The organism is Pseudomonas sp. PDM18 (assembly GCF_014852585.1).
In the GTDB taxonomy this organism is placed as follows: domain Bacteria; phylum Pseudomonadota; class Gammaproteobacteria; order Pseudomonadales; family Pseudomonadaceae; genus Pseudomonas.
Map to the genome: position 1 here is coordinate 1 of NZ_JACVBX010000015.1, position 56450 is coordinate 56450.

Consider the following 56450-nt stretch of genomic DNA (forward strand, 5'->3'; position numbering starts at 1 on the left):
AGGTCAGAGGACGGCGGGAGGCAGCTTGGGCTCCTACTCGTGCGACCAACACCGCGGACCTGCAGCTTGCCTCCCGTCGCTCTCACCTTCGAGCTTATCGAGCTTTGCAGACACAAGCGGGCCATGCCCGCGACTGCGCACATGGTGCGCTCCTACTGGGGAGTGCCTGCGCTCGACGGCGATCAATGTTGCACCAGCCACTGAGCTATGCGCGGCCAGACTTCCAGGCTGGCATTGCGCGACAGCAGCAGGCGGTTATGGCTGTAATCCTCCCGCGCACCGGTCGCCAGCCCGAACAGCTCCAGCTTCGCCTCTGTCCCTCCAAAGGCCTGCACCAGCGCCTCGCAACCCGCGAGCGGCGCGATGAAGGTATCGCCGCTGCCCGCCACGCCCAGCACCGGCAGCTCGACGCTGCCTACCCCAGCGAGATAGTCGAAGCCTTCCAGCGAATCGAATCGCCGGCGGAAATTCCACTGGCACCATTGGCGCATCAGCCGGGCGCTCTCCGCCTCGGGGCCGACGCTCTTAGCGCGGCTGGGCGCGATGCGTCTCCAGCGCAGCATCCAGTCAAACGCCTGGAGAGCCAGCCGGTGCCGCAGGCTGGCTCCCGCCGCCGTGGCCTGCGAACCGATCAGCACCAGCGAGCGCAACCGTCGCTGCGCCAGGTCAGGATGGCGCGCCGCCCACATCGAGACGATCAGCCCGCCGCCGGAGTGGCCCACCCAGTGCAGCGCCGTTTGCCCGGTGCGCTGGCTCACCGCATCGAGAATCGCCGGCACGTCCTGCTCGGCCACGTCGTCGAAGCTGTGATGGAAGTCGTTGCGTGCGCTGTCGCCATGGCCGCGCCAATCGAACAGCCAGCAGGCGAAGCCCTGGCCGCCCAGGTAGTTGGCCAGGCCCAGGCAACTGCGGTGGTTGGAGAAGGTGCCGTGGGTCAGCACGACGGGAACGCCATCTGCCGGGCCGACTCGGCGCAAGGCGAGATCGACGCCGTCGGCGGTACGGATCAGTTCCGGGAGGAGGGCGGCTTCTTGTGCGGTCATGGCGCGCTTCCGAGTGGGGGCGATCCATGCTGCTCCGGCGCGCGGGCCGGAGCAATCCCGACAGCTTATTTGGTCGCTTTCAGCACCACGAATTTCGGATTCGCCGCCACCTGCTCGACGCCGCGGAACAGGCGCTTGAGCTTGGCGTGGTAGCCCAGGTGGCGGTTGCCGACGATCCACAACTCGCCGCCGGTGACCAGCGCGGCGCGGGCCTGCTGGAACATGCGCCAGGCGAGGAAGTCGCCGACCACCTGCTGCTGGTGGAACGGCGGGTTGCAGAGGATCAGGTCGAGGGAGTCGGCGGGCTGGCTGGCGAGGCCGTCGTCGGGGTGGATATCCACCGGGCGCTCGCCGAGGGCGGCCTGCCAGTTCTCCCGCGCGGATTGCACGGCCATGTAGGACTCGTCCACCAGCGTCAGCTCGGCCTGCGGGTTGAGCAGGGCGAAGGCGATGCCCAGCACGCCGTTGCCGCAGCCCAGGTCTGCCGCGCGCACGGCGTGGTGAATCTGCGGCAGGTGCGGGAGGAAGGCGCGGGTGCCGATGTCCAGGCCTTCGCGGCAGAACACGTTGGCGTGGTTCAGCAGCGTCAGCGCGGGCTTGTCCAGGCGGTAGCGGCTGGGGTAGGGCGAGGAGGGCGCGGGGCGCTCCTCGGCGGTGGCCACCAGCAGGCGGGCCTTCTTCACGGCCAGCGATGCCTGCATCGGCCCTATGTATTTCTCCAGCAGGTCGCCAGCGGCGCGTGGCAGGTGCTTGACCATGCCGGCGGCGACGACTTTCCCGCCCGGCGCGAGCTGGCCGTGCAGGCGGATCAGCTGTTCTTCCAGCAGCGCGAGGGTCTTGGGCACGCGGATCAGCACATGATCGAACGGGCCCCGCGGGGTTTCGCTGGCGGGGACGAAGGTCAGCGGCGCTTCGGCGAGGCCGTTGCGTTCGAGATTGCGCTCAAGGGCGATGAAGCCCAGGTGCGAATCGCCGCTGCTGGTCAGGCGCACATGGGGCGCGAGGCTGGCGGCGAGGGCGCCGAAGCTGTCGTTGAGCACCAGCACGCGGCTGTCTGCGCCGACGCCCTGCTCGTGGAGATGGCTGAGCAGGTACTCGTCGGCCGCATCGAAGGCCTGCAGCGGGTCTTCGCGCTGTTCGGGGTGGCGGACCAGGTCGAGCTGGGCGAAGGGGCTGGCGAGGACGGGCATGGGACTCTCGAAACGACGGAAATGGCTGGAATAGAGGTGTTGCTTTGCTGGCAATGATTGATGGCTTATTGCAACGATATTGTCATCAAATTGAGACGTGGTTTACGTGTTCCTGCTTGTGCGGGCGCGCGTTATACCGAAAAATTATGACCTATCCGCCCGCGCTCGTCTGCGCGGCGGCTTCCCAATAATAACCGGGCGCCCCTCGCGACCCGGTAGGGCCCGATCCCGGAGCGCGTCTCCGCCGACCGACGGCCACCCTTCCAAGTCTTCACGAATCCTCGACACGCGACTCCCGTTCGCGCGCCGGGCTATTGCCATTGCATAAGGATGTCGATGTACAAGTCGTTGCTCGGGGTGGCGCTGTCCGCCCTTTTCCTCGTGGCCCAGCCGGTTCTCGCCGATGCGCCCATCGTGATCAAGTTCTCCCACGTCGTCGCCGATGACACGCCCAAGGGCCGTGGCGCACTGCTGTTCAAGAAGCTGGTGGAAGAGCGCCTGGCCGGACAGGTGAAGGTCGAGGTGTTCCCCAACTCCACGCTGTTCGGCGACGCCGATGAACTGCAGGCACTGCAGGACGGCAAGGTACAGATGCTGGCACCGTCGCTGTCGAAGTTCGAGGGTTACACCAAGCAGCTGGAAGTCTTCGACCTGCCGTTCCTGTTCGATGACCTGGAGGCGGTGAAGCGCTTCCAGAAGCGCGACAAGAGCCGCGAACTGCTGCATTCCATGGCGCGCTCGGGCATCTACGGCCTGGCCTACTGGAACAACGGCATGAAGCAGCTTTCGGCCAACCGAGAACTGCGCGCGCCGGCCGATGCCAAGGGCCTGGCCTTTCGTATCCAGCCGTCTTCGGTAATCAACGCGCAGTTCGGCCTGCTCGACGCCACGGCCGTGAAGATGCCCTTCGCCGAGACCCTCAAGGCGCTGCAGGACGGCAAGGTGCAGGGCACCGAGAACACCTGGTCGAACATCGGCAGCCAGAAACTCGACAGCGCCCAGCCGTTCATCACCGAGACCAACCACGGCGTGCTCAGCTACATGGTGATCAGCAACCAGAAGTTCTGGAACAGCATGCCGTACCCGGTGCGCACCCAGCTGGAAAGCATCATGGAAGAGGTCACCGTGGAGGTGAACAAGGACGCCGAGGCGCTGAACCAGAAGGAGCGCGAGCACGTGGTCGCCAACGGCAAGGCGCGCATCATTGCCCTGACTCCGGCCGAGCGTGAAGCCTGGCGCACTGCCATGCAGCCGCTGTGGAAGCAGTTCGAGGGTGAGATCGGCACCGACGTGCTGCGCGCCGCCCAGGTGGTGAACCGCAAGCATTGATCCACCGGGACTGATCCAGAGCAGGCTTGTGGCGATCTCCGCGGATAGCCACAAGCCTTGCGGGTGTTTCTCGCGCCGGGAATACGGGAAAATGGGCCGTTGCCTGCAAAGGAGCGGACGATGACCGCCAGCGAAGAGAAGTTCACCCGCCAGACCCTGGTGGAGGTGCAGACGCTCACCCCGAGCCTGTTCACCCTGCGCACCACCCGCGACAGCGGCTACCGCTTCCGTGCCGGGCAGTTCGCTCGCCTGGGCGTTTACAAGCCCAGCGGTAGCATCGTCTGGCGCGCCTACTCGATGGTCTCGGCGCCCCACGATGACTTCCTCGAGTTCTTCTCCATCGTCGTTCCCGGCGGTGAATTCACCAGCGAGCTCAGCCGCCTGCGTGTCGGCGACCAGTTGCTGGTGGATCGCCAGGCCTTCGGCTTCCTCACCCTGTACCGCTTCCCCGATGGCCGCGACCTCTGGCTGCTGTCCACCGGTACCGGTCTGGCGCCGTTCCTGTCGATCCTGCAGGACTTCGAGGTGTGGGAACGCTTCGAGACCATCAAGCTGGTCTACAGCGCCCGCGAGGAAAAGGAGCTGGCCTACCGCGACCTGATCGCCAGCTTCGGCGCGATGGAGCATCTGGCCGAACATATCCACAAGCTGCAGTTCATCCCGGTGGTTACCCGCGAACAGGTGCCCGGCTGCCTGAATGCGCGGCTCACCACGCTGATCGAGAACGGCGAGCTGGAACGTGCCGCCGGTCTGGAACTGACCCCGGAACATTCACGGGTGATGCTCTGCGGTAACCCGCAGATGATCGAGGACACCCGCGCCGTGCTGAAGGCCCGCGGCATGAGCCTGGCACTGACGCGCAAGCCCGGCCAGATCGCCGTGGAAAACTATTGGTAAGCCCGGCTCGATAGATTTTGAAAAGATTGTCCCCTTAGGGCGGCGAGGCTTTGCCCTTAGGATAGGTGTCCGTTTCCCTTTTTCCGGACCTTATGGACAGTCAAAGTACAACGCCGATCCCCGTATCTACCCCCGTAGAGCCGGCGTTCGGCGAACCTCCCCCGGCACCCGCGTTCGCGGATAAGCCTTCCCAACCTGCCATGGCGCGCACCCAGCGAGGTCGTTCGACATGGAATGGTTGATGGACCCCACAGCCTGGCTCGGCCTACTCACCCTGATCCTGCTCGAGCTGGTGCTCGGCATCGACAACCTGGTCTTCATCGCAATCCTCGCGGACAAGCTGCCGCCGCACCTGCGCGACCGCGCGCGACTGATCGGCCTGTCGCTGGCGCTGCTGATGCGCCTGGGCCTGCTGGCGAGCATTTCCTGGCTGGTCACGCTCACCGCGCCGCTGATCGAGGTGTTCGGCAAGAGCTTCTCCGGCCGCGACCTGATCATGCTGTTCGGTGGTCTGTTCCTGTTGTTCAAGGCCACGCTGGAACTGCATGAACGCCTGGAAGGCCGTGTGCACACCTCCAACGGCAAGCGCGTCTACGCCGCCTTCTGGCCGGTGGTCGCGCAGATCGTGGTGCTGGACGCGGTGTTCTCCCTCGACGCGGTGATCACCGCCGTGGGCATGGTCGAGCAGCTGGAAGTGATGATGATCGCGGTCATCTTCTCCATCGGCCTGATGATGGTGGCCAGCAAGCCGCTGACCCGCTTCGTCAACGAGCACCCGACGGTGATCATGCTGTGCCTGGGCTTCCTGCTGATGATCGGTTTCAGCCTGACCGCCGAAGGCCTGGGCTTCCACATCCCGAAAGGCTACCTGTACGCCGCCATCGGCTTCAGCCTGCTGATCGAGATGGCCAACCAGCTGGTGCGCTGGAAACGCCAGAAGAGCCAGCGCGGCCAGCGTGGTCTGCGCCAGCGGACCGCCCACGCCGTGCTGCGCCTGATGGGTGGCAAGGTCGACGCCGACGAGGTGGGCGAAGACATCGCCGACCTGGTGGGTGAAGACGATGGCGGCGACGCGCCGTTCCACCGCCGCGAGCGGGTGATGATCAGTGGTGTGCTGGGCCTGGCCGAGCGTCCGGTCAAAGCCGTGATGATCGACCGCCAGCGCGTGCACCGCGTGGACCTGGCCGACAGCCCGGAGAGCATCCGCCGCGCACTGCTGGAGTCGCCATACTCGCGCCTGCTGGTGATCAGCGAAGGCAATATCGACGAGCCGCTGGGCTACGTGCACAAGAAGGAACTGTTCTCCGCCCTGCTGCAGGGCCGCGAACTGGACATCCTCCCGCTGCTGCGCGAGCCGCTGAGCCTGCCGGACAGCAGCACGGTGCTGGGCGCGCTGGAGCTGATGCGTGAGGCCTCGACCCACCTGGCCTTCGTGGTCAACGAGTTCGGTGGCTTCGAGGGCATGCTGAGCCTGACTGACGTGCTGGAGGCCATCGCCGGTGAGCTGCCGGACGCCAGCGAGGTGTCCGGTACCGACATCGAAGCGGAGGCGGGCGCTTACCGGGTGGATGGCGCCGTGACGCTGTCGGCGCTGGCCGAGCGGGTGGGCTTCCACGCCCGCCCGACGGCCGAGTACCAGACCCTCGGCGGGCTGGCGCTCAAGCACCTTGGCCGCTTGCCGGCCAAGGGTGACACGCTGGAACTGGGCGGCTGGCGCCTGGAGGTGACGGAGGTCAGCGAGCGGCGCATCGGCCGCGTGCTGCTGACGCCGCCGGGCTGACGCCAGGCGGGGCCGCCCCCGGCCCGGTCAGCGATCTGCTCAAGGAGCGCGGTTGTTCTGCTGCTTGAGCAGGTCGCGGATCTCGGTCAGCAGGGTTTCTTCAGCGCTCGGCACCGGCGGGGCGCTGGGCTCTACGGCCTCTTCACGCTTGAGCTTGTTGATGGCCTTCACGCCCATGAAGATGGCGAAGGCCACGATAATGAAGTCCAGGCAGGTCTGAATGAATTTGCCGTAGGCCAGCATCACCGCCGGCGTCTGGCCCTCGGCGGCCTTGAGCGTGATCGCCAGGTCGGAGAAGTCCATGCCGCCGATCAGCAGGCCGATGGGCGGCATAATCACGTCGCCGACGAAGGACGAGACGATCTTGCCGAAGGCGGCGCCGATGATGATACCGACGGCCATGTCGACCACGTTGCCCTTGACGGCGAAGGCCTTGAATTCGTTGAGCAGACTCATGCACAGACTCCTTGTTACGCAAGATAGAGGGGGACAGGCGCAGTTTAGCGGCCCGTCGCCGTCTGAACACCCCACGCACAGTCAATTCCAACGGTATGACCGGCGGCGGTGGGCGACATCGCTCAGTGGTCTAGGCTTATCGGGCAATCCAACAACAGAAGGACGCCCGCCATGCCGCTCGAGCATCATCCCCTGTCCCGCGAATTCCCTGACCAGAAGGCCCTGATGACCCGGTTGCACGGGAAGGACGCGAACTTCACCCGCATGGCCGCCAGCTACGAGGAGCTGGACAAGAAAATCTACGACATCGAGGACGGCCGTCAGGCGATGGACGACCTCGCTCTCAATTCCCTCAAACTGCAACGCGTGGCGCTGAAGGACGAGATTTCCGACCTGCTCAAGCGATCCGGTTGAGCTTGACCAGAGTCAAGGGTGCGTGTCGGAGCGAGGCGTAGGCTCCCGTCATCTCTTTCCAACCGGTGCCACCGCCATGCGTAAAGCTATTTCGTCCTCTGGCAACTCCGTCACCAAGCTCCCCAAACGCAACGCCGAAACCCTGCGCGCGCAGGAACGCCTGGTTCGTCTGAAGCTGCAGTACGAACTGCTGGATCAGCGCATTGGTCGCGTGGAGGAGGGCATCGAGCGTCCCGACTGCACCCTGGCCTCGCTGCTGATGCGCCGTGAAAGCCTCAAGCACGATATGGAGAGCCAGTATCGCCGCCTGGCGAGCTAAGAACCTGTTTACGGTCTGCTGCGCGTCGGCAGAACCGCGCTGAAATCGGCCTCGGGGTGCTCATTTACTGCGCGTAAACTCCGCTCCCTCAACCGATTTCAGCGCACTTCTGCTCTAGCTCGCGAGACCGTAAATAGGTTCTGAACCGCTCCACCCGATTGGCTTATGATGGGGACTTTGCATTCGACGGAAGTCCCCCATGGCCAAGGCCAAGCGCATGTACGGCTGCACCGAGTGCGGCGCCACCTACCCGAAATGGGCCGGCCAGTGCCCTGATTGCGGTGCCTGGAACACGCTGGTCGAAACCGTCATCGACACCACCCCCACCGGTGGATCGGCCAGCAGCTCTTCCGGCCGCGGCGGCTGGGCTGGCCAGCAGGCCAACATCAAGACCCTCGCCGAAGTCAGCGTCGAGGAAATGCCACGCTTCTCCACCGCCTCGGCGGAGCTGGACCGCGCCCTGGGCGGCGGCCTGGTCGATGGCTCGGTCGTGCTGATCGGCGGCGATCCCGGCATCGGCAAGTCCACCATCCTCCTGCAGACCCTCTGCAACATCGCCACGCGCCTGCCGGCGCTCTATGTCACGGGTGAGGAATCCCAGCAGCAGGTCGCCATGCGCGCCCGCCGTCTGGGCCTGCCCGAGGACAAGCTCAAGGTCATGACCGAGACCTGCATCGAGACCATCATCGCCACGGCGCGCCAGGAGCAGCCCAAAGTGATGGTGATCGACTCGATCCAGACCATCTTCACTGAACAGTTGCAATCCGCACCCGGCGGCGTCGCCCAGGTGCGCGAAAGCGCGGCGCTGCTGGTGCGTTTCGCCAAGCAGAGCGGCACGGCGATCTTCCTGGTCGGCCACGTCACCAAGGAAGGCTCCCTGGCTGGCCCGCGCGTGCTGGAGCACATGGTCGACACCGTGCTGTATTTCGAGGGTGAATCCGATGGCCGCCTACGCCTGCTGCGGGCGGTGAAGAACCGCTTCGGTGCGGTGAACGAGCTGGGCGTGTTCGCCATGACCGACCGTGGTTTGAAGGAAGTTTCCAACCCGTCAGCCATCTTCCTCACCCGTGCTCAGGAATCGGTGCCGGGCAGCGTGGTCATGGCCACCTGGGAAGGCTCGCGGCCCATGCTGGTGGAAGTACAGGCGTTGGTGGACACCAGCCACCTGGCGAACCCGCGCCGCGTGACCCTGGGCCTGGACCAGAATCGCCTGGCCATGCTGCTGGCGGTGCTGCATCGCCACGGCGGCATCCCGACCTACGATCAGGATGTGTTCTTGAACGTGGTTGGCGGTGTGAAGGTTCTGGAAACGGCGTCGGACCTGGCGCTGATGGCCGCGGTGATGTCCAGCCTGCGCAATCGTCCGCTCGATCACCAGTTGCTGGTATTCGGCGAGGTCGGTCTGTCCGGCGAGGTGCGCCCGGTGCCCAGTGGACAGGAGCGTCTGAAGGAAGCCGCCAAGCACGGCTTCAAGCGCGCCATCGTACCCAAGGGCAACGCGCCGAAGGAGTCGCCGCCAGGCCTGCAGGTCATCGCGGTGACACGCTTGGAGCAGGCGCTGGATGCGTTGTTCGAATAGAGGCTCGCTCCTGAGCGACTCAATGCTCGCTGAGCAGCGTCAGCTCCCGCTCCAGCAGTGACTCGTCACCCAGGTTCAGTTCCACCAGGCGCCTCAGGTGACTGATGGAGTCCAGGTCGATGTGCCGGCAGTTGAAGCCCAGCAGGCCTTCACGCTCCCAGGCGAGGTCGGCCTCCATATAGACGTTGACGTCGAAGCCCAGGTAGATGCGCACCTGCACCGGTTCCTGCGCGACGATGTTCCAGTGTTCCGGCCGCTGCACCAGCAGGCCCTGCAGGGACAAGTCCAGCAGCGTCACCTTCCAGCGCAGGTCGCCCTGGCTGATCTCGGTGCCGGCGTCGAAGGCGATGCGCTGGAAGCGCCGGCGCTCGTCGTGATCGTCAGTCATGTCGTGGCTCTCCGGCCGTTTCTGCTTCGCCTCACTATAGACGCAAGGCAATGCTGACGCGTCGGAAGCCAGTCGTTGAGGTGGCGTCCGTCAGAGGCGCGTCGCACGGGTTTGACAGCTTGCGGACCCTCGCCAAAGCTCCATGTGCGTTTAACCACCACAACTGCGGAGTGCAGAGCATGGACAATAAACTCATCAAGGGTCTGATTTTTGGGGTTATCAGCGTTGCCAGCCTGGCAGCGCACGCGGACGAAGCCGGGCAGAGCGGCAAGGGCTGCGGCTGGGGCAACATGGTCTTCGACGGTCAGCGCGGCCTGTTCCCGCACCTGCTGGCCACTACCACCAACGGCACCTCGGGCAACGCCACCTTCGGCCTGACCTCCGGCACCAACGGCTGCGACGCCAGCCAGCGCATCTCCTACGGCGGCCGCTCGATCTTCGCCATGAACGGCATGCTCGACAACATCGCCGAGAACATGGCCCAGGGCCACGGAGAGGCCCTGGACGCCTATGCCGTCCTGCTGGGCATCCCCACTCAGGATCGTGCGCACTTCGCCCAGGTCACCCAGCAGCACTTCGGTGAGATCTTCACTTCCAAGGACGCCACCGGGGAGCAGGTGCTGAACAACACCCTGGCCGTGATGAGCCGTGACCAGACTCTGGCGCAGTACGCCAAGCAGCCAGCCTGACTGGACGTCGCGCCGCCAAGGCCCGCCACAGGCGGGCCTTTTCATTTCCTGACCCTGCGGTCGAACGCGTTGACCTCCGGCAATAAGCGCGTAACCGCCCTAGACTAAGGTCGTATGAATGGGTCGCCGGAAAAGACTAGAATTTTTCTGCGAATTCTCGCCTTCAAACTGTCGGAAGCCTCGCTATGAACAATAACAACAGCCTGCTACGTCACCTCGCCTGGCTGGCGGTGGCGATAGTCGGTGCATTTGCCTTGGGAGTCGTGGCACTACGTCGCGGCGAAGCCATCAACGCACTGTGGATCGTCGTCGCGGCGGTTGCCATCTACCTGGTCGCCTACCGCTACTACAGCCTGTTCATCGCCACCAAGGTGATGCAACTGGACGCCAACCGAGCGACCCCTGCGGTCCTCAACAACGACGGCCTGGACTACGTCCCGACCAACAAGCACATCCTCTTCGGTCACCACTTCGCTGCCATCGCCGGCGCCGGCCCGCTGGTCGGTCCCGTACTGGCCGCGCAGATGGGCTACCTGCCCGGCACGCTCTGGCTGATCGCTGGCGTGGTGCTGGCCGGTGCCGTGCAGGATTTCATGGTCCTGTTCATCTCCAGCCGCCGCAACGGGCGTTCGCTGGGTGAGCTGGTGCGCGAGGAAATGGGGCAGGTGGCGGGGACCATCGCTCTGTTCGGCGCGTTCCTGATCATGATCATCATCCTCGCGGTGCTCGCGCTGATCGTGGTGAAGGCCCTGGCCGAAAGCCCCTGGGGCATGTTCACCGTGTTGGCGACGATCCCGATCGCGCTGTTCATGGGCGTGTACATGCGCTACATCCGCCCGGGCCGCATCGGCGAGATTTCCGTGGTCGGCATCATCCTGCTGCTGGGCAGCATCTGGCTCGGTGGCCAGATCGCCGCCAGCCCCGAGTGGGCCCCGGTGTTCACCTTCCATGGCGTGCAGATCGTCTGGATGCTGATCGCCTACGGCGCAATCGCCTCGGTCCTGCCGGTGTGGCTGCTGCTGGCGCCGCGTGACTACCTGTCGACCTTCCTCAAGATCGGCACCATCATCGCCCTGGCCATCGGCATCGTGATCGTCTCGCCGGAACTGAAGATGCCGGCCCTGACCCAGTTCACCGACGGCACCGGCCCGGTTTGGAAGGGCGGCCTGTTCCCGTTCCTGTTCATCACCATCGCCTGTGGCGCCGTCTCCGGCTTCCACGCGCTGATCTCCTCGGGCACCACGCCCAAGCTGCTCAACCGCGAGCCCGACGCCCGCTACATCGGCTATGGCGGCATGCTGATGGAGTCCTTCGTGGCCATCATGGCGATGGTCGCCGCCTCGGTCATCGAACCGGGCATCTACTTCGCCATGAACAGCCCGCCGGCTGTGGTCGGCACCGACGTCACCGCAGTGGCCGCGACCGTCAGCAGCTGGGGCTTCACCATCACCCCGGAAATTCTGACCCAGACCGCCAAGGACATCGGCGAGACCACCATCCTGGCCCGTGCCGGTGGTGCGCCGACCCTCGCCGTGGGTATTGCCCACATCCTTCACCAGGTGCTGCCGGGTGAGAACACCATGGCCTTCTGGTACCACTTCGCGATCCTCTTCGAGGCGCTGTTCATCCTCACCGCGGTGGACGCTGGCACCCGTGCCGGGCGCTTCATGCTGCAGGACCTGCTGGGCAACTTCGTCCCGGCGCTGAAGAAGACCGAATCCTGGACCGCCAACATCATCGGCACCGGCGGCTGCGTCGCGCTGTGGGGCTGGCTGCTGTACCAGGGGGTGGTCGATCCGCTGGGCGGCATCAACACGCTGTGGCCGCTGTTCGGCATCTCCAACCAGATGCTCGCCGGTATCGCGCTGATGCTCTCCACCGTCGTGCTGATCAAGATGAAGCGCCAGCAGTACGTCTGGGTAACCGCCCTGCCGGCCGCCTGGCTGTTGATCTGCACCACCACCGCCGGCCTGATCAAGCTGTTCGACAGCAACCCGGCTGTGGGCTTCATCGCGCTGGGCAAGAAGTACTCCGCCGGCCTGGACGCCGGTCAGATCATCGCCCCGGCCAAGGACATCGGCCAGATGCAGCACGTGATGATGAACGCCTACATCAACGCCGGCCTCACCGTGCTGTTCCTGCTGGTGGTGTTCAGCGTGCTGGTGTACGCGATCAAGGTGGGCGCCAGCGCCTGGACCAAGAAGGAGCGCACCGACAAGGAAGCGCCGTTCCAGCCGATCCCGGACGCCTGACGGAGGAGCATCATGTTCAACGACCTCAGCCGCATGGGTAAGTATCTTGGGCAAGCTGCCCGCATGCTGGTCGGCATGCCCGATTACGACACCTACGTTCAGCACATGCAGAACAAGCACCCGGACAAGACTCCGATGACCTACGAGGAGTTCTTCCGCGAGCGCCAGGAGGCGCGCTACGGTGGCGGCAAGGGACGGCCGATCCGCTGCTGTTGACGCGATGAAACTGGCTGCGTGGCCGATGCTGCGTTGCCAGCGGCCGGAAAAATGCTCATCTACTGAAGTAGACTCCGCTTTTCCCGGCCACTGGCTCCTTGCCTCGCCTGCCTCGCCGACGTTTCATAAGTAGAGATGCGGGCCGCGAGCGATCGCGGCCCGTTTTCATTTCCGCCCGTTTTTCATTCTGATTGCCTGGAAGTTTCCATGACCGATTCCGCAAGCGCGCCGCAGATTCCGGTGACCGTCCTCACCGGCTTCCTCGGGGCCGGCAAGACCACCCTGCTCAAGCACATCCTCAAGGCCGAACATGGCCTGAAGATCGCCGTGATCGAGAACGAATTCAGCGACACGCCGATCGACGCTCAGCTGCTCGGCGACGACGCAGTGCAGGTGACGACGCTGTCCAACGGCTGCGTCTGCTGCACCATCAATAGCGACCTGGAGCGGGCGCTGTACGTCCTGCTGGAACGCCGCGACAATGGCGAGCTGGACTTCGACCGCGTGGTGATCGAGTGCACCGGCCTGGCCGATCCAGCGCCGGTGGCGCAGACCTTCTTCGTCGACGAGACGTTGCGCGAGCGCTACCTGCTCGACGGCATCATCACCCTGGTGGACGCCGCCAACGCCGACCGCCACCTGCAGGAGGCCATTGCCCAGGCCCAGGTCGGCTTCGGCGACCGCATCCTGGTGAGCAAGCGCGACCTGGTGTCGCCCGAACAGTTCGAGGCGCTGGTGGAGCGCCTGCAGCGCATCAACCGTCGTGCGGAAATCCACGCGGTGGAGCATGGCGCCATCGAACTGGAACGCCTGCTCGACGTGCGCGGTTTCAACCTCAATGCCGAGCTCGGCCTGCGCCCGCTGCTGCGTCCCGTACGCCCGGCGGCGGACACCACTGACCGCATCACCACCCTGGTGCTGCGCAGCGACAACCCGCTGGATATCGAGCACCTCAGCGAGTTCATGGACGACCTGCTGCAATGGCACGGCAACTCGCTGCTGCGCTACAAGGGCGTGCTGAACATCGCCGGCGAGGAGCGTCGCCTGGTGTTCCAGGGCGTGTTGCGGCTGTATGGCTTCGACTGGGATACGCCGTGGAAGGGCAACGAGCAGCGCGAGAGCGTGATCGTCTTCATCGGCGACAACCTGCCCGAAGAGGAAATCCGCCGGGGCTTCGATCGCATCACGGGCGGCCCGACCGCCTGAATGAAAAACGCCCGGCCTGTGCCGGGCGTTTTTCTCTGCGCGCTTTACGTAGGGCGCATAACGCGCCAGCGTTATCCGTCGTCTGGGTTGTGGCGGATAACCTGTTCCAGGTTACGCGCCCTACGTTCCACGTTGGTGGGCAGCGGCTCAGCCGCCGATCAGATGCTTGAGCGGGTGGTAATCCGCCTTCAGGTTTCCCGCCGCCTTGAGGATGGCCTGCTCGATCGCGTTCAGGTGCATGCAGGTCAGCTCGATGGCCGCCGCCTGGTTGCCTGACTCGATGTACTCGATCAGCCGCTGGTGCTCATTGCCGCGGCAGGTCTCGTGCTGGTCGTCGTCCAGGGTGGTGGCGTAGAGCGAGGCGCGCTCGATCAGCTTGCGGAAGAAGTCCAGCAGCACCGGGTTGTTCAGCGCCGCTGCCAGCTTCAGGTGGAACTCGCCCAGCAGGTGGACGAACCGCGCGTGGTCGTGGTCGTGGGTCGCCTCTTCCAGCGCCACGTGGTCGCGCAGGTCCTGGATGATCGCGCTGTCGGCGCGGCGGCAAAGTTCGCTGACGATACCGATCTCGATAAGCCGCCGCGTTTCGAACAGCGAGCGGATCTCCTCGTCGCTGGGTAACGCCACCCATGCACCCTTGTTGAGCGCGCTGGAAACCAGCCCGTCCGCTTCCAGATGTTTCAGCGCCGCGCGCACCGAAGTGCGGCTGACCTTGAACAATTCCGCCAACGCCGCCTCGCCCAGCTTCATGCCAGGGCGCAGGGTGCGCTTGCTGATTGCCTCGTAAACCCCTTGGTAGACGCGTTCCACCGTGGACTCGGGGTGATTCTCCGCCATGAGCGACTCCGCCTCTTGCTTGACCCATCAAAGGATGCCGCAAAACCGTCCGTGCAAAACCAGTTGCAGAAGAAAAATACATACGCTATTTCTAGATTGCATTCAAATATTGCATACAAAAACAAGAGGAATGCACCAAAATGAATCACTCGTCGTCAGTCGAGGTGCGTCGGGTCAGCAAGCGCTACACCGATGATCCCAACGTCGCTCCCGCCCTCAACGAAGTCTCGGTCGACATTGCCCATAACGAGTTCTTCACCTTGCTGGGGCCGTCCGGCTGCGGCAAGACCACGCTGCTACGCAGCATCGCCGGTTTCGAGAACGTCACCTCGGGCGACATCCTCGTCGGCGGCGAACGGGTCAACGACCTGCCGCCGTACCGTCGTCGCATCAATACCGTATTCCAGAGCTACGCCCTGTTCCCGCATATGTCGGTGAGCGAGAACATCGCCTTCGGCCTGGAGATGCAGGGCCTGGCGCGCGGCGAGATTCCCGGCCGGGTGAAGGAGATGCTGGCGCTGGTGCAGATGGAACACCTGGCGCGGCGCAAGCCGGCCGAGCTGTCCGGCGGCCAGCAGCAACGTGTGGCGCTGGCCCGCGCGCTGGCGCCCAAGCCGTCGGTGCTGCTGCTCGACGAGCCGCTGTCCGCGCTGGACCTGAAGCTGCGCAAGGAGATGCAGGTCGAGCTCAAGCGCGTACAGGAAGAGGCGGGCATCACCTTCATCTTCGTCACCCACGACCAGGAAGAAGCGCTGACCCTGTCCGACCGCATCGCCGTGATGTCCCACGGCAACATCATGCAGATCGGCACACCCAACGAAATCTACGAGCGCCCGACGCACCGCTTCGTCGCGCAGTTCATCGGTGACATCAACTTCCTCCCTGGGCAGATGCGCCAGGGCGGTTTCCACCCCAACGCCATGGCGGCGGAAATTCCCTGCGAACTGCCGGCGGGCCTGAGTAGCGCCAGCGTGCAGCTGGCCTTCCGCCCGGAGCGCTCGAAGCTGGTCGACCCGTCGCAGCCGCACCACCTGCGCGCGGTGATCGAGACGGTGATGTACGTCGGCACCGCCACGCTGTACCGCTGCCGCTTGCCGGATGCTTCGCAGATCACCCTGCGCGAGAGCAACGAGGGCGGTCGCGCCCGCGACGTCGGCGAGGCCGTGGCGGTGCACCTGCCGCCCCAGGCCTGCCTGCTGATGGAGGCCTGAAATGAACGAGTCGCCCACCACTCGCCGCCTCTTGCTGCTCAGCCCGGTGGCGCTGACGCTGCTCGGGCTGATCGCCATCCCGCTGGCGATCATGGGTTACATCAGCCTGCTGCCGCGCAACCTCTACGGCGGCGTCGACTGGCACGCTGACTGGCAGATCCAGAGCTACGTGCAGCTGTTCTTCCAGGAAGACTTCGACGGCAACCTGGAGCTGAACTGGGTCTACGCCCAGGCGCTGCTGCGCTCGCTGTTCCAGGCCGGTGGCACCACGCTGCTGTGCTTCCTCTTCGGCTTCCCGGTGGCGCTGTGGATGACCAGCCTCAGCGAGCGTTCGCGCAACCTGATGGTGCTGCTGATCACCATCCCGTTCTGGACCAACCTGCTGATCCGCAACTACGCCTGGCTGATCATCCTGCGCGAGCACGGCTGGATCGCCCAGTCGGTCAACGCGCTGTTCCCCCAGGCTGGCGGCATCACACTGCTGTACAACGACTTCGCCGTCTGCGTCGGGCTGGTCTACAGCTTCCTGCCGTTCATGATCCTGCCGATCTACTCGACCCTGGAGAAGCTCGACTGGCGCCTGGTCGAGGCCGCCTATGACCTCGGCGCCAACCGCTGGAAGGCGTTGCAGCGGGTGATCCTGCCGCTGTCCATGCCCGGCGTGATCGCCGGCTCCCTGCTGGTGTTCGTCCCGAGCCTGGGCGCTTTCATCACCCCGGCGATCCTCGGCGGCGGCAAGACCCTGATGATCGGCAACCTGATCCAGCAGCAGTTCGGCACCGCGCGCAACTGGCCCCTGGGCGGTTCGCTGTCGTTCCTGCTGCTGGCGATCATGCTCCTCGCCCTGATCGCGTTCGCCCTGTATAGCCGCCGCGCCGCCAAGGCCGTCCACCTGGGAGGAGCCAACGCATGATCGCCCAGCACCTGAAGAAACTGCCCGGCACCCGCGAAACCAGCCTGCTGGTCCTGGCCTACCTGTACCTGCCGATCCTCGTGCTGATCGGCTACAGCTTCAACGCCAACCGTTCGGCCACCGTATGGACCGAATTCTCCTTCGCCTGGTACGGCAAGATAGTCGCCAACCCCTCGATCCAGGCGGCGGCGTTCAACTCGCTGGTGGTCGCCGGTTTCGCAACCGTGCTGTCCACGGCGATCGCCCTGGCGGCGGCGCTGGCGACCTCGCGGCCGTTCTACGGGCGGCGGCTGGTGGAGGGCGGCATCAACCTGCCGCTGATCCTGCCGGAGATCGTCATCGCGGTGGCCACGTTGCTGCTGTTCATGTCCCTGGGCATCAAGCTGGGCCTGATGACGGTGATCGTCGCCCACGTCGGCTTCTGCATTCCCTTCGCCTACCTGCCGATCCGTGCACGCCTGAACGACCTGGACAAGAGCCTGCTGGAAGCTGCCGGCGACCTCTACGCCAGTCCTTACCAGGTGTTCCGCCGGGTGACCCTGCCGCTGCTGTGGCCGGCGGTGCTGTCCGGCGCGGTGCTGGCGTTCGTGGTCAGCCTCGACGATTTCATCATGACCTTCTTCGTCGCTGGCCCCGGCTCGACGACGCTGCCGGTCTACATCTTCTCGGCCATCAAGGCCGGGGTGACACCTGAGATCAATGCAATCTCGACCCTCATGCTGGTGATTTCCATCGTCCTCGTAGTGCTGTCGTACTGGCTCGGCCAGCGCGGCAAACCGGACGCCTGATCAAGACTGCCAACCTTTCGTTTTCTGACCTTTTATTTCGGAGAGCCACATGAAGTTGAATGCCCTGCGTCACGGCCTTGCCGGTTTGTCCCTCGCTCTGCTGGCTGCGGGCGTTGCCCGGGCCGAAGAGCCCAAGCAACTGTTCTTCTACAACTGGACCGACTATTACCCGGTGGAGTTGCTGGCCAAGTTCGAGAAGGAGACCGGCATCAAGGTCACCATGGACGGCTACGACAGCAACGAAACCCTGCTGGCGAAGCTGCAGGCCGGCGGCGCCGCGTACGACGTGATCGTGCCGTCGCACTCGATCATGCAGACGCTGATCAAGCAGGACCTGCTGCTGGAAATCGACACGCCCAAGCTGGCCAACTTCCAGTTCGTCAAACCGGCGTTCCGCGACCCGGGCTTCGACCCCGGCCGCAAGTACTCGGCGCCCTACCTTTGGGGCACCACCGGTTTCTCCTACGACAGTGCGCGGGTGCCGGGTGGCAAGCTGGATGACTCGTGGAAGGAATTCTTCGAGCCGCGTCCGGAACTGCAGGGCCAGGTCGCCGCGCTGGATACCCCGAGCAGCTTGATCAACGCCGCCGCGCACTACCTCAGCGTCGACGAGTGCACCGAGAACCCGCAGGACGCCAAGAAGATTCTCGAGCTGCTGCAGAAGCAGAAGCCCTTCCTGAAGATGTACAGCTCCGACAACACCGTGGACCGCATGGCCTCCGGCGAGGTCGTGCTGATGCAGAACTGGAACGGCTCCACCGCCCGCGCCACGCTGCAGAAGAGCACCATCAAGTACGTCTACCCGCGCGAGGGCGTGGCCTCCTTCCAGGACAACTTCGCCGTGCCCAAGAGCGCGCCGCACCCGGAGAACGCCAAGGTCTTCATCAACTGGATGATGAAGCCTGAGAACGCCGCCGCGGTGACCAACGCCATCGCCTATTCCAACGGCATCGAGACCGACAAGCTGCTCGACGCCAAGTGGAAGGTGATGGACGCCATCAACATGCCTGAGGAATACGCGCAGCGTCTGCGCCTGGAAAAGGAATGCAGCAACAAGTCCCGCGAGCTGCAGGACCGCATCTGGTCCAAGCTCAAGGGCTGATAGTTGGCCCGGCTACGTGCCGGGCCTGCTCCTACAGGTGTCGTCCCGGTCAACCCCGTAGGGCGGATAAAGCGGAACGCTTTATCCGCCGTCGAGCTCCTCGGCGGATAACCGCGAGCGGTTATTCGCCCGACGTCATTTATCCGATTTCTGTTCGAGGTCCCCATGACCGACAGCTACTGGCTGCGCAACATCCGTCCGCTGGGCAATGCAGCGAAAGACTTCCTCATCCGTGACGGCCGTATCGCCGAACGTCGTACCGCCAGTAACGCCGCGCCGCTGGCCGGCGACATCGATGGCGGCGGCCAGCTCCTGCTGCCGCCGCTGGTGGAAAGCCACTGCCACCTGGACAAGACCCTCTGGGGCCAACCCTGGCGCCCCAACAGCGCCGGGCCCACGCTCAAGGACTACATCGCCAACGAGCGCCGCGTACTGCGCGAGATCGAGGCGCCCATCACCGCCCGTGCCGGCGCGCTGCTGGAGCAATGCATCGCTCGCGGTTCGTTGACCTTCCGCTGCCACGTGGACATCGACCCCGAGCTGGGCCTGCGCCACGTGGTTGCCATGCAGGCGCTGCGCGAGCGCTACGCCGACCTGATCGACATGGAGTTCGTGGTCTTCCCGCAGACCGGCCTGGTCAGTCGTCCCGGCACCGCCGAGCTGATGCGCGAGGCACTGGCGCTGGGCGTGGAAAATGTCGGCGGCCTCGACCCCTGCGGTATCGACGACGACCCCATTGCCCAGCTCGATATCGTCTTCGGCCTGGCCGTGGAATTCGGCCGTGGCGTGGATATCCACCTGCACGACAAGGGCGAACTGGGCCTCTGGCAGATCGCTCGCATCGCCGATTACACCGAGCGCCACGGCCTGCAGGGCAAGGTGATGATCAGCCACGCCTACTGCCTGGGCATGGCGCCCTGGGAGCAGGTCGAGCCGCTGGCCGAGCGACTCTCCGAACTGGGCATTTCCCTGATGAGTTCCGCCCCGGCTGACACCCCGGTGCCGCCGTTCCTCGCCCTGCGCGAAGCCGGCGTCAACCTGTGCCTGGGCAGCGACGGCATCCGCGATGCCTGGTCGCCCATGGGCAACGGCGACATGCTCGAACGCGCCATGTTCCTCGCCTTCCGCTTCGACCTGTGCAAGGACGACGACCTTGCCGCCGCCTTCGCCGCGGCCACCGACAACGGTGCCCGCGCGCTGGGCCGCGAGCCGGCGCGTATCGAAGTCGGCGCGCCGGCGGACTTCCTCCTGCTACCGGTCGAGACCCTCGGTGAAGCCGTGGTCGCGCGCCCGGCGCAGCGCCAGGTGTACAAGGCCGGCAAGCTGATCGCCGAGCAGGGTCGCCTCGTGGAGTCGCGTCTGTGAGTGCTCCCCGCATGGGCCTGAAAGCCAGCTTCGTAGTCGGTTTCGACGGTAAACAGCACGTGCTCTGGCGTCACGGTGAAGTGGTGCTCGAGGGCGGGAAAATCGTCTTCGTCGGCCGTGGTTTCCCCGGTAAAGTCAGCCAGTGGATCGACTACGGCTACGCGCTGATCGGCCCCGGCTTCATCGATCTGGATGCCCTCGGTGACCTCGACTCCACGGTGCTCACCCTGGACAACGGCGCCGAGTGGAACATGGGCCGTGTCTGGTCCGAGGACTATCTGCGAGCCGGGCCGAACGAGTGCTACAGCCCCGACGAGGAACTGTTCAAGTACCGCTATGCCTTCACCCAGCTGATCCGCAATGGCATCACCACCGCCATGCCGATCACCTCGATGTACTACCGGCGCTGGGCCGAGCACTACGACGAATTCGCCGGGGTCGCCGCGCTGTCCGGTGAACTTGGTCTGCGCACCTACCTCGGCCCCTGCTACATGAGCGGCATGACGTACGCCCGTGCGGACGGCACCTCCGGGCAGCACTGGGACGAAGCCGCCGGCCTCGCCGGACTGAAGGAAGCCGAGCGCTTCTTCCATGACTTCGACGGCGCCCACCACGGCCTGGTGCGCGGCGCGCTGCTGCCAGACCGCATCGAAACCTGTACGCCTGCGCTGCTGGAACGCACCGCCGCTGTACAGCGTGAACTGAGCGCGCCACTGCGCCTGCACTGCTGCCAGTCGCGCTACGAGGTGGAGCTGGTGCGTCGCCTGCGCGACACGTCCTCGCTGCAGTGGCTCGACAGCTATGGTCTGCTCAATCCGCACAGCGTTCTGCCACACGGTATCCTGCACAGCGGCGAGCATGAGTTGCAGCGCCTGGCGGATACCGGGGCGAGCCTGGTGCATTGCCCGGTGGTATTCGCCCGCGAAGGCGACGCGCTGGATTCTTTTGGCGCTTACCGCGCACGCGGCATCAACCTCGCCATGGGCACCGACACTTTCCCAGCGGACATGCTCGACAACCTGCGCCAAGGCCTGAACATTGCGCGGGTGAAGGAGGGCGATGCCGAACACACGCGCATGCTCGATCTCTATAACGCTGCCACCCTCGGCGGCGCCCAGGCGCTGGGCCGCGACGACCTCGGCCGTCTCGCCGTCGGCGCGCGTGCGGACATCACGGTGTTCCGCCTGGGTGATTTCCATCAGGGACCGTTCTTCGACCCGCTGAAGAACCTGCTCACCGCCGGCCGCGGTGACGACTGCATTGCCAGCTTCATCGACGGCCGCAGCGTGATGCAGGGCGGCCAGGTGATCGGCGTCGATTACGCCGACCTGCAACGCCGTGCCGACGCGCTGTTCCTGAAGCAGATGCAGCACCACGCCGAGCGAGCCTTCGGCAACCCGCCGTGGCGCACGCTGTTCCGTTCCGCGATTCCCTTTGCCGACTCGTACAGCGCCGACGCGCCGCTGCTCGACGCGCATGCACCAACGGCCCCGTGAAGGATCACCCCATGCTCAGCTTCGACTTCCAGCAGCTCTCCGCCCGCGAGAAATACAAGATCCTCATCGGCAGCGTGGTGCCCCGGCCCATCGCCCTGGTCACCACCATCGACACCGAGGGCCGCGCCAACGCGGCGCCCTTCAGCTTCTTCAACGCCCTCTCTGCCGACCCGCCGATCCTCGCCCTGGGCGTGGAGAACTACAGCGACCTCAGTCCCAAGGACACCACGCTGAATATCCGGCAGAACCAGGAATTTACCGTGAACATCGTCTCCGACGCGCTGGTGGAAGCCATGAACGTCTGCGCCGTGCCCTTCGAGCCGGGCTTCGACGAACTGGTCGCCGCCGGCCTTACTGCCATCCCCGGCACCCGCGTCGGCTGCCCGCGCATCGGCGAGGCGCCGGTGGCACTGGAGTGCCGGAGGATGATGGCGCTGTCCATCGGCCAATCGCGAGAGATCATCCTTGGCGAAGTGCTGATGGCCCACGTGCGCGACGACCTGATCGACCCGGCCACGCTCTACATCGATCAGCTCGGCCTCGACGCCATCGGTCGCATGGGTGGGCATGGTTATGCGCGTACCCGGGAGTATTTCGACCTGCCGACGCGTTCCTTGCAGCAATGGTCGGAACTGCCAGGAGGCGGGGAGAGAGCCTGGAAGTGGGCTGAAGTTCAGTCTTGAGTTTACCTGCGGGCCCGCGGGGAATTAACCGACGACGGAAGCGTCGCACTTCATATCAATGAGCTTCCGAAATCTTTACCTTCCTAGATGCTGGTAAAAGCGGCGTACATTCGTGATTTTCCGCGAATTGTGATGATATTTGCATTTTTTCAGATTCTTTTGGAAAGGCGCTTCCTGGTTTTTTTCGTCCGGATAGTGTGCTTGCAGGAAACAAGAAACGACAAAAGTGCAGCTATTTTCCCTACCAAGGTGGCATTCTGGAGGGTATCATTGTGATGTCAGTCAGATATTTCCTGCAAATCTGGCGTTTTTCAGTGCCTTAATAAATTCCTAATAAAGGCCTGAGTTTCTCTGGTTTTCGGGGGTTTCACTCATTCCGCCTGGATGGTGAAGCTTGTTTGCCTTGAGGTCTTGTCACTCCGGACGCCCGCACTGCAGCGCCTGGAGTGATGCATTCGGCCTTGGAAGAGTGTGGGGTTGCACTGTGGGTTTTTCAGCTAGGGACGAAGGCTCCGTTGGGCTCTCGGCCCGGCCATTCGCCTGGCCGATTCATCTCTTGCTCCGTATCCGGTGCCCGTCGTTTGTCCTGCCGTGGCGCCAGCTGCGCCTGCAGGCTCCCGGGCGTCTTTGCGGATTCTTCCCTCTGCGCCAGGCGGCTCTTCGTCTGAAGGATCTGCCGGTTCGGTCCGGCGGCTTTTCTCGGCTGCATCGAGTCTTTTGACGGGCGGCACTCTCGAGACGAAATGGACGCGTAGTTTCTGGATGGGTGTTGCCGATCCGGATATCTCCACAAGGATGGGAAATGCTGTATCCAGTCATTATCTGCGGGGGGGCCGATAGCCGACTCTGGCCCGCCTCTCGCGAGAAACACCCCAAGCCGTTCCTGGCTCTGCCCGACGGTCAGAGCCTGCTGCAGAAGACGCTTCTGCGGGCTGCTGGGCTCCCCGGCGTCACGGGGGTTCTGACGGTTACCAATCAGGAGTTGTTCTTCACCACCGAAGACATCTACCGCGAGGTCCGCCCCGAGCATTGTCGGCTGGACTACATCCTCGAACCGGTTGGGCGCAATACCGCGGCAGCCATTGCCAGCGCCGCGATTCATTTGCAGAACCGCTTCGGGCCGCAGTCGATCATGCTGATTCTTCCCGCGGACCATCTCATTCAGGAAGAGACGGTATTTGCCGAGGTAGTCCGTCACGCCAGTCAATTGGCGCTAGATGGGCTCCTGGTGACCTTCGGTATCGAGCCCACCCATGCCGAAACCGCTTTCGGGTACATCGAAACGGAGGCCAGTGAGGCGCCTGAGCACGGGGTGATGGTCAAGCGTTTCATCGAGAAACCGGATGCCGCCACTGCACAGAGCTACTGCGAAGCCGGGAGTTTCTACTGGAACTCCGGGATGTTCTGTTTCCAGGTGGGGGCCTTCCTCAGCGAGATGCGTACCCACGCGGCGGACGTGCTGAGTGCTGTCGAGGGGGCCTTCGCTTCATCCTTCTCTCAGGATGGCGGGCACTGCATTCGTCTTGATGCCAGTCGCTTTGAGGCGGTACCCGACATATCCATCGATTGTGCCCTGATGGAGCGCTCCAGCCGCGTTGCGACCATACCTTGTTCCATTGGTTGGAGCGACATCGGTTCCTGGTCAGCGATGAGCAGCCTGTTCGAAGCGGATCCGAACGGTAACCGGCTGGCCGGCCATTCACTTTCCCATTCCGCCTTCAACAATTTCGTCCACAGCCCTGATCGCCTGACGGCGCTCGTGGGTGTGGAGGACCTGATCGTAGTGGATACCCCGGATGCGCTGCTGATCAGCCATCGCGAGCATGCCCAGGACGTTCGTCACATCGCGCGGCAACTCAAGAAGGCCGGTGACGAGGTGTACTTCACCCATCGCACCGTGCACCGACCGTGGGGGACCTACACCACGCTTGAGGAAGGCGAGCGTTTCAAGATCAAACGCATCGCCGTCAAGCCTGGTGCGTCTTTGTCATTGCAGATGCATCACCATCGCAGCGAGCACTGGATCGTCGTCAGCGGGACGGCGCTGGTAACCAATGGGGAAAATGAACTCATGTTGCGATGCAACGAGTCCACTTTCATCCGGGCCGGTAACAAGCACCGTCTCGCCAACCCTGGCGTCATAGAACTGGTCCTGATCGAGGTTCAGAGCGGTGACTACCTCGGCGAGGACGACATTGTCCGCATCGATGATCGTTACGGGAGGGCATAGCTCTGGAGGTCAGCACGAAGTCAGCAAGTCGCACGCTTCGAACTCTCCCAAGGGTGATTGACCGATTGCCCCCCGATGAGTCGAAAGCCGGAATGCTTTTGTTTTGAGCAAGTTTTTGCCATTCGTTTTTGCAGGAAAGGACACATGACACGCAAAGTTGCACTCATCACCGGCATCACTGGACAGGACGGCGCCTACCTTGCCCGTTTTCTGCTGGAGAAGGGTTACATCGTTCATGGCATCAAGCGCCGGGCGTCGTCGTTCAATACCGACCGTATCGACGATATCTATCAGGACCCTCACAGCAAGGATCGGAGCCTGGTTCTGCATTACGGCGACCTGACCGATACCAGCAATCTGCTGCGAATCATCCAGGACTGCCAGCCCGACGAAATCTACAACCTGGGTGCGCAGAGCCATGTGGCTGTCTCCTTCGAATCCCCTGAATACACAGCTGACGTCGATGCGCTGGGTGCTCTGCGAATCCTGGAAGCCATCCGCATCCTGCGGCTGGAGAAGAAAACCCGCTTTTATCAAGCCTCCACCTCCGAGCTCTACGGGCAAGTGCAGGAAATCCCTCAGAAGGAAACCACTCCCTTCTATCCGCGTTCGCCCTACGCGGTGTCGAAGCAGTTTGCCTTCTGGATGACGGTCAATTATCGCGAGGCATACGGCATCTACGGCTGCAACGGCATCTTGTTCAACCATGAGTCTCCGCTGCGCGGAGAGACCTTCGTGACCCGCAAGATCACCCGCGGCCTGACCCGTATCGCCGTAGGTCTTCAGGACTGCCTGTACATGGGCAATATGAACGCCCTGCGCGACTGGGGACATGCCCGTGATTATGTCGAGATGCAGTGGCTCATGTTGCAGCAGGAAAAGCCCAACGATTATGTGATCGCTACTGGTCGCCAGTACTCGGTTCGCCAGTTCATCGAGCTCTCGCTGAAGGAACTGGATGTCACCATTGAATGGCAGGGTGAGGCCGAGGAAGAGATCGGCGTGGTCACCAGCGTGGCGAATGCCGCTGTAACTGGCATGAAAGCAGGCGACGTGATCGTTCGGGTCGACGCGCGTTACTACCGGCCGACCGAGGTGGAGACCCTGCTGGGCGATCCTGCCAAGGCCAAGTCCGACCTGGGTTGGGTGCCGAAAATCAGCTTTGAAGAGCTGGTGGCGGAAATGATCACCGAGGATCTCAAGCTAGCTCAGCGTGACGCCCTGGTCGAGCAGAGCGGCTACAAGATCATGGCCTACCACGAGTAAGGGATAGGAGTTGAAGTCATGCAGAATCTCCCCCTTGATACGCGCATCTACGTTGCGGGACATCGCGGAATGGTGGGTTCGGCCATCGTCCGCCAGCTTCGAGCGGCGGGCTACGAACACATCGTTACACGCACCCATGATCAGCTGGATCTCACTTCGCAGGCGGAGGTCCAGAGGTTCTTCACGGATAACCCGGTCGATTACGTTGTGCTTGCGGCTGCGAAAGTGGGCGGGATACATGCCAACAACGAGTATCCCGCCAGCTTCATCTACGAAAACCTGATGATCGAGTGCAACGTCATTCACCAGGCGTTCGCAGCGGGAGTGCGGAATCTGCTGTTCCTTGGCAGTTCCTGTATCTACCCGAAGCTGGCCAGCCAGCCAATGCGGGAAAGTGCGCTGCTGACCGGCGTGCTGGAGGCCACCAACGAGCCCTACGCGATCGCGAAGATCGCGGGTATCAAGCTCTGCGAGTCCTACAACCGGGAACACGGCACCAACTTCCGCTCGGTGATGCCGACCAATTTGTATGGCCCACATGACAACTACCACCCGGAAAACAGCCACGTCATCCCCGCCTTGATCCGTCGCTTCCATGAGGCTCGGCAGACGGGCGCCGAAGAGGTCGTGATCTGGGGCACCGGGACGCCGATGCGCGAGTTTCTGCACGTCGATGACATGGCTGCGGCCTGCCTGCATGTGATGAACATCGATGCGGAGACTTACTCGGCGAACACCCAGCCCATGCTTTCCCACATCAACGTGGGCACTGGCGAAGACGTGACCATTCGAGAGCTGGCCGAGTTGCTTGCCGACGTGGTGGGGTTTGAAGGCCGCATCGCTTTCGACAGCAGCAAGCCTGACGGCACTCCTCGCAAGTTGATGGATGTGGAGCGTCTGCGCGCGCTGGGCTGGCAGTCGCGCATCGGTCTCAAGGAGGGGCTGCAATCGGCATACGATTGGTACGTCCTGCACCTTGATCAAGACACCACAAGGCTCTGAGGCAGGCTGATGCTCTACGGTTTCCTGCGCGATGTGGTCCGGCTCAAAAGTGTCATTTTCGAGCTGGCGAAGCGCGATTATCAACAGATCAACCAGGGCTCCTACCTGGGATTCGTCTGGAATTACCTCCAGCCGCTGATGCATATCGCCCTGTTGTACGGCGTGTTCACCATCGGCTTTCGTCAGGGGGCTGTTCAGGATGATCTGCCGTTCAGTCTCTATCTCCTGAGTGGGATGATCTGCTGGCTGTATTTCTCAGGGAACGTGGCTTCTATCACCGGAGTGATTCGCTCCTATTCCTTCCTGGTCAAGAAGGTGGATTTCCGGCTGAGCGTACTGCCATTCGTGAAGTTGCTCAGCTCGCTACTGCCCCACGTATTGCTCTTGGTGCTACTGCTGGTGGCGTCAGCACACAGTGGGTTCCCGCTCGGGTTGCACACTCTGCAGTTGCTCTATTACTTCCTGTGCATGGCGGCACTGCTTGTCGGGCTGGGCTGGATTACTTCATCTGCGACCCTGTTCATTCCCGATGTGAGGAATGCGGTCGACATCATCACCCAGTTCGGTATGTGGCTGACTCCCCTGTTCTGGAACGTCAATATAATTCCGGAGCGCTACCGCTGGCTGACCGAGCTCAATCCGCTCTGTTACCTCGTGACCGGCTATCGCGATAGCCTGACGGGTACCCACTACTTCTGGCAGCACCCGCGAGAAACCTTGATCTTCTGGGGTATGACGCTGCTGTTGCTGGCCATCGGGACAGTGGTTTACCGCCGCTTGAAGCCCCACTTCGCGGAGGTGATCTGATGCAGCCGCTGGCTATCTCGATCAAGGGCGTTTCCAAGTTCTACAAACTGTACAGCGCCAACAAGGACAGGTTGAAGGAAGCCCTTCATCCGTTGGGCAAGAAATACCACGAGGATTACTATGCCATCCGTGACTTGAGCCTGGACATCCAGCGAGGGGAGATCCTCGGGATCGTTGGGCGAAATGGGTGTGGAAAATCCACCTTGCTCAAGCTGGTCTCCCGGGTGCTGCAACCCAGCGAGGGGACCATCGAGGTAAACGGAAACATCACCGCTCTGCTCGAACTGGGGGCCGGGTTCAATCCGGAGTTCACCGGGCGGGAGAACATTCACTTCTACTCGACGATCCTCGGTCTCTCATCCGAGGAAATCGAGCAATTGGCTCCGGCAGTCATCGAGTTCGCCGACCTGGGCCAATTCATCGACCAGCCGGTGAAGACCTATTCCAGCGGCATGAAGTCGCGACTGGGGTTTGCCGTCGCCGTTCATGTCGAGCCGGATATCCTGATTCTTGACGAAGTACTCGCAGTAGGCGACGCGGTCTTCAAGCGGAAGTGCTTCGCCAAGATGGAGGAGTTCTTCAAGGCCGGGAAGACCGTGCTTTTCGTATCCCATGACACCAACTCGGTGAACAAGTTGTGTACGCGAGCGGTGCTGCTGCACGGCGGCAACATCATCCTGGATGCAGAGCCTAAGGACGTGACGCGCTATTACGAAAAGCTCGCCTATGCGCAGGAGAAGGATCACCAGTCGATTCTCAAGGAAATCGCCGCTTTTCAACATGGCGGAGGGGCTCTGGTTCCAGCCCCGGCAGAAAAGAACCAGGTCGTTGCCAGATCTGCTACAGACAAGCCGTTAAAAGCAGCACCAGAAAAAGTAAAGCTGGAAAAGGCTCGACTGCAGCCGTACTACATACCTGAGCTTACTTCAAAGACTTCACTGACTTATCCATCTGATCGTGCAGAGATTGTAGATCCGCATTTCACTACCTTGAGTGGTGAGCGGGTAAACGTACTGGTCAGTGGTGATGAGTATTTTTATACCTACATCGTGGCCTTCAAGGACGATGCGCGGAAGTTGTCACTCGGCATGCAATTCAAGGATATGCATGGCGTCGCGATAACCGCCGCTTCACTTCACTACGACCCGCTCCGATTGATCGAGCAGGTGGTACGAAATTCGTCACTGAAGGCCTCCTGGCGATTCACCTGCAATCTGTTGACTGGTCATTACTTCAGTAACGCCGGTGTTGCCGAGGTGATTGACGGCGAGCCTGTTTTCATAGCCCGAGTTGTTGATGCGGCTGTTATCAAGGTGATTGCTGACGAGAAGCGTATCGTCCGTGGCACGGTGGATCTTGGGCAAGCTCTTGAGGTAGAAACCTTATGATGAAGCCCATGCAAGATGATCAGATGATCTTCATGATCTCGCTGCCGCGAAGTGGCTCTACGTTGCTGCAGAAGATATTAGGCGGTCATAGCGATATATATACCCGCTCCGAGCCATGGTTGCTTATTCATCCATTGTATGCGCTGAAGCGTGAGGGTATCCAGACTCGCTATAATGCAAGGCTGGCGGCAGCTGGCCTGCGGGACTTCATTTCGAATATCCCAGAAAAGGGTGAAAGCCTTTACTATGGTAGGCTTCGTAATTTTTATCTTTCCCTGTATTCCGCTTATCTTGAAAGTAGTGGGAAGTCACGATTCCTGGATAAGACGCCTCGCTACTACGAGGTGTTTGATGAGTTGCAACGGGTTTTTCCCAATGCGAAGTTCATTGTGCTCTATAGAAATCCGCTGGCCATCCTTTCGTCCATTCTTGAAACCTGGGTTAAGGATGATTATAGAAGGCTGAAAGGCTACAAGAGTGATCTTTATACAGGGATCGAGTTCCTTCAGCGTGATTTCTCCAAGTACTCCAATACCCACGTCGTTAGGTACGAGGAGCTGTTGTCGACGCCGGATATAATTGCCGAGGGATTATTCGACTTTCTCGAGCTTCCCCGCCAGCTTGAGTGTGTCGAGTATGGCGATAGGTCCGATGAACGCTGGATGTATGGTGATCCAGTGACTGTTTACGAGAAGACCCGCCCTGATAGTTCGCATATCTCAGCCTGGAAGCAGCAACTGGATCATCCACAGCGCCGCAAGCTGTTGTCAGATTACTTGCAAGAGCTGGGGAGAGTTAGCTTCGAGCGGCTGGGTTATAACTTCGATGACGCAGCGAAATCACTTGCCGATAAAGCGCGTGAGCAGCAGGAAGCACAGATCGAGGGCGCCGGAATTTCCCTTAAAGGCTTGCTGCGCGAAGATGGAGAGATACTCAAGCAGTTGGCGAAGGAAAAAGCAGGACTGGTTGAGAAGGTTTCCTCTCTTGTGCTGAGTCTCCGCGTGAAAGATGAGCAGGGACAAGCTTTGCAAGAGCAGTTTGAGCTTTGCGATAGCCGTCGAGTCGCTAGTGAACGCCAGGTGGAGAAGCTGGAGCGGGATCTGTCTGGTCTTGGCAGGAACCTGCAGGAGCAAGCGGGCCTTCTTGAGATTAAGGACGAAGGCATCCGGTTGGTTCGGGAGAGTTTGCAAGAGCAAGCTAGTCTTCTCGAAGCCAAGGACAACAATATTCTATTGATGCGCGAGAGTCTGCGCGAATACGCGGGCTTGCTTGAATTGAAAGATAGGAGCATGAGCGAATTGAGTTCTCGGGCGGAAGAGGCGTCTGCTAAGGCGCACGATGCCGCTGCGATGCTCAAGGAGTGTCGGTCTGAGTTGGATGTGTTGAAAGCCCAGTTGGAAAGTGTGCTTCTGGAAAATTCCAATGTCAGCAAAGAGATGATTGAGAAAAATAACGAGGTTACAAGTCTCGTCAAGTATCTCAGTGATAGAGATGCAGTGCTTGGTGAGCAAGACTTGTTGATCCAAGAGCATAAGATGGAGAACGGAAGGCTTACTGAAGAGCTTTTCGGTTTCTTGTCCGCTGCTGCCGAAGTTTGTCGTTACAGGGTGCTCACGAATCCATTGAAAAAATTGAAAGCCTATAAAGAGCTTCTTCGCGTCTATCAGGTCGTTCGTGGGGCGCGAAAATATAATTAGTTTTGGAAGATTCGGTTCTCTATTGATTCTTCAATTTTAAAGTTGAGCAAAGGAAATGGTTAAAGGATTTTTTCAGTACTTCGGGCGTCTGGTCGGACTGCGGGAGCGCCAGGGGCGGCAAGTGAATTTGACCGTGGTTACAGTAACCTATAATGCTAGCGAAGCGTTAGAGGCCACCGTAAAGTCTGTTGCTTCGCAATCGTCCAGCGATTTTGAGTACATCATTGTCGATGGTGCTTCGACTGATGGAACCGCTGATGTCGTACGGAAATATCCTGAGGCTATTTCAACTTTCATATCTGAGCCAGATGAAGGTATCTATCATGCAATGAACAAGGGTGTTCAGTTGGCCAGTGGCCGCTGGATACTCTTTCTTAATGCTGGTGATACCTTTTTCTCGGAAGACACCGTGCTAGCTCTCGAAACTGAACTGGATGAGGAGTTTGACTTCGTATTTGGTGATCGGAACAGGGTTTCGAACAGCGGTGAGACAACACTCGAGTTGTCCGGCCCCATTCAGGATACTCTGAACAGAGAAGTCGTTTTTCACCAGGCTTGTGCCACAAAGACATCGTTGCTGAAAGAAAAACCTTATAATACGAATTATCTGTTAGCAGCTGACTTCGAATACATAGTCTCTTCTTGGGCGCGCCAGAGACGGTTCAAGAAGATATCAATGGTAATTGCCAATTTTCAGAGCGGCGGGAAAAGTGCTACGCAGCATGTTCTCGCTCGGCTGGAGGCTTCTCATGCTATTGCAAAATATCATAAGGGAGAGCCTGGAAAGGTCAGACAGAATTCCTTCTATAGATCGTTGGCCTGGAGCAATCTTGGGTTCGCTATAAATGATAAATTGCAGGCGTTAAAATCGAAAAGTACAGATCTGGAATTTTACGTATCGTCGGACGGCGGGAAGCTCAAGCTGGCTGCCAACATTTCCACGCGTGAAGCATTCGAACTGACGAACTGTATCAATCAGGCGTTTTCCAGTGTAGTGACAAAGGAACCTATATCCTCGGCGGCTCCGGAGGCTCCACGTGGCAAGCCATTGTTCACTATTGTTACTGTAACGTTCAATGCAGAATCACTCCTCCAGCAGACAATTGACAGCGTCCTAAGTCAAAAGTTCAGGGATTTTGAATACATAATCATCGATGGGGCCTCAACGGACGGCACTGTTGAAATCATCAGGAAAAATGCTGACGGAGTGACTCGCTGGATTAGTGAACGGGATAGTGGAATTTACGATGCAATGAACAAAGGTATTGACCTTGCGAGTGGCGAGTGGGTCAATTTCATGAACGCTGGCGATATATTCGCCAGTGATGACGTACTTTCGTCCATTGCTGCCAATGTTTCTGATAAAGATGCTGTCCTATATGGGGATCGTTACTACATAAAGGACGGGCGTAAGGAACTGCAGTGCGCAAAAGCCATCGACACCATTTTTGAACGCATGCCATTTGGACACCAATCGACATTTGTGCGATGTGATGTTCTGAAAAACTATAAATTCAATCAAACCTATAAGTATGCCGCTGACTATAACCTTTTGATGAGTCTGTACCTAAAGGGATATGTCTTTAGGTATGTGAATATTCCTGTGTGCGAGTTTCTTGCGGGTGGTCAGAGTGAATCCGGGTTGCGACCTTATCTCGAGACTATAAAGATTCTGCTCGATCATACTTCTAATAAGGAAGTTATTGCGAAAAATATCTATTTCAAAGCCTTCCAACGGATTGGGATGGAGCTTTGTGAGAAGGTCGTGGAGGAATGATGCTTACTCAAAGGAAGGCAATGGCGATCGATTGGGATAAAGTTCTTGAAATAGATAGTCATATATATTCAAGCTTTGATCCCGAGGCACGCAAGAAGCACTTTTGGAAAACTCTTGAAGAGGTTTTCAAGTCTCGCCCAAATCTTGACAAGGATATATCACCCTGCGATTTTCTCTTCGTTAAGTCAATGAGGCGCGCAGATTATGATTGGCTGTTCGAATCAATTGCACAAGAGTGCTTGCGATCGAAAAGGTTGCTCGATATTTATAGGATATATACTGGTAAGCTTCGTCCATACCCGCTTCTGCTGGTTTTAAAATACTTTCCATTGTTTTTCAGTATGCTGTCACACGGCTTTCACAAGGCCGTTTATTTGTTCGTGAAAGCCGTTGGTTATCTTGAGGTTCTTGAGCGAGTTGGCAAGTTCTATCCTCATCAGAATCTTGTGGTTTTTGCCGATATGCAACCTATAGATAATCTTCTTGTGCAGGCGGCGCGACTTCGCAATCAAAAGACCGTTACGTTGCAACATGGGCTTTATGTCGATTATAGCGAGAAGCCAAATATTAATGTGGTCAATTACAAGAATATGGTGAGTGAGTACTTTCTGGCCTGGGGGGCTGCGACAGGTGAGTTGATAAATAACTACCATTCCGGGGCTAAGGTTGTTCTTTGTGGTAAGCCAATGAAGGAACCAGCGCTCCAAGATGAACAGGGTGATTACTTTACTGTCCTGTTCGATCAGAACGCATTCCGCTCGTACAACGCTGAAATGCTGCGGATAGCCTACGATCTGGCGAAGAAAACCAAGCTGAAAGTCAATGTCAGGTTTCATCCGCGAAATAACCCTGCCAGTTACAGGGTGCGTCAGGATAGCACCTATACAGGTTTGAGTTGGGAGGGGTCGAGATTCATTCTGGCCCATACCACCAGTATGATTCATGAAATCATGAGGTTCGGTGTTCCGGTCTTCAAGTATGACACAGAGATTCCCTGTGCTGATGTTCCATGTGAGCTCAAATTCAAGAGTGTTGATGACCTCCGCGGACTGGTTGCCGGGATTCGAAACGCCGAATTCGATTTTGAGGAAGTGGCGGGTCGCTATATTTGCAGTGTTGGTGATGAATCTCTTTTTCGGTATCGAGACTTTTTCTCAAGAGTCTAGATGTTGCAGGACTGAATAATTCGATCAACTACTGTTGGGCTACGGTAATGAAACTATTAGACTGCACTCTCCGCGATGGCGGCTATTACAATTCATGGAACTTCGAAACTGGTCTGATCAATGAATACCTGCAGGCCATGGCGGCGGTGGGCGTTCACTATGTTGAACTGGGGCTTCGCTCGCTACGCAACGAGGGTTTCCGTGGCCCGTGCGCATTTACCACCGACGAGTTCGTAAACACCCTCGAAATTCCCGAGAGTCTGACTCCTGGGGTGATGATCAACGCATCTGAGCTGGTCGCCAAGAATGCCAATCTGGAACGCATTCTCGAGCGCCTTTTCCCCGTAGAGGCCTCAGCATCGCGTATCAAGCTTGTGCGCATCGCCTGCCACGTTCACGAGTTCTCTGCCGCATTGCCGGCCAGTTCCTGGTTGGTGGAACGAGGTTACAAGGTTGGCTTCAATCTGATGCAGGTCTCCGACCGTTCTCAGTCGGACATTGAGGCGCTAGCCAAGGAGGCCAGCAAGTGGCCGCTGGATGTCCTGTATTTCGCCGATAGCCTGGGCAGCATGAGCCCCGCTCAGTGCTCGCAGATCATCGGCTGGTTGCGTAATTACTGGTCGGGGCCCTTGGGGATCCATACCCACGACAACATGGGGATGGCGCTACAGAACAGCCTGCAAGCTCTGGACGATGGCGTTACCTGGTTGGATGCCACTGTTACAGGGATGGGGCGCGGACCTGGCAATGCGAAGACTGAGTACCTGGTGCTTGAACTCTCCGAACGCTTCAACCTCAAGCCAAACATCACGCCACTGATGGGATTGATCCGTCGTTTCTTCCTGTCGATGAAGCAACGCTGTGGCTGGGGGGCAAACACCTACTACTATATTGCCGGCAAATACGGTATTCATCCTACCTATGTGCAGGAGATGCTCGCCGACTCCCGTTACAACGAGGAAGACATCCTTGCTGTCCTTGAGCATCTTCGGGTTGAAGGCGGGAAGAAATACAGCGCTGACACTCTGGACGCCGCCCGACATTTCTATCAGGGCATACCTCGCGGCCAATGGCGCCCTGCGCAAGTACTGGAAGGAAAAACCGTGCTCATCCTGGGGTCCGGACCCGGTGTCGCCGAGCACCGTGGCGCGCTCGAGCGCTTCATTCGCGAGTCCGCTCCCTATGTGCTGGCGCTCAATACCCAGTCGGTCATTGCTGCCGAGTTGATCGATGCTCGCGTTGCCTGCCACCCCGTCCGACTGCTGGCCGACTGCGACGAGCATGCACGCTTACCCCAGCCCCTGATCACACCGGCAAGCATGTTACCTCCCGATATCCAGGAGTCGCTGCGCGGGAAGGAACTGCTCGACTACGGCCTGGGAGTGCAGAAAGGGGCGTTCGAGTTCGCCGCTGACCACAGTGTACTTCCTGCGGCTCTGGTGATCGTCTATGCGCTGGCGGTGGCCAATAGCGGCAAGGCAGCAAAGGTGCTGCTCGCCGGTTTCGATGGCTATGGCGCGGATGATCCACGCAGCCGCGAGATGCAGGAGCTTCTCAACGCTTATCTGGAGCAGGACGACCACGTGAAGCTGTGCTCCATCACGCCTACGCGTTACAGCATTCCCAGTAAATCCGTATACGCACTCTGAAGGTTGCCATGAAGTCTGTCGTCATCATTCCGGCTCGCTACAAATCCTCCCGCTTCCCTGGCAAGCCATTGGTGCCGTTGCTGGGGAAACCCATGATCCTTTGGGTGGCAGAGCTGTCCGCAGAGGCTGTCGGACGAGACTCGGTCTACGTGGCGACTGATGATGAACGGATCGCTCAGATTGTCGAGGCTGCTGGATTCTCTGCGGTGATGACAAGTTCTTCCGCGCTGACCGGAACTGATCGTCTGGCGGAGGCTGCCAGGCAGATCGATGCTGACATCTACATCAATGTCCAGGGTGATGAGCCGGTCATTGATCCGTTGGACATCCGCAAGGTACGGGATCTGAAGCGCGAAAACCTGGATTCGATCATCAATGCCTATTGCTGGATTCACGACGGCGAAGACCCCGATAGCGTGAATGTCCCGAAGGTCATCAGCAACGAGCAGAACCGTCTGATTTACATGTCACGCAAGGCGCTTCCCGGTTACAAGGATGAGAAGAACGCGCCGGCAAGGTACAAGAAGCAGGTTTGCATCTACGCCTTCACTCGGGAGGAACTCGAGGCGTTCCAGTCCTTTGGGCGCAAGAGTGCATTGGAAGCCTGTGAGGATATTGAAATCCTGCGCTTCCTTGAAATGAACAAGAGCATTCTCATGGTCGAGTCGTCTGGCGGCAGTTTGGCGGTAGATGTGCCCGAAGACGTTGCTCCTGTTGAGGCCGCTTTGCAGAGGCGGGAAGGGCAGTGAAGCTTTCCGACTACAAGACACTAATCTTCGATTGCGACGGTGTGATTCTGGACTCCAACAAGGTCAAGACGCAGGCGTTTTTCACTACTGCATTGCCGTACGGAGAAGCCGCAGCGATTGCGCTGGTTGACTACCACACAGCAAACGGTGGCATCTCCCGCTACCGCAAATTCGAATATTTTCTTTCCCACATCGTTGGACGGCACATCGACGAGGCAGCTCTCCAGCAGTTGCTCGTCGCTTATTCGAGTGAGGTTCACAAGGGGTTGCGTGAGTGCCAGTGTGCCGATGGCCTGGCAGAGTTACGTAGACTCACCCAGGGTAGCCGCTGGCTCGTAGCCTCCGGTGGCGATCAGCAGGAGTTGCGTGAACTCTTCCGCGAGCGAGGCCTGGCCGATTTGTTCGACGGGGGCATCTTCGGTAGCCCTGACAACAAGATCGATATCCTGCAAAGAGAAGTCGATAGCGCAAACATCCAGTTGCCGGCGCTCTTCATCGGCGACAGCCGATATGACCATGTAGCAGCCAGTCATTTCGATATGGGATTTGTCTTTGTGCAAGGCTGGACTGAGTTCGAAGGCTATATCGAATACTGCGAGCAACACGGTTTGAAAATAGTTGATTCGCTGAAGAGTCTTCTGCCAACTCTTCCCGAGAGGATTGAGTCGACCTAATCGCCTGCCTGTTCGGATTGCGGCATCCTGCCTGATCCGAACGTCACACCACTTGAACAGCAAAAAAAGCCCGGCATCCTTGCCGGGCGTTTTCGTTTCACGTCGAACGCTTATTGCTGATGCAGCTTCCACGCATCCCCGTGGGGAGCGGTGCCCTTGTCGTACGGGCGGAACAGGGTCATGTAGGCCAGGCCCAGGACGATCACGACTCCACCCACCAGGATGATCCCGTAGTTCAGGTACCAGGGCGCATCCGGCGTGCGGGGCCAGGACATGTTGATGATCGCCAGCACGCCGTAGGTCAACGCCAGGATGTTCACGATCCAGCCCCAGTTGCCCAGGGTGAACGCGCCGCTTGGCTTCCAGCCGCGCACACGGGCGAACAGGGCGCCGCTGACGATCATCTGGAACGACAGGTAAATACCGATGGCGGCGAAGCTCACCACCATGGCGATGGCGTTCTGCAGGTAGAAGCCGGCGCAGACGATCACCGACGGGATCACGCCGCAGGCGATCAGCGCAGCCACTGGCACGTGGGTATTGGGCGACAGGCGCTTGAGCAGGCCGCTGCCCATCACCATCTCGTCGCGGGCATAGGAGTACAGCAGGCGGCTGGCGGCGGCCTGCAGGCTGAGCACGCAGGAGACGAACGAGACGATGATCACCGCCATCACCAGGCGCGCGCCGGTCACGCCGAAGGCGTTGTCGAGGATGGTGGTCATAGGATCTTTGTCCGCGCCGGAGATAACGGCCTGCATATCCGGTACCGCGAGGATCAGCGCCAGGGCGGCGAAGATGGCCGCGCCACCGCCGATCCAGATGGTCATGCGCATGGCCTTGGGAATGCGGCGGCTGGGGTTCGGGGTTTCCTCGGCGACGTCACCGCAGGCCTCGAAGCCGTAGTAGAGGAACATGCCGGCCAGCGAGGCGGTGAGGAACGCCGGCCAGTAGCTGCCGTCGATGCGGATGTCGAAGGTGTTGAACAGCACCGAGAGCGGCTGGTGGCGTTCGAAGATCAGCAGGTAAGTGCCGATCACCAGTGCGCCGAGCAGCTCGCAGATGAAGCCGAACATCGCCACGCGGGCCAGCAGCTTGGTGCCGGAGAGGTTGAGCAGGGTGGCGATCACCGTCAGCGCCAGGGCGACGAAGGTGTTGGTCACCGGCGTCGATTCGAAGCCGAGCAGCGTGGCGATATACGGGCCGGCGCCCAGGGCCACGGCGGCGATGGTCACGCACAGCGACACCGAGTAGATCCAGCCGACCATCCAGGCCCAGCGCTTGCCCACCAGTCGACGTGCCCAGGGATAGACACCGCCGGAGATGGGGAACTGCGAGACGACCTCGCAGAAGATCAGGCACACCAGCAGTTGCCCGATGCCCACCAGCAGGTAGGACCAGAACATCGGCGGGCCGCCCGCGGCCAGGCACAGGCCGAACAGGGTATACACGCCGACCACCGGCGAGAGGTAGGTGAAGCCCAGGGCGAAGTTCTGCCAGAGGGTCATGCTGCGTTCGAAATTGGAGGTGTAGCCCAGCGCGCGGAGTTGCTCCGCGTCGCGGTCCAGGGCGGCGCCTGGCTGGATCGAGCTGTTCATTGTGGGTGTCCTGTCTGAGGTTTTCGCGTCGGCAGCCAATCAGGTGCAACGGAAAGCGTTGTTGTTATTGTTCGGCGCGCGGGGCAGCCGCGCGCCGTCTTGCTCCAAACCTCTCGTGTTCCGGATCGCGTTACAGCTTGATCCAGGTCGCCTTCAGCTCGGTGTACTTGTCGAAGGCGTGCAGCGACTTGTCACGGCCGTTGCCCGACTGCTTGAAGCCGCCGAAGGGCGCGGTCATGTCGCCGCCGTCGTACATGTTCACCCACACGCTACCCGCACGCAGGGCGCGGGCGGTGAGATGGGCCTTGGAGATGTCGCGGGTCCAGACCGCCGCCGCCAGCCCGTAGGGAGTGTCGTTGGCGATGCGGATCGCTTCCTCGGCGTCCTCGAACTCGATGACCGAAAGCACCGGGCCGAAGATTTCCTCGCGGGCGATCCTCATCGCGTTGCTCACGCCGTCGAACAGGGTCGGCTCAACGTAGGTGCCGCCGGTTTCCTCCAGCACGCGCTTGCCGCCGGTGAGGATCTTCGCGCCTTCGTCCTGGCCGGCCTGGATGTAGCCCAGCACCTGCTCCAGCTGGCGGCCGTCGACCAGTGCGCCGACGTTGGTTTCCGGGTCCAGCGGGTGACCGGCTTTCCAGCCCTTGAGGGCCTCGACCACCAGTGGCAGGAACTTCGCCTTGATCGATTTCTGCACCAGCAGGCGCGAGCCGGCGGTGCACACTTCGCCCTGGTTGAAGGCGATGGCCGCGGCGGCAGATTCGGCGGCGGCCTGCAGGTCTGGCGCGTCCTCGAAGACGATGTTCGGGCTCTTGCCCCCAGCTTCCAGCCAGACGCGCTTCATGTTCGATTCGCCGGCATAGACCATCAGTTGCTTGGCGATCTTGGTGGAACCGGTGAACACCGCGGTGTCCACGTCCATGTGCAGCGCCAGGGCTTTGCCGACGGTGTGGCCGTAGCCCGGCAGCACGTTCAGCACACCGGCGGGAATGCCCGCTTCGATGGCCAGCTGGGCGATGCGAATGGCGGTCAGTGGCGAGCGCTCGGACGGCTTGAGGATCACCGAGTTGCCGGTGGCCAGCGCCGGGCCGAGTTTCCAGGCGGCCATCATCAGCGGGAAGTTCCACGGCACGATGGCGGCGACCACGCCCACTGGCTCGCGGGTGACCAGGCCAAGCTGATCGTGGGAGGTGGCGGCCACTTCGTCGTAGACCTTGTCGATGGCCTCGCCACTCCAGCGCAGGGAGTCGGCGGCGCCCGGGAGGTCGACGTTCAGCGAATCGCCGATGGGCTTGCCCATGTCCAAGGTTTCCAGCAGTGCCAACTCCTCGGCGTGCTCTTCCAGCAGGGCGGCGAAGCGGATCATCACAGCCTTGCGGGTGGCCGGCGCCTCACGCGACCAGACGCCGGAATCGAAGGTAGCGCGGGCGCTCTGCACTGCGCGCTCGGCGTCGGCGGCGTCGCAGCTGGCGACTTTGGCCAGCAGGCGACCGTCCACCGGGCTGATGCAGTCGAAGGTTTCGCCGGAGGCGGCGGCAAGGTACTCGCCCTGGATGAAGGCGCGGCCTTCGATCTTCAGGGCCTTGGCGCGGGCTTCCCATTCGGCGCGGGTTGGCTGGCTCATGCGTATCGCTCCTCGTTCTTGCTGTTGTTGGCGGAGACGGCCTGCGGACCGTCGCTGGCAAATACATTTGAAACCATATCTTATGTTTTTGCGCTTGCCAATACGGGGCGAAAAATGTGTGTTCCAACGGGGTTTTCACCGCAAAAGACCTTGCCGTAAGTGCGGAAAGCGATTTAAAAATATGGAGACATAGTTTTTCGAGAAGCCTTAACCGGGCTTGCCGATAGACTTCGTCACTCCTACCGAAGAGGAATATTCCGCGCAGGAAGCGTCCGCGCTCCGCGCATTGCTGCCTATGAATGAATTCAGGAAAGTCCGCCCCGCCAGTTTCATGCGCCTGCGCCAGGAAGGGCGCACCGAGGAGGTCGCGCGCCGGCTGGTGGAAATGGTCGATCTCGGGCTTTACGCCGAAGGCGAACAACTGCCCAGCGAAAACGAGCTGGCGATGCAGTTCGGCGTCGCCACCGTGACCCTGCGCGATGCCCTGGCGGAACTGCGCGAACGTGGCGTGATCGAGACCCGGCGCGGGCGCAACGGAGGAAGTTTCGTCTGCTCGCCGCAGCACACCTCCGAGGACGCGCTGTTGGGGCAGTTGCGCCAGATGAGTGCACTGGAGCTTCGTGATCTGGGCGACGAACACGTCGCTATCGCCGGTGCCGCTGCACGCCTGGCGGCCCAACGTTCGACATCCGATGAGCAAGCGCGCATCGCCCAGTACCTCGATGCGTTGGCGACCGCCACTACCCGGCAGGAGCAGCGTCGCGCCGATGCACGCTTCCATATCGAGATCGCCGTTGCCGCCCAGTCCGTGCGCCTGACTCACGCAGAGACGCGCCTGCAGGCGGAGATCGGCGAATGGCTGTGGCTGCCGGTGGAAGGCTTCCCTGGTGCGGCGATCATCGTGCAGGAACACCGCGCCATTCTCGAGGCGATCAGCGCCGGCGACTCGAACCTGGCCGGTGCGCTGGCCGAAGCCCATGTCACTCGTGGTATCAAGCGGCTGATCAACCTGCGCCTGAGTCTGCTGGCCGACGACGGCTGACTGGCACAACGCTTGCTGCTTTCCCTGCGCGGTCAAGCGGACGCACAGAGTGATTTACCGATACGACCTTGCGAGCCCCTCTGGCTCGCCCCTGAGCAAGCACAACGACAGGAACAGCGAGGCCCCGGTCATGTCCAGCCAACAACCCACGGATGAACTCCAGCGCTGCGCCCAGCGCATCGACGCTTCCATCCGTAACGTTTTCCAGCGCCTTGACGAGCTGGCCGGCGATGTCGTGGCGATCTGGCGCACGCTGGCGGAGGAGGGTAAACGCCCGTCCTCGAAGGACCTAGGCGCGCTGCGCCCGCGCATCCAGCACGACCTCACCGATGACGGCACGCGCCTGCACGGCACCGGCGTGGTAATCGAGCCAGGCGAGCTGGCGGACCAGGAAATGTATCTGGAGTGGTGGTACCACGGCCGCGGCGACAAGGTCGTGCCCATGAGCCTGAACTTCAACCGGCGCAGTGAGAGCTTCTACAACTACCTCAACATGCCATGGTTCTCCCGCCCGCGTGCCAGTGGCCAACCCTCGGTCGTCGGGCCCTTCGTCGACCTCTATGGCACCGACCTGTACATCCTCGCCTTCTCCGTGCCGATCCAGGTGGACGGGCGCTTCATCGGCGTGGCTGCCGCCGACATCGCGTTGCACGAGTTCGAGGGTGTGCTGCTGGGCAGTCTGATGCAGATGGGCCATGAGGCCTTGGTGGTAAACGGCGAAGGACGGGTTGTCGCAGCCAATACAGCCAACTGGTTCAGCGGCGATCTCGCCCGGCGCACGCTGGGGCGTGATGCGCAGGGGCGCGAGCGGGAGCTGGCTGCGTCCTTCTCGCACTGGGCGGTCATTGAGCGACCACTGAACCGCCGCCTCGCCGGCGCTGCCTGAGGCTGCCAAACGCTGCGTAAACGGCTAGGCTAGTGCGGTTCCCTCATCGACGGATACCGCCATGAGCCAGTTGCTCGACACCCTCCCCGACTTCGAACCCCTGAGTGCAGTGGATGCCCGCGTTCTCGGGTGCCTGATCGAAAAGCAGCTCACCACCCCCGAAGCCTACCCGCTGACCCTCAACGCCCTGGTCACCGCGTGCAACCAGAAGACCAGTCGCGACCCGGTGATGAACCTCACCCCCGGCCAGGTCGGCCAATCCCTGCGCCATCTGGAAGGTCGCGAGATGACCCGCCTGGTCATGGGCAGCCGCGCCGACCGCTGGGAGCAGCGGCTGGACAAAGCGCTGGAACTGGTCAAGCCACAGGTCATTCTGCTGGGCCTGCTGTTCCTGCGTGGCCCGCAGACCCTCAACGAACTGCTCACTCGCAGCCAGCGCATGCACGACTTCGATGACACAGAAGAAGTCCGCCACCAGCTTGAGCGCCTCGCCGGCCGTGGCATGGCCGTGCAGCTGGAGCGCCATGCCGGCCAGCGCGAAGATCGCTACATGCATCTGCTGGGCACCGAGGAAGACCGCGAGGCTGCTATCGCTGCCAGCGGTAGCCGCGTCTCCAGCGAACGCAGTGACGGCGGCGGGCATGACGAGGGGCGTCTGGTCGAGCTGGAAGGCCGTATAGCGGCTCTCGAAGAACGGCTCGCGCTGCTGGAGATGGGCATCTCCCGAGACTGATCCGGCAGTTTCTCCAGACAGGCCGACCAAGGTCGGCCTACTTGCCTGCTAATGCAGCGTTAATATTGGCCTTCGATAGTCATGCTTGCCCCCGCTTCACCCCGGAGTACCCGATGAGTCGCAAACCCTCCCAGGCCCAGCTGAAAGCCGTGCTCAGTCAGCTCACGGAAACCGACTTCAAATCTATCGGCGACCTTACCGGCCCACGCGAAGCGAACCTGTTCGCGATCCGCGAACTGTTCCGCCAAGGGTTGATCAAGGGCGTGCTGATCGACGACCCCTTCGGCGCCGAAGACGAGGACGGCCCTCTGCTATGCAACGCGGAGCGGTTGCGCTTGCGCAAGCCATGCGTGGAAGTGGTGATGGAGGAACAGGCCGAACCGCTGATGCCACGGCTGGGATTCCTGACGCTCTAGGCAAATCTCGGGCAAGAAAAAAGGCGCTGGGCTTGAGGCTCAGCGCCTTTTTTCTTTGGATTTGGTGGGCCGGGGGGATTTGAAACCGCGTCTACCCCTGTAGCGGCGCCGCTTTAAGGCTCAAGGCTGCCATAAGGCTGTCATTCTGTAGAGTCCAGGCACTCCAAGGCAGACAGAGCTTCGTTGACTGGCACATTCCACTGCATAGGCCCCAAATCGTCTTCAACTATGTAGTTTGCAATAACACTCTCATCGATTCTAATACGAGATAGGGGGAGTCTATTCATAAACAGAATGGCAGCAGCGAATGTATTGACTCCAGACTGGAGGACTAACATTCCTTCTGGTCCCCCATTCTTAGGGTAGAAGTTATGCCCGTGCCTGCAATTTATGATGATGCAGCGTTGATTGATAACTAATAGGTCAAATTGGTGAATGCGCTTTATCCGATTCTCGACGTAATACTGAGTGATTACGCTAAGTAGTAAACTTAAATCTGCATAGGTGGTATTGGAGAATATCACGCCGTTGATGGTTTGCGTTTGTTTTGGCTCTCCATTACGTGAGCGTTTAAGTTTTTTGACGCTTGTTATTTGCTTTAGTGCTCTTTCAATTTCGTCTTTTGAAATTAGATCCGGTTTTACCTCAATTGCGAAGTCAGCGCCATCTGCTAGCAGCACCGAAAAGTGATTTCCTTCGCTGACTGTATGAGGATGTTCCGGGTTGAGAACGACGCAATCAATCGATGCACTACGCCCACCGAATGAGTCTATAATGTTCCCCTTCGCAATCCTGAAAGGAAACGGGAAATATTTGGCGATGAGAGCGTGGACCGCTGCCTCTCTCCGATCTGCAACTTCCTGAGGCGTGCCTCTTCCTTCTATGCTTGCTTTGGCGAACTTGTTACTGAGTTCTTCGGACTCCAGCTGGAGCAGTTTCATTAGGTCGGACACGCCCAGATCCTTCTTTTGCATTGTCATTCCACATTAGCTCGGCACGCGAGCCTGCGTCCATATCAGCGGCAGGCATCCATTTTCCATAAACTCTGGCAATCATGGTCCAGTCGCTGTGCCCCATCTGCTGCGCCACCCACATCGGATGTTCGCCAGCAGAAAGCATCATCGAGGCGTAGGTGTGGCGCGTCTGGTAGGGGCGGCGATAGCGCACCCCGGCGCGCTTCAATGCATACTGCCACAGAGTTTTCCTGATCGGGCCGTCGCCTGCCCAGCGCTCTCCGGTTCGCGGGTTCTGGAAGACTTCCTGGTGCGCCAGATAGGTGAACGCCTTCTGCGCCTGCAGCGCCTCCAGGGCAGGGCCGAGCAGCTTGACGCTTCGCCTGCTCGAGGTAGTCTTGGTCACCTCTGCTTTCCCTTTTGCCGCCTGCGTAATAGCGCGCATCACATGCACTTCACCGCGCAGCCAGTCGACATCTCCCCACTCCAGGCCCACCAGCTCGCTGGTGCGCATCCCCGACCATAGGGCGAACTGCACCAGGTTCCGACCCTGTCCATCCATCGCGGCCAGAATCGCCTGCTGTTCCTCAGGGGAGAACGGGTCGACGTCGTCGTCCTTCACCTCCTCCTTCCGACTGTAGGTCCACCCTGCCAGCGGGTTGCTATCGATCAGTTCCTCCTCGACGGCATCGCTCAGCGCCGAGCGAAGGCAACTCTGGATGTTCGACAGTGTCTTGTTGCCCACCTCGAGGCCGTCCAGCCAGTCGCGTACCGTCTTCCGCTTCACGTCCACCACCAGCAGCTTGCCGAGCCCGGGGATCAGTCGGTGCTCGACGATTTTCCTGTAGCCCTCGAACGTGCTGCTGGAGACGTGCTTGCGCTTCGACTCGAGCCAACGCCCGAGGAAGCCGCTCACTGTCTCCCTGGAGGCCTCAGGCGCGAACTTAGCTGCGCGCGCTGATCCTGGGAAGGTCACGGAGTAATCGAAGGTGCCGTTGGCGATCGCGTGCTCGATCGCCGCCTTGTGCTGCTCGGCTCGCTTTAAATTAGTGGTTGTGGGCTTGAGCGCGATCCTTTTCCGACAACGGACGCCCCGGTACATGAACGTGATTTCAATACTGGAGTCCGAGACCGCCCTGACTCCCCGCCCATCTCTACCCATGATTCGTACCCCTCAACGTCGATCAAGGTTCGCCCGTCCGGCGCCTTGATCCATATCTCACCGAGCAGCCACACACCGTCGCGGATCTTCGACCTGATGGCGTCCTCGGTATAGCCAGACTCCATGGCGAACTTCCTGACTGTCATGTAGCGCATGCGTTACCCCTGTGCGTGGCGCGCCACGTTTTGCGGGTTGTTCATTTCGTGGCGCTCGACCATCGCCGCCACCTCATCTAGCAGAGCCTCGACGCCAGCGGCATAGCTCGCCGGCTTGGCCTTAGCCCCCTTCCTCAAGGGCGCGATCACCTCTGCCGCAGCGCCCTGGTGCTCGATCATCCCGAGCATCGTGCTCAACAGCTCGGCCGTCTCGATGCGCCCCTGCCTGAACAGCACCTGGTCGATGCGCTGCCCGGCCGGGGCGATCCTGACCGGCAAGCCTTCCTCAACCACCTCATCCCTTTGCGCGATCAACTGTCGTGCCGCCGGCGCTGGTTTGGCGGCCGCCGTCTGGCGTGCTGGTGCTGGCGGTATTCGTCTCGCGCGATCAAGGGCTTGTCGTGCGAGTTGTCCGAGAGGCTTAGCCACGCCGCACCTCCCGTGCCTTGAGCATTACGTCAGCGAATTCGTAGGCCGCTTCTGCGTACTCGGGCATGCTGTTGTAGGTGTGCCTGGTGCCGCCCTTGTCGGTGTAGCCCCAGCCTCCGGCGATGACCATCGCCTGCAGGGCTTGAATGGCAAACAGGTCGCGCAGCGCCACCAGGTCCTCCGGGGCGCCGACCAGAAGAGCAGGGCTAGCCACGATTCACCCCCGCGACACTGCAGTTCTCACACACGCCATTGTTGGCAGCCATGTAGCCGGCGCCGAAGCTGTTGCCCGGGTAGATGTCGCCGCAACCGCACTGGTACTCGACAGCGGTCTCTTGGCCGTTCATGGGGCCTTCCGCTCGCCCTGGGTGGTTCAGGATGTTCCTGAATACCGCCAGCTCCTCCTCTGCATTGAGTGCGTCCCCGCGTTCTTCAATCCAGTCCAGGACCTGAATGGCCTCGTCGTAATTGCGCGGCGGTATCTCGGCCAGAAGTTCCATGACAAACCATTCCCTTGCTGTTGCTTCAGGTGGACCATCTCCTCCGCCCAATGACTGGCGCAGCCAGTAGAGGTGGTTCCAATACCGAAGCTCCAACAGGCAGGCGTCGAGCGTTCCAGGCAATTGCTCCGGGTGATTCTTGAACCGCGCTGCAACCTGGACAGAATCTTGATTCATGGTTGACTTGGCGCCCTTGAGGCGGTGAAGCGCGCGCACGCAGAAAACCGAACACCAGGTCGCGGCTCTGGCCGAAACCGTCGGCGACATGGACCGCGCGCACCCGCTGCTCGACTCGATCCCGAACGGCATGGAGAGCATCACCGCTATCCGCCAACGGATCGGCAAGCAGTACGGGCTCCCGCCCAGGGTGATCGACGCTGTGGTGCGCGAGATGCCGCACAGCCCGCGCCCCTTCGCCATGGTGCGCAGCAAGCACGAGGAGCTGAACGCACGTCCCTTCGCCGTCTGGGCCAAGGCCGAGATCAGCAGGGTGTTCGAGCGCTTCGCCCGCGGCTGCACCTTCGTGACCCAGCACCGCGCCACGCACCCTGACTTCGGCGCAGGCATCGAGCGCTTCCAGATGCGCGGCACGCCCGCCCAGGAGGCTGGTGAATGACGACCCAACCAAACCCCGGCCGGATCACCACCGGCCCCAACGGCCAGCCGGTGATCGCCGGTCCCTGGCCTTCCTACCGCCAATTCCGCGACCTGCCCGAGCGTGAGCGCTGGGTGCTGTACGGCCACGCCAAGGCCTGCCGCGCCGCGCTCGAAGACCAGGGCTTCGTCATGGCCGAGAGCTACGACGATTTCGTGAAGCGGGTAACCGAGGAGCTGGACGTATGAACGATGCAGTACCGGCTGATCCGCTGGTGCCGGTGGAGGTCGACCTGCGCGGCCTGGCGTTCATGCCCCTCGATGTGGTGCGCCTCCTCGACAGTGACCTGTTCGCGCTCACGAGCGGCGATGAGTTCAAGGCGGCGCTCTCGCTGTGGTGCAAGGCCTGGCTGCAGGTGCCTGCAGCTTCGCTGCCGAACGATGATCGCGTGCTCGCCTATCTCTCTGGCGCTGGCAGCCGCTGGGCGCGATTGAAGGGCATGGCGCTCCGTGGATGGCAGCTCTGCAGCGACGACCGCCTGTATCACCCGGTGATTGCCGAGAAAGCCCTTGCTGCGTGGGAGGAGCGAGTGGCCTACCGCGAGCGCCGGGACAATGAAGCGGAGCGCCTGCGCCGGCACCGGGATGAGCACAAGCGAATCCGCGACCGGCTGCGTGAGTTCGGCATCGTGTACGCCCACAACACGCCAATAGAAACGCTGCGCTCCGCGTTGCAAGACGCAGAACTGAACAGCCAGAGATGCGTTGCAGGAAACGAAACCGTACCCGTTTCAGGTGCATTGCCTGAAACGGAACCGCCACGGCTAAGAGAGGGACAGGGACAGAGAGAGGGAGAGAGACAGGGAGAGGGATATCTATTAGAGCCCCCCATACCCCCAGCGGGGGCAGCCGCTGCTGCGGCGAGTAAGCAGGTCGGCAAGTACTCCGACGACTTCGAGTCGTTCTGGCGCGAGTACCCGAAGCGCGACCGCTCCGCACCCAAGCCGGACGCTTGGAAGGCTTGGGGGGCTCGCCTGAAAGAGGGTATCGCTCCTCAGGACCTCATCCGCGCAGCTGCCAACTACCGCGCCGACCAGATCGCCAAGGGCAAGGTCGGCACGGAGTTCGTGAAGCTCCCGGCCACCTTCCTCGGCAAGGGCGAGCACTGGAAGCCGTACTCGGGCCCTCAGCCAGAAGCCCAGGCCGACCAGCAGAGCGCTGTTCTCTCGGTTCCTAACCATTCGCAGGAGATGTACCCCGATGACAAATTCTAAGTTCCGTCCTGCTCCACGAATCGCCGAGCAGCATGAGGTCTGCTGCCGCGCTGGCCGTGGCCACAAGAACTACGACGAGCAGCTGGTCGAACTGTTCGCCGGCGGCTGGTACCGCACCGAGTGCCCGGCTTGCCAGTGGGAACTGCTGTACAACAAGCCCAAGGAAGACGGGCGCCGGCAGGCTGCTGAGAAGGTGTTCGCCGAGCGGCAGCTGAGCGAGGACCTTATCGCCACTGGCATCACCCCGCGATTCCGCAGTTGCACCTTCGACAACTTCCTCACCGATGGCGGCGACGCCGGCAAGACTCGTGCGTTGAGCATCTGCCGCGGCTACGCCGAGAAGTTCGCGGAGAACTACCGTCAGGGCCGCGCGTTGATGCTGCTGGGGGAGATCGGCAACGGCAAGACGCACCTGGCCTGCGCGATCCTGCAGCACGTCGTCCGCGAGGAGCAGGCCTCCGGCTTGATCGTCACCGCCGAGGCGATCATCCAGGGGGTGACCGACAGCTTCCGGCAGAACGCCAGCCACACCAAATCCCAGCTGCTCCAGGAGCTGGCCGAGGTGGACCTGCTGGTGATCGACGAAGTGGGTATGCACACCCCTCGCCAGGGCCGCGACTTCGCCCCCGGCCTGCTGCACGAGGTGATCGACCGCCGGTATCAACTGGTGCTGCCCACCGTGCTGGTGAGCAACCAGACGCGCGAGCGCCTGCCCGAGTTCATCGGCCCGCGTGCCGCTGACCGCCTGCGCGAGAACGGCGGCTTGCTGGCCCCGTTCACCTGGCGATCCGCCCGCCTCGGAGGTGCCGCATGATGGACCGTTATCCCGACGAGCATCTGTTCGAAGACGTCGTGGACGAATCCAAGCTGCACAGCCACGAAAGCGCTGCAGAGTCAGTTCGATCAGGCCGAAACCGGCTACGAGCGCCAGATCGCGCTGATCAATACCGAGGTCGACAAGCGCAAGGACGCCACCGAGGTCGCCAAGCTCCAGTTTGAAATCGAGTCCGGCAAGTTGGTCGGAATCAACGCTTTGCAGCAGGAGCGCCTCAACAGCCTAGCCGCCGAACTGGACAAGCTCCAGAAGCTGAAGCAGGCCAACGAGGACGCCGCCAAGGCGGCGGCTTATCGGTCCGCTCTCGATCAGGAGAACAAAACCGTTTCGGTCGGCTTTGAAATCGAGTTGGCCGGCACGGGCAAGGGCGATAAGTTTCGCTCGCGTCTGCAAGAGATGTTGCAGATTCGCCAGAGCTACGATGAAAAGCTGAGTGAACTTGCTTCGCAGCGGAACTCGGGCGATATCAGTCAGGAGTTGTACGACCAGGAGACGGCGATCCTGCAGGAGGCGCTGGATCAGCGGCTTGGGCTGCAAGAGGATTACTACGCCAGGGTCGATGAGGCGCAGGGCAACTGGATGAGCGGCGTCAACGACGCCTTCCAGAACTACGTCGACAGCGCCGCTGACTACAGCCAACAAGCCTCCGATGCGGTGACTGACGTTCTGGGTAATGCGACTAGTTCGCTCAGTGACGGCATCCAGGGGCTGCTGAACGACACGAATAACCTCAGTGAAGCGCTAGGCAATGTCGCGACCACCATCGGCGATACCATCGTCGCCGCGATTGCCGACATGGCCGCCCAATGGCTGGTCGCACAGGCGATACAGCTGATGTTCGGCAAGGCGAGCGAGTCACCACCGCTGAGACAAGCACCAAGCTGGACAACACCTTGGATCGCGTGCTGGCGAATCAGCGCGAAGGAGGGGCGACGGCACCTGTCGTCAATATCCACAACGCTCCCCCGGGCACCACGGTGAATAGTCGTATGCAGGATGATCAGTACATCCTCGATGTCGTAATCGGTAGTACAGAGAGCGATGGCCGCATGCACCAGGCATTCACGGGCAAATACGGATTGGGGACGGTAGGGCGATGATCGAATATCCGAACCAGTACCTGCCTCTGCCTCAGATCACGGGTTACGTGCTCAGCACCGAAAGTCCCCTGCAGCGCAGCCAGCTGCAGAGCGGTCGGGCAAGGCAGCGTCGGCGTTTCACCAGTGTGCCCGTCGCGGTCACCGCGACGTGGCGAATGACCCACAACCAGGGCGCCTGGTTCGAGGCCTGGTTTCAGAGTGCCCTCAAGGATGGGGCGCTCTGGTTCCTCGCCAACCTTCAAACACCGAAGGATGCCGGTGGCCTAGCCCCTTACGAGTGTCGCTTCACTGACATCTATGATGGTCCGACCTTGCTGCAGGGTGTCCTCTGGGAATACACCGCCATGCTGGAGCTCCGACAGCGGCCCTTGATCCCGGTGGAATGGGTGGAGTTCCCGGACTTCTGGTTCGAAGGAAACATTATCGATATGGCAATGAACAGGGAGTGGCCTGAAGTGTGAGCACCGTCCTCGAGCAGCTTTATGCCTCGGGTGGAAGCGATGTGGTTATCTCCACCATCGAGCTAACTTGCGCAGCCTGGTCCGACTCCTTGCTCTTCTGCGAGGGTTTCGAAGACCAGACCTGCACCACGGAAGACGGCCGGACGCTGACCTTCCTGGCCGCACCGATTCGCACCAACGATGCTGACAAGGACAACCAGGGCGCCCAGACCTTGGACTTCGTGATCGACGGGGTGCTCGGCGAGGCACAGCAGCACATCGACGCCGCGCTCCAGGGCGAGCAGGAGGTGAAGATGACCTACCGCAAGTTCCTGGAGAGCAACCGCAGCGAGCCGGCCGAGGCGCCGTATCGCATGACGATCCTGGGCGGCGAGATCAGCGATGGTGCCGTGCAGTTGCAGGCCGGCTACTTCGATCTGATCGGCCGCGCCTTTCCGCGTGACACCTACGACACCGAGTTTTCGCCCGGTCTCAAATACCTGTGAGGAGTAACACCATGAACGAAATCACTGTGACGTCGGAAGGCTACCAGCAGTACATGTTGGAGCGGGATCGACTGCGAGAAGCAATCTTCTCGACCTTCAGCACCGGCGGCATGCTCGCCAAGCGGCTGGACTGGTTCTTTGCCGAGAATGATCGGCTCCTAGCCTTGGAGCGCAGCATTTTGGAGAAGGCCCGCTGGCTCAGGGAGGGGGGCTGGTTTCATGCAGAAGAAGAGGGGGTTGCGGGTGAGATCCACGCGGCGATTACTGCATTGCATACCGATCTTGAGAACGAAGGGCAGGCCCGTATGGCCGCAGAGCAGAAGCTAAAAATTATTCTGGAAGCCCAGGAGAAAGCCTCACCGAAGTGAGGCCTTGATTTTATTTACGTTTGATAAGCTCCAATCTAGCTTCACCCGCTGGGGTGATGTGGGGCAGGTGAGTGAATGGACTTACCCCTATCAAACCGGACACCAACACCCCGTTAAGTTGATGCCTCAGCCAAACGCCTGAATTCCCGAGGCGAGCGGTATTTCAGGGCGCTGTGCGGGTGTTCCTCGTTGTAATGCTCGAAGGCGATGGCCAGGTTGCGCAGGGCCGTCGCTCGATCGGGCTTGGGCATGTGGCGGATGTAGTCGCGCTTCATGGTCTTCACGAAGCTCTCCGCCATCCCGTTGCTCTGCGGGCTGCATACCGGTGTTGTCAGGGGCAGTAGGCCGATCTGTCGGGCAAAGGCTCGGGTCTGTTCGGCGGTATAGGCCGAGCCGTTATCGCTCAGCCATTGCACCGGCGCCGCAGGCAGTTCGCTACCGAAGCGTTGCTCGACGGCTTCCAGCATCACGTCGCGGACGTCGTCGCCACAGTAGCCGTTTGGGCTGGCCACCCAACTGATGGCCTCGCGGTCACAGCAGTCCAGGGCGAAGGTCACGCGCAGTTTTTCACCGTCCTCGCAGCGGAACTCGAAGCCATCCGAACACCAGCGGGTGTTGCTCGTGTCCACCGCGACACGACCTTCGTGACGCCGCGCCACACCTGGCTGTTTGCGCCGGCGTTCCAGCAACAGATCATGGTCTCGCATGACGCGGTACACCCGCTTCACGTTGACCGGTGGCTGGGCCTGCTGCTCATGCTGCCGACGCAACAGGCCCCAGACCCGCCGGTAGCCATAGCTGGGCAGCGCGCCGACGGCCTGCTTGATCTGCTCGACCAGGGCGACATCGTTGAGCGCCCGGCGACGACGCGGCCGCAGCCCTGGAGCGGGTTGTTTGAGTCGAGCCGTCAATTGCGAGCGCGCCACACCGAGACTCTCACTGACCGCTTTCACTGGTCGTCCCCCGGCAACAAGGGTGAGTGCGCAATCCATTTTCGCGAGCGGGCGATCTCCACCGCTTCCTTGAGGATCTCGGCCTCCATGGTCTTCTTGCCCAGCATCCGTTGCAGTTCGCGGATCTGCTTGAGGGCATCAGCCAATTCGGAAGCGGGCACCACCGCTTCACCGGCACTGACTGCCGAGAGGCTGCCGTCCTGGTAGAGCTTGCGCCAGTGGAACAGTTGGTTGGGTATGCATGTGGTCTCCTTGATGGTTGAAATGCCCTGGCGTGCTGGCCAGGGCGACCAGCATAGGAAGCAAAACGCATGCGACTGAGCTGCATTTACGGTCGGCTCTTTCCGGCAGTCGGCCAGCCGGCTTCTTTCTCCAGAGCATCTTGATGATCGATACCTACCTCACCGCGCGCTATCGCGATGGCGCGCGTGGCGAAGCCGTGGACGGCGTTCGGGAGTTCGACTGCTGGGGGCTGACCCTTGCCGTTCGCGCCGAACTGCTGGGCCTGGCGCCGTTGCCGGACTTCGGCCTGGTCAGCCGGCTCAGCCTGCGCGAATCCGCGCGGGCCTACCAGCGCTACGCCGAGCACATGCCCGCAGGGCCGCCTGCACATGGCGCAATTGCTGCTGTGCTAAGTGCCCACCTGTGCACTCACGTTGGCCTGGTGCTGGAGATCGATGGCCGCCTGGGCGTGCTGGAGATCAACCCCGGCGAGCCGCCGCGCTGGCTGCCGATTCTGGACTTCGAGCGCTGCTACTACCGAGTGATGTATCACCATGATCGAGATCTACCCGAGCAAGTTCTCGCCGGAGCCGGCTGAGAGATTCGCTATCACCGCGCCGGTCATCCTGCGTCAGTGGCTTGTCTCTCAGGTGCCGAGCTACCGCGATCAGGAGGCACCGCCGATCAGCATTGAGGTGAACGGCGAGCAGGTGGTGGCCAGCGATTGGGCTGCGACCGAGATTTGCGCCGAGGATCTGGTGCGTATTGTCGTCGAGCCCAAGGGCGGCGGCGGGGGCTTCCTCGCGAAGATCTTCCGCCCTGGGCCGCTCGCGAAGTTGTTCGGCCTGGGCAACCCGTTCGCGCCGAAGGTGCCGACCACGGCAAAGGCTGGCCCCGGCCGGGGCAAGGACTTGCCACTGGTCGCCGCCAAAGGCAATCAGGTCAGCCTGAACGCGGTCATCCCGGAGATCGCCGGCCGCGCCCGCCGGTACCCAGACTACCTGCTGCCCCAGCACCGTTACTTCGGCGAGCCGCGCGAGCAGTGGGTGGAGATGCTGCTGTGCATCGGCAAGGGCCGCTACCAGCTGCCGACCAGTCGAATCCTCATCGGCGAGACGCCCATCATTTCGCTCGGCGCCGATGCCGAGTTCGCAATCTACGGACCTGGCGCGGATCTCAGCGTGGAGCCGGCCGCAACCTGGTGGCACAACGCGCCCGAGGTGGGTGCCACGTCCACCGGTACCGCCGGCCTTGAGCTGAGCGCGACGCACACCGTGGAGCCAGCGCCGACGGCGTCGGTCTTCGTGCTCGACGGCGACACCATCACGATTCCGGCCGGAGCAGGGCAGTTCCCCGAAGGCTGGGCGGCGGGGATGATCGTGCGCATCGTTGCGCCGTACACCTACACCGTGACTGATGGCGGGGCGTACCAGGACATCATCGAGGGCCCGCTGGCTCAGCTCGGCGCATTTGATGGGATGAACATCGAGATTGCTGGGGCCAATGCCGGGCTCTACCGCGTTGCGACATACACGGTCGGGCCGCCGGAGCATTTGCTGCTGAACTACCCCAACGGCGCACCGGCGACGGCTCTGCAGCTCGGTACGGTGCCGATGTGCATCGGCTTTGCCGGCCTGCGCTACCAGGTGACGGTGGAAATCCAGTATCGCGACATGGCCACCGCCGGTGCCTGGACCAGCGTCGTGAAGGAATACAACCAGAAGAGCCTGGATCAGGTCGGTTTCACCGAACGACAGGCTCTCCCTGCTGCGATTCGCCCAGAGGTCCGTATGCGGCGCGTGGGGGCGAAATCCACCTCCACGCAGGTGCAGGATGTTGTCCAGTGGTACGGCCTGCGCTCCCGCCTGCAGGGGCCGACGCAGTACCCGGGCGTCACCGTGCTGGCATTGCGGCTGCGCGGCGGGAACCGACTGGCCTCTCAATCAGAGAGCCTTGTCTCCGTCGAGCCGACGCGCATCCTGCCGCTACTCAACGGCACCGAGCAGCCGACTCGCGATATTGCGCCGTGGGTTCTCTACGTGGCGAAGACCATCGGCTACACCGAGGCCGACATCGACATGACCGAGCTGGCTCGGCTGGACGCCATCTGGCGCGCCAGGGGAGACACCTTCGACCTGGTGATCGACGACGCGACCACGATCAAGGGCGCACTTTCGGATGCGCTGCGCGCGGGCTTCGCTGAGTTCACTCTGGACCGTGGCCGCATTCGCCCGGTGCGAGACGAGCCGCGCACGGTGTTCGAACAGATGTACACGCCGCAGAACATGACGAAGGGGCTGGTCCGCCGATTCACCGCACGCCGGCCCGACGACTATGACGGGGTCGACGTCGAGTACATGGATGCGCGGACATGGCAGAGAGAGACCGTCCAGTGCCGCCTGCCAGGTGATCTGGGCCGCAAGGTGCTGAAGATCAACCTCGACGGGGTGACCGACCGCACCCGCGCCTGGCGCATTGGCATGCGCGAGCGCATGGCGCAAATCTACCGTCGCTGGACCTACTCCTTCGAGACGGAGCTCGATGCCCGCAACTCCCGGTACTGGTCGTACTGCGCCGTCGCGGACGACGTGCCGGGCTATGGCCAGAGCGCTCTGGTGCTGAGCTATGCCGGTGGAGTGATCGAGTCATCCGAGCCTCTGGATTGGTCCGCCGGCGGTAAGCATGTGCTCGCAGTTCGCCGGCCGGATGGGACGCTTTCCGGCCCCTACATTGCCAGTCGGATCGACGACCACAGACTCAGCCTCTCAGGAGCGCTGGACTTTGCGCCGGACACTACCTGGTCGATAGAGCCGCCGCACCTGATGTTCGGTCCTGCCCAGCGCTGGACGTTCCCGGTGCTGGTCACAGCGATTCGCCCGAACGACTACGCCACCAGCGTCGAGGCCGTGAACTACGACCCGCGTATTTACACCTATGACGACCTAGCCCCAGCGGCCTGATCGATACTCACCAAAAAGCCTGGCCAAACGCCGGGCTTTTTCTTGCCTGGAGAAACCGTATGGCAGGTCCATTCCGCTACAACACTGGAAACCCTGTCGAGCCCAACGGCTCGCCGGCGCCGAAGGATCTCTACGACAACGCCGCGAACCTCGATTTCGCCATGAATCGATTGCAGCCAACCTGGAGGGACCGACTGGGGCGTGATCGGAAGTCTTTCTATGGCCTGCAGCAGGACTTCAATCAGTTCCTGCTGGATTCTGGGTATATCTTCATCGGCGATTACGATGCAGACGGCCCGCTAACCATCACTCTGCCGAACCAGATTTTTAGCAAGGATGGTGAGTTCTGGAGAGCAGATGCTGACCTTGCGGGCGAACTGCCCTATACGACGCTCAACGATTGGGGAGCCGATCAGTCAAACTTCGTTGCGATGGGGGATGCGGTACTCCGGCAGCAGTTGGCTGGGCTTGCTGGCCCTTTGGGTGAACGAGGCGGGTGGCTTGTCGAGTGGTACCGCCAGACATTGGGCGGCACCATTGAAACTGTCTCCGGCATGCTCAACGGTCAGGCCGTTAACCTATGGGAATTTGCAGGCCTCGCTGTTGGCTACAGCCCTGGTGGTGATCCTGCCTCATGGAACTGGGCTCCCGCTTTTGCTGCTGCTCAAGGCGCCGGTGGTGTCGCGATCTTCGTGCCTCCCGGTGCCTACCATACGACCCAGGTTGCTCTGCAGTCTGATGTGCTGATCTTCGGCACTGGCTTTGGTTCTCGCATCATCTGCAGTGACGCCGAGGCAATCTTCTTGGGCGTGCAGAAGAGCAATATCAGTATCCGAGACCTTCGCTTCGAGGGTGTAGACAACGCATATTCAGTCTACGTAAAACGTTGCTATGGCGTGCTCGTGCGGGATTGCTTGGCCATTAACTCCGGCGTGTTCAAATCAGATACTGACCTACCGATCAATCGTATGGACGGCACTCCTGACCCGAACGCCACGGCCGGGTATGTCAGCGAGGATTTCGGGTCAAAAAACGTGCGAGTAACTGGGAACTACGGTGTTGGAATCGGTGAACTTGCGCAGGGCTCAGGCATCGTCATTCACCATTCGGCCGATGCCAGCGTAGTCGGGAACATCGTTCAAAATTAT

Annotated in this window: 56 protein-coding genes (1 of these 56 running past the window's edge); 43 read left to right on the top strand and 13 right to left on the bottom strand. The window is 61.2% G+C overall.

Going from position 1 to position 56450, the window contains the following annotated elements:
* Positions 1 to 182 precede the first annotated feature (182 nt).
* Together IB274_RS24965 and IB274_RS24970 are read right to left on the bottom strand one after the other, a co-directional pair.
* Positions 183 to 1043 carry an alpha/beta fold hydrolase gene (locus IB274_RS24965; RefSeq protein WP_192435528.1) on the bottom strand — a complete coding sequence of 287 codons (861 nt, stop codon included), beginning with the start codon at positions 1041 to 1043 and terminating at the stop codon, positions 183 to 185.
* Between the two features lie 65 nt (positions 1044 to 1108).
* Positions 1109 to 2233: a methyltransferase gene (locus IB274_RS24970; RefSeq protein WP_192435529.1), complete on the bottom strand. Its 1125-nt coding sequence runs from the start codon at positions 2231 to 2233 to the stop codon at positions 1109 to 1111.
* Between the two features lie 336 nt (positions 2234 to 2569).
* On the opposite strand from IB274_RS24970, the gene IB274_RS24975 reads away from it, so the two are divergent.
* The 3 genes from IB274_RS24975 to IB274_RS24985 all read left to right on the top strand — a co-directional run bounded on the left by IB274_RS24975 (position 2570) and on the right by IB274_RS24985 (position 6239).
* Positions 2570 to 3562, top strand: a complete 993-nt coding sequence (locus IB274_RS24975; RefSeq protein WP_192435530.1) for a TRAP transporter substrate-binding protein — start codon at positions 2570 to 2572, stop codon at positions 3560 to 3562.
* 120 nt (positions 3563 to 3682) lie between these two features.
* Complete coding sequence (locus tag IB274_RS24980; RefSeq protein ID WP_192435531.1) at positions 3683 to 4459, top strand: ferredoxin--NADP reductase; 777 nt, start codon at positions 3683 to 3685, stop codon at positions 4457 to 4459.
* A 229-nt stretch (positions 4460 to 4688) separates the two neighbouring features.
* Entirely contained in the window at positions 4689 to 6239 is a 1551-nt protein-coding gene (locus tag IB274_RS24985; protein ID WP_192435532.1) for a TerC family protein, read from the top strand.
* Positions 6240 to 6278: 39 nt separating this feature from the next.
* On the opposite strand, the gene mscL is transcribed toward IB274_RS24985, so the two are convergent.
* Positions 6279 to 6695, bottom strand: coding sequence for a large-conductance mechanosensitive channel protein MscL (mscL, locus tag IB274_RS24990; protein WP_045216609.1), 417 nt, complete (start codon positions 6693 to 6695; stop codon positions 6279 to 6281).
* A gap of 171 nt (positions 6696 to 6866) precedes the next feature.
* On the opposite strand from mscL, the gene IB274_RS24995 reads away from it, so the two are divergent.
* From IB274_RS24995 to radA, 3 genes are all read left to right on the top strand, one after another.
* A complete protein-coding gene (locus tag IB274_RS24995) occupies positions 6867 to 7109 on the top strand; it encodes a YdcH family protein (protein ID WP_081520069.1) in 243 nt (80 codons plus the stop codon).
* 76 nt (positions 7110 to 7185) lie between these two features.
* Complete coding sequence (locus IB274_RS25000) at positions 7186 to 7428, top strand: hypothetical protein (protein ID WP_192435533.1); 243 nt, start codon at positions 7186 to 7188, stop codon at positions 7426 to 7428.
* Between the two features lie 199 nt (positions 7429 to 7627).
* Positions 7628 to 9007 carry a DNA repair protein RadA gene (gene radA / locus IB274_RS25005; RefSeq protein WP_081520071.1) on the top strand — a complete coding sequence of 460 codons (1380 nt, stop codon included), beginning with the start codon at positions 7628 to 7630 and terminating at the stop codon, positions 9005 to 9007.
* Between the two features lie 19 nt (positions 9008 to 9026).
* On the opposite strand, the gene IB274_RS25010 is transcribed toward radA, so the two are convergent.
* Positions 9027 to 9395, bottom strand: a complete 369-nt coding sequence (locus tag IB274_RS25010; protein WP_054906515.1) for a PilZ domain-containing protein — start codon at positions 9393 to 9395, stop codon at positions 9027 to 9029.
* 179 nt (positions 9396 to 9574) lie between these two features.
* Here IB274_RS25010 and IB274_RS25015 point away from each other — a divergent pair, with 179 nt between their 5' ends.
* The 4 genes from IB274_RS25015 (at position 9575) to yjiA (ending at position 13758) form a co-directional block, all read left to right on the top strand.
* A complete protein-coding gene (locus IB274_RS25015; RefSeq protein ID WP_138214189.1) occupies positions 9575 to 10084 on the top strand; it encodes a DUF3015 domain-containing protein in 510 nt (169 codons plus the stop codon).
* A gap of 185 nt (positions 10085 to 10269) precedes the next feature.
* Positions 10270 to 12336, top strand: a complete 2067-nt coding sequence (locus tag IB274_RS25020; RefSeq protein WP_192402513.1) for a carbon starvation CstA family protein — start codon at positions 10270 to 10272, stop codon at positions 12334 to 12336.
* A 12-nt stretch (positions 12337 to 12348) separates the two neighbouring features.
* Positions 12349 to 12552 (top strand): YbdD/YjiX family protein, encoded by a 204-nt coding sequence (locus IB274_RS25025; protein WP_015478970.1) that lies wholly within the window; start codon positions 12349 to 12351, stop codon positions 12550 to 12552.
* A 207-nt stretch (positions 12553 to 12759) separates the two neighbouring features.
* Positions 12760 to 13758 carry a GTPase gene (gene yjiA / locus IB274_RS25030; RefSeq protein WP_192435534.1) on the top strand — a complete coding sequence of 333 codons (999 nt, stop codon included), beginning with the start codon at positions 12760 to 12762 and terminating at the stop codon, positions 13756 to 13758.
* 147 nt (positions 13759 to 13905) lie between these two features.
* Here yjiA and IB274_RS25035 read toward each other — a convergent pair whose 3' ends face one another.
* Positions 13906 to 14592: a GntR family transcriptional regulator gene (locus tag IB274_RS25035; protein ID WP_192435535.1), complete on the bottom strand. Its 687-nt coding sequence runs from the start codon at positions 14590 to 14592 to the stop codon at positions 13906 to 13908.
* A gap of 140 nt (positions 14593 to 14732) precedes the next feature.
* On the opposite strand from IB274_RS25035, the gene IB274_RS25040 reads away from it, so the two are divergent.
* The 18 genes from IB274_RS25040 to IB274_RS25125 all read left to right on the top strand — a co-directional run bounded on the left by IB274_RS25040 (position 14733) and on the right by IB274_RS25125 (position 36555).
* Positions 14733 to 15803, top strand: coding sequence for an ABC transporter ATP-binding protein (locus tag IB274_RS25040; protein WP_017516843.1), 1071 nt, complete (start codon positions 14733 to 14735; stop codon positions 15801 to 15803).
* Position 15804: 1 nt separating this feature from the next.
* A complete protein-coding gene (locus tag IB274_RS25045) occupies positions 15805 to 16716 on the top strand; it encodes an ABC transporter permease (RefSeq protein ID WP_138214194.1) in 912 nt (303 codons plus the stop codon).
* Positions 16713 to 17504 (top strand): ABC transporter permease, encoded by a 792-nt coding sequence (locus tag IB274_RS25050; RefSeq protein ID WP_138214195.1) that lies wholly within the window; start codon positions 16713 to 16715, stop codon positions 17502 to 17504. The genes IB274_RS25045 and IB274_RS25050 overlap by 4 nt, the downstream gene beginning before the upstream one ends.
* 49 nt (positions 17505 to 17553) lie before the next feature.
* The gene (locus IB274_RS25055; protein WP_192435536.1) at positions 17554 to 18606 is read left to right on the top strand and encodes an extracellular solute-binding protein; all 1053 of its coding nucleotides are present in this window, start codon (positions 17554 to 17556) and stop codon (positions 18604 to 18606) included.
* Positions 18607 to 18771: 165 nt separating this feature from the next.
* Positions 18772 to 19971, top strand: coding sequence for an amidohydrolase family protein (locus IB274_RS25060; RefSeq protein ID WP_192435537.1), 1200 nt, complete (start codon positions 18772 to 18774; stop codon positions 19969 to 19971).
* 11 nt (positions 19972 to 19982) lie between these two features.
* Positions 19983 to 21467 (top strand): amidohydrolase family protein, encoded by a 1485-nt coding sequence (locus IB274_RS25065; protein ID WP_192435632.1) that lies wholly within the window; start codon positions 19983 to 19985, stop codon positions 21465 to 21467.
* A gap of 11 nt (positions 21468 to 21478) precedes the next feature.
* Positions 21479 to 22150, top strand: coding sequence for a flavin reductase family protein (locus IB274_RS25070; protein ID WP_192435538.1), 672 nt, complete (start codon positions 21479 to 21481; stop codon positions 22148 to 22150).
* A gap of 802 nt (positions 22151 to 22952) precedes the next feature.
* Positions 22953 to 24380, top strand: a complete 1428-nt coding sequence (locus IB274_RS25075) for a mannose-1-phosphate guanylyltransferase/mannose-6-phosphate isomerase (protein WP_192435539.1) — start codon at positions 22953 to 22955, stop codon at positions 24378 to 24380.
* Between the two features lie 144 nt (positions 24381 to 24524).
* A complete protein-coding gene (gmd, locus tag IB274_RS25080; protein ID WP_192435540.1) occupies positions 24525 to 25646 on the top strand; it encodes a GDP-mannose 4,6-dehydratase in 1122 nt (373 codons plus the stop codon).
* An 18-nt stretch (positions 25647 to 25664) separates the two neighbouring features.
* The gene (gene fcl / locus IB274_RS25085; protein ID WP_192435541.1) at positions 25665 to 26648 is read left to right on the top strand and encodes a GDP-L-fucose synthase; all 984 of its coding nucleotides are present in this window, start codon (positions 25665 to 25667) and stop codon (positions 26646 to 26648) included.
* 9 nt (positions 26649 to 26657) lie between these two features.
* Positions 26658 to 27455 carry an ABC transporter permease gene (locus IB274_RS25090; RefSeq protein ID WP_192435542.1) on the top strand — a complete coding sequence of 266 codons (798 nt, stop codon included), beginning with the start codon at positions 26658 to 26660 and terminating at the stop codon, positions 27453 to 27455.
* The gene (locus IB274_RS25095) at positions 27455 to 28843 is read left to right on the top strand and encodes an ABC transporter ATP-binding protein (RefSeq protein ID WP_192435543.1); all 1389 of its coding nucleotides are present in this window, start codon (positions 27455 to 27457) and stop codon (positions 28841 to 28843) included. Before IB274_RS25090 ends, IB274_RS25095 begins: the two co-directional genes overlap by 1 nt.
* Before the next feature lie 23 nt (positions 28844 to 28866).
* Positions 28867 to 30540: a sulfotransferase gene (locus IB274_RS25100; protein ID WP_192435544.1), complete on the top strand. Its 1674-nt coding sequence runs from the start codon at positions 28867 to 28869 to the stop codon at positions 30538 to 30540.
* 55 nt (positions 30541 to 30595) lie between these two features.
* Positions 30596 to 32317 (top strand): glycosyltransferase family 2 protein, encoded by a 1722-nt coding sequence (locus IB274_RS25105; protein WP_192435545.1) that lies wholly within the window; start codon positions 30596 to 30598, stop codon positions 32315 to 32317.
* Positions 32318 to 32337: 20 nt separating this feature from the next.
* Positions 32338 to 33483 (top strand): hypothetical protein, encoded by a 1146-nt coding sequence (locus IB274_RS25110; protein ID WP_192435546.1) that lies wholly within the window; start codon positions 32338 to 32340, stop codon positions 33481 to 33483.
* 47 nt (positions 33484 to 33530) lie between these two features.
* A complete protein-coding gene (locus IB274_RS25115; RefSeq protein ID WP_192435547.1) occupies positions 33531 to 35132 on the top strand; it encodes an aldolase catalytic domain-containing protein in 1602 nt (533 codons plus the stop codon).
* Positions 35133 to 35140: 8 nt separating this feature from the next.
* Positions 35141 to 35881, top strand: coding sequence for a 3-deoxy-manno-octulosonate cytidylyltransferase (locus IB274_RS25120; RefSeq protein ID WP_192435548.1), 741 nt, complete (start codon positions 35141 to 35143; stop codon positions 35879 to 35881).
* A complete protein-coding gene (locus tag IB274_RS25125; protein ID WP_192435549.1) occupies positions 35878 to 36555 on the top strand; it encodes an HAD family hydrolase in 678 nt (225 codons plus the stop codon). Before IB274_RS25120 ends, IB274_RS25125 begins: the two co-directional genes overlap by 4 nt.
* A gap of 110 nt (positions 36556 to 36665) precedes the next feature.
* Here the strand turns inward: IB274_RS25125 and IB274_RS25130 are convergent, their stop codons facing one another.
* Positions 36666 to 38150 (bottom strand): APC family permease, encoded by a 1485-nt coding sequence (locus IB274_RS25130; RefSeq protein WP_192435550.1) that lies wholly within the window; start codon positions 38148 to 38150, stop codon positions 36666 to 36668.
* Between the two features lie 130 nt (positions 38151 to 38280).
* Positions 38281 to 39774 carry an aldehyde dehydrogenase gene (locus IB274_RS25135; RefSeq protein ID WP_192435551.1) on the bottom strand — a complete coding sequence of 498 codons (1494 nt, stop codon included), beginning with the start codon at positions 39772 to 39774 and terminating at the stop codon, positions 38281 to 38283.
* Between the two features lie 295 nt (positions 39775 to 40069).
* Here IB274_RS25135 and IB274_RS25140 point away from each other — a divergent pair, with 295 nt between their 5' ends.
* The 4 genes from IB274_RS25140 (at position 40070) to IB274_RS25155 (ending at position 42851) form a co-directional block, all read left to right on the top strand.
* The gene (locus IB274_RS25140; RefSeq protein ID WP_225615025.1) at positions 40070 to 40816 is read left to right on the top strand and encodes a FadR/GntR family transcriptional regulator; all 747 of its coding nucleotides are present in this window, start codon (positions 40070 to 40072) and stop codon (positions 40814 to 40816) included.
* A 130-nt stretch (positions 40817 to 40946) separates the two neighbouring features.
* Positions 40947 to 41702, top strand: coding sequence for a cache domain-containing protein (locus tag IB274_RS25145; RefSeq protein ID WP_192435552.1), 756 nt, complete (start codon positions 40947 to 40949; stop codon positions 41700 to 41702).
* A gap of 61 nt (positions 41703 to 41763) precedes the next feature.
* Positions 41764 to 42435, top strand: coding sequence for a YceH family protein (locus IB274_RS25150; protein WP_192435553.1), 672 nt, complete (start codon positions 41764 to 41766; stop codon positions 42433 to 42435).
* A 113-nt stretch (positions 42436 to 42548) separates the two neighbouring features.
* Positions 42549 to 42851, top strand: coding sequence for a hypothetical protein (locus IB274_RS25155; protein ID WP_192435554.1), 303 nt, complete (start codon positions 42549 to 42551; stop codon positions 42849 to 42851).
* 140 nt (positions 42852 to 42991) lie between these two features.
* Here IB274_RS25155 and IB274_RS25160 read toward each other — a convergent pair whose 3' ends face one another.
* From IB274_RS25160 to IB274_RS25180, 5 genes are all read right to left on the bottom strand, one after another.
* Entirely contained in the window at positions 42992 to 43804 is an 813-nt protein-coding gene (locus IB274_RS25160) for a DUF6602 domain-containing protein (RefSeq protein WP_192435555.1), read from the bottom strand.
* Positions 43755 to 44906 carry a tyrosine-type recombinase/integrase gene (locus IB274_RS25165; RefSeq protein ID WP_263866465.1) on the bottom strand — a complete coding sequence of 384 codons (1152 nt, stop codon included), beginning with the start codon at positions 44904 to 44906 and terminating at the stop codon, positions 43755 to 43757. Before IB274_RS25165 ends, IB274_RS25160 begins: the two co-directional genes overlap by 50 nt.
* 218 nt (positions 44907 to 45124) lie before the next feature.
* Positions 45125 to 45436 (bottom strand): hypothetical protein, encoded by a 312-nt coding sequence (locus IB274_RS25170; RefSeq protein WP_192435557.1) that lies wholly within the window; start codon positions 45434 to 45436, stop codon positions 45125 to 45127.
* Positions 45437 to 45542: 106 nt separating this feature from the next.
* Entirely contained in the window at positions 45543 to 45764 is a 222-nt protein-coding gene (locus IB274_RS25175; RefSeq protein ID WP_225615026.1) for a hypothetical protein, read from the bottom strand.
* Positions 45757 to 46317, bottom strand: coding sequence for a hypothetical protein (locus IB274_RS25180; protein WP_192435558.1), 561 nt, complete (start codon positions 46315 to 46317; stop codon positions 45757 to 45759). Before IB274_RS25180 ends, IB274_RS25175 begins: the two co-directional genes overlap by 8 nt.
* Between IB274_RS25180 and IB274_RS25185 the strand changes: the two genes are divergently transcribed.
* The 8 genes from IB274_RS25185 (at position 46316) to IB274_RS25220 (ending at position 51167) form a co-directional block, all read left to right on the top strand.
* Positions 46316 to 46666, top strand: coding sequence for a hypothetical protein (locus IB274_RS25185; protein WP_225615027.1), 351 nt, complete (start codon positions 46316 to 46318; stop codon positions 46664 to 46666). The genes IB274_RS25180 and IB274_RS25185 overlap by 2 nt on opposite strands.
* On the top strand, positions 46663 to 46893 hold the full coding sequence (locus IB274_RS25190; RefSeq protein WP_192435559.1) for a hypothetical protein: 231 nt from the start codon (positions 46663 to 46665) through the stop codon (positions 46891 to 46893). Before IB274_RS25185 ends, IB274_RS25190 begins: the two co-directional genes overlap by 4 nt.
* Positions 46890 to 47918 (top strand): DUF1376 domain-containing protein, encoded by a 1029-nt coding sequence (locus IB274_RS25195; protein ID WP_192435560.1) that lies wholly within the window; start codon positions 46890 to 46892, stop codon positions 47916 to 47918. The genes IB274_RS25190 and IB274_RS25195 overlap by 4 nt, the downstream gene beginning before the upstream one ends.
* On the top strand, positions 47905 to 48732 hold the full coding sequence (locus tag IB274_RS25200; RefSeq protein WP_192435561.1) for an ATP-binding protein: 828 nt from the start codon (positions 47905 to 47907) through the stop codon (positions 48730 to 48732). Before IB274_RS25195 ends, IB274_RS25200 begins: the two co-directional genes overlap by 14 nt.
* A gap of 126 nt (positions 48733 to 48858) precedes the next feature.
* Entirely contained in the window at positions 48859 to 49734 is an 876-nt protein-coding gene (locus IB274_RS25205) for a phage tail tape measure protein (protein ID WP_412548450.1), read from the top strand.
* 115 nt (positions 49735 to 49849) lie between these two features.
* The gene (locus IB274_RS25210; RefSeq protein ID WP_192435562.1) at positions 49850 to 50314 is read left to right on the top strand and encodes a hypothetical protein; all 465 of its coding nucleotides are present in this window, start codon (positions 49850 to 49852) and stop codon (positions 50312 to 50314) included.
* A complete protein-coding gene (locus tag IB274_RS25215) occupies positions 50311 to 50799 on the top strand; it encodes a DUF1833 family protein (RefSeq protein WP_192435563.1) in 489 nt (162 codons plus the stop codon). Before IB274_RS25210 ends, IB274_RS25215 begins: the two co-directional genes overlap by 4 nt.
* An 11-nt stretch (positions 50800 to 50810) precedes the next feature.
* Positions 50811 to 51167 (top strand): hypothetical protein, encoded by a 357-nt coding sequence (locus IB274_RS25220; RefSeq protein ID WP_192435564.1) that lies wholly within the window; start codon positions 50811 to 50813, stop codon positions 51165 to 51167.
* Positions 51168 to 51280: 113 nt separating this feature from the next.
* Here IB274_RS25220 and IB274_RS25225 read toward each other — a convergent pair.
* Positions 51281 to 52386 (bottom strand): IS3 family transposase gene (locus IB274_RS25225; protein ID WP_412548451.1). Its coding sequence is split into 2 segments (ribosomal slippage): positions 51281 to 52164 and positions 52164 to 52386, totalling 1107 coding nucleotides; the frame shifts between segments, so codons are not numbered across the junction.
* A gap of 119 nt (positions 52387 to 52505) precedes the next feature.
* Between IB274_RS25225 and IB274_RS25230 the strand changes: the two genes are divergently transcribed.
* The 3 genes in view from IB274_RS25230 to IB274_RS25240 are tightly spaced (at most 59 nt apart) and all read left to right on the top strand, a layout consistent with a single transcriptional unit that may run on beyond the window.
* Positions 52506 to 52940, top strand: coding sequence for a hypothetical protein (locus IB274_RS25230; RefSeq protein ID WP_192435565.1), 435 nt, complete (start codon positions 52506 to 52508; stop codon positions 52938 to 52940).
* Positions 52897 to 55302 carry a host specificity factor TipJ family phage tail protein gene (locus tag IB274_RS25235; protein WP_192435566.1) on the top strand — a complete coding sequence of 802 codons (2406 nt, stop codon included), beginning with the start codon at positions 52897 to 52899 and terminating at the stop codon, positions 55300 to 55302. The genes IB274_RS25230 and IB274_RS25235 overlap by 44 nt, the downstream gene beginning before the upstream one ends.
* Positions 55303 to 55361: 59 nt before the next feature.
* Positions 55362 to 56450 carry the beginning of a right-handed parallel beta-helix repeat-containing protein gene (locus IB274_RS25240; RefSeq protein WP_192435567.1) on the top strand. 1293 nt of this gene lie beyond the right edge of the window, so only the first 1089 of its 2382 coding nucleotides appear in the window; its start codon is at positions 55362 to 55364; its stop codon lies off the right edge, out of view.

Bases quoted from the DNA above. Each gene is read 5' to 3' on its own strand.
- IB274_RS24965 (WP_192435528.1), bottom strand. From the start codon at position 1,043: ATGACCGCACAAGAAGCCGCCCTCCTCCCGGAACTGATCCGTACCGCC.
- IB274_RS24970 (WP_192435529.1), bottom strand. From the start codon at position 2,233: ATGCCCGTCCTCGCCAGCCCCTTCGCCCAGCTCGACCTGGTCCGCCAC.
- IB274_RS24975 (WP_192435530.1), top strand. From the start codon at position 2,570: ATGTACAAGTCGTTGCTCGGGGTGGCGCTGTCCGCCCTTTTCCTCGTG.
- IB274_RS24980 (WP_192435531.1), top strand. From the start codon at position 3,683: ATGACCGCCAGCGAAGAGAAGTTCACCCGCCAGACCCTGGTGGAGGTG.
- IB274_RS24985 (WP_192435532.1), top strand. From the start codon at position 4,689: ATGGAATGGTTGATGGACCCCACAGCCTGGCTCGGCCTACTCACCCTG.
- mscL (WP_045216609.1), bottom strand. From the start codon at position 6,695: ATGAGTCTGCTCAACGAATTCAAGGCCTTCGCCGTCAAGGGCAACGTG.
- IB274_RS24995 (WP_081520069.1), top strand. From the start codon at position 6,867: ATGCCGCTCGAGCATCATCCCCTGTCCCGCGAATTCCCTGACCAGAAG.
- IB274_RS25000 (WP_192435533.1), top strand. From the start codon at position 7,186: ATGCGTAAAGCTATTTCGTCCTCTGGCAACTCCGTCACCAAGCTCCCC.
- radA (WP_081520071.1), top strand. From the start codon at position 7,628: ATGGCCAAGGCCAAGCGCATGTACGGCTGCACCGAGTGCGGCGCCACC.
- IB274_RS25010 (WP_054906515.1), bottom strand. From the start codon at position 9,395: ATGACTGACGATCACGACGAGCGCCGGCGCTTCCAGCGCATCGCCTTC.
- IB274_RS25015 (WP_138214189.1), top strand. From the start codon at position 9,575: ATGGACAATAAACTCATCAAGGGTCTGATTTTTGGGGTTATCAGCGTT.
- IB274_RS25020 (WP_192402513.1), top strand. From the start codon at position 10,270: ATGAACAATAACAACAGCCTGCTACGTCACCTCGCCTGGCTGGCGGTG.
- IB274_RS25025 (WP_015478970.1), top strand. From the start codon at position 12,349: ATGTTCAACGACCTCAGCCGCATGGGTAAGTATCTTGGGCAAGCTGCC.
- yjiA (WP_192435534.1), top strand. From the start codon at position 12,760: ATGACCGATTCCGCAAGCGCGCCGCAGATTCCGGTGACCGTCCTCACC.
- IB274_RS25035 (WP_192435535.1), bottom strand. From the start codon at position 14,592: ATGGCGGAGAATCACCCCGAGTCCACGGTGGAACGCGTCTACCAAGGG.
- IB274_RS25040 (WP_017516843.1), top strand. From the start codon at position 14,733: ATGAATCACTCGTCGTCAGTCGAGGTGCGTCGGGTCAGCAAGCGCTAC.
- IB274_RS25045 (WP_138214194.1), top strand. From the start codon at position 15,805: ATGAACGAGTCGCCCACCACTCGCCGCCTCTTGCTGCTCAGCCCGGTG.
- IB274_RS25050 (WP_138214195.1), top strand. From the start codon at position 16,713: ATGATCGCCCAGCACCTGAAGAAACTGCCCGGCACCCGCGAAACCAGC.
- IB274_RS25055 (WP_192435536.1), top strand. From the start codon at position 17,554: ATGAAGTTGAATGCCCTGCGTCACGGCCTTGCCGGTTTGTCCCTCGCT.
- IB274_RS25060 (WP_192435537.1), top strand. From the start codon at position 18,772: ATGACCGACAGCTACTGGCTGCGCAACATCCGTCCGCTGGGCAATGCA.
- IB274_RS25065 (WP_192435632.1), top strand. From the start codon at position 19,983: ATGGGCCTGAAAGCCAGCTTCGTAGTCGGTTTCGACGGTAAACAGCAC.
- IB274_RS25070 (WP_192435538.1), top strand. From the start codon at position 21,479: ATGCTCAGCTTCGACTTCCAGCAGCTCTCCGCCCGCGAGAAATACAAG.
- IB274_RS25075 (WP_192435539.1), top strand. From the start codon at position 22,953: ATGCTGTATCCAGTCATTATCTGCGGGGGGGCCGATAGCCGACTCTGG.
- gmd (WP_192435540.1), top strand. From the start codon at position 24,525: ATGACACGCAAAGTTGCACTCATCACCGGCATCACTGGACAGGACGGC.
- fcl (WP_192435541.1), top strand. From the start codon at position 25,665: ATGCAGAATCTCCCCCTTGATACGCGCATCTACGTTGCGGGACATCGC.
- IB274_RS25090 (WP_192435542.1), top strand. From the start codon at position 26,658: ATGCTCTACGGTTTCCTGCGCGATGTGGTCCGGCTCAAAAGTGTCATT.
- IB274_RS25095 (WP_192435543.1), top strand. From the start codon at position 27,455: ATGCAGCCGCTGGCTATCTCGATCAAGGGCGTTTCCAAGTTCTACAAA.
- IB274_RS25100 (WP_192435544.1), top strand. From the start codon at position 28,867: ATGATCTTCATGATCTCGCTGCCGCGAAGTGGCTCTACGTTGCTGCAG.
- IB274_RS25105 (WP_192435545.1), top strand. From the start codon at position 30,596: ATGGTTAAAGGATTTTTTCAGTACTTCGGGCGTCTGGTCGGACTGCGG.
- IB274_RS25110 (WP_192435546.1), top strand. From the start codon at position 32,338: ATGGCGATCGATTGGGATAAAGTTCTTGAAATAGATAGTCATATATAT.
- IB274_RS25115 (WP_192435547.1), top strand. From the start codon at position 33,531: ATGAAACTATTAGACTGCACTCTCCGCGATGGCGGCTATTACAATTCA.
- IB274_RS25120 (WP_192435548.1), top strand. From the start codon at position 35,141: ATGAAGTCTGTCGTCATCATTCCGGCTCGCTACAAATCCTCCCGCTTC.
- IB274_RS25130 (WP_192435550.1), bottom strand. From the start codon at position 38,150: ATGAACAGCTCGATCCAGCCAGGCGCCGCCCTGGACCGCGACGCGGAG.
- IB274_RS25135 (WP_192435551.1), bottom strand. From the start codon at position 39,774: ATGAGCCAGCCAACCCGCGCCGAATGGGAAGCCCGCGCCAAGGCCCTG.
- IB274_RS25140 (WP_225615025.1), top strand. From the start codon at position 40,070: ATGAATGAATTCAGGAAAGTCCGCCCCGCCAGTTTCATGCGCCTGCGC.
- IB274_RS25145 (WP_192435552.1), top strand. From the start codon at position 40,947: ATGTCCAGCCAACAACCCACGGATGAACTCCAGCGCTGCGCCCAGCGC.
- IB274_RS25150 (WP_192435553.1), top strand. From the start codon at position 41,764: ATGAGCCAGTTGCTCGACACCCTCCCCGACTTCGAACCCCTGAGTGCA.
- IB274_RS25155 (WP_192435554.1), top strand. From the start codon at position 42,549: ATGAGTCGCAAACCCTCCCAGGCCCAGCTGAAAGCCGTGCTCAGTCAG.
- IB274_RS25165 (WP_263866465.1), bottom strand. From the start codon at position 44,906: ATGTACCGGGGCGTCCGTTGTCGGAAAAGGATCGCGCTCAAGCCCACA.
- IB274_RS25185 (WP_225615027.1), top strand. From the start codon at position 46,316: ATGGACCGCGCGCACCCGCTGCTCGACTCGATCCCGAACGGCATGGAG.
- IB274_RS25180 (WP_192435558.1), bottom strand. From the start codon at position 46,317: ATGTCGCCGACGGTTTCGGCCAGAGCCGCGACCTGGTGTTCGGTTTTC.
- IB274_RS25190 (WP_192435559.1), top strand. From the start codon at position 46,663: ATGACGACCCAACCAAACCCCGGCCGGATCACCACCGGCCCCAACGGC.
- IB274_RS25195 (WP_192435560.1), top strand. From the start codon at position 46,890: ATGAACGATGCAGTACCGGCTGATCCGCTGGTGCCGGTGGAGGTCGAC.
- IB274_RS25200 (WP_192435561.1), top strand. From the start codon at position 47,905: ATGACAAATTCTAAGTTCCGTCCTGCTCCACGAATCGCCGAGCAGCAT.
- IB274_RS25210 (WP_192435562.1), top strand. From the start codon at position 49,850: ATGATCGAATATCCGAACCAGTACCTGCCTCTGCCTCAGATCACGGGT.
- IB274_RS25220 (WP_192435564.1), top strand. From the start codon at position 50,811: ATGAACGAAATCACTGTGACGTCGGAAGGCTACCAGCAGTACATGTTG.
- IB274_RS25230 (WP_192435565.1), top strand. From the start codon at position 52,506: ATGATCGATACCTACCTCACCGCGCGCTATCGCGATGGCGCGCGTGGC.
- IB274_RS25235 (WP_192435566.1), top strand. From the start codon at position 52,897: ATGATCGAGATCTACCCGAGCAAGTTCTCGCCGGAGCCGGCTGAGAGA.